The organism is Pseudomonas sp. (assembly GCF_033723075.1).
Classification (GTDB): Bacteria; Pseudomonadota; Gammaproteobacteria; order Pseudomonadales; family Pseudomonadaceae; genus Aquipseudomonas.
The window spans coordinates 55,908-111,524 of record NZ_JAWVXU010000004.1; the positions used below are offsets into that span (position 1 = coordinate 55,908).

The following is a 55,617-nucleotide window of genomic DNA, read 5'->3' on the forward strand; positions in this document are numbered from 1 at the left end:
GGCCGGCTAGTCCCAGGGCCTAGAGCCTGTCTGCGTAACACACCGCCGAGCTGGGTTCGGCTCGGCGGTCCAGCTCCTCTTCGAGAAACTCGGCCAGCACCTGGGCGTTGTTCAACTGCTGCTCGCGCGCGGCGAACAACAGGGTCAGGGTGCCGTTCCCGGCGATCTCCAGCAGCCCTTGCCAATATTCCGGATGGCCGGCCAGTTCGCGCCGGTAGAGTTGGCGAAACTCGGCGAAGCGCTCGGGCGCATGGCCAAACTGGCGGCGCAGCTCGGCGGAGGGCGCCACCTCGCGCAGCCAGGCGTTCAGTTGCAAGGTTGCCTTGCTGCAGCCGCGCGGCCATAGACGGTCGACCAATACCCGCCGGCCATCGGTTGCGGCCACCTCCTCGTATACCCGTTTGCACTGAATCATCGGTCGCCTCCCTTCTGATCGCCCATATGGCTGAGAGCTGGTGAAAAAACTCTCGCCTACTGCGCTCGATTTTTTCACCGGCCCTGCGTACCGTGGCCGCACTTGCCAGGAGAGCCTCGATGCACGCCAGTCGTATTTTATTGTTTGCCCTGTTGCCGCTTTTTGCCAGCTGCCAGGTATTCAGCGAAAAACCCAAGGTCGATTCGGTGAAGCATAGCCGTCTGCAAGGCGAGCTGAGCCTGGACGCCGGACAACTGCTGTTTCGCCCCTGCCAGGAGCAGCGGCGCTTTGTCATTGCCAATGACGGCGCGACCGGCATCACGCGTGATGCTGCCGAACTGCTGGCCGACGGCCCCGGCTCGCTGTTTGCCGATCTGCGCGGCCAGCTGGCGGCCAGCCAGCGCGACGGTGTCGATGGCCAATTGACGCTCAGCCGGGTGTACCGTCTGCAACGCGAAGGCCCGGGCTGCGATGACGCCAACTTCAAGCGCACCATCCTGCATGCCAGCGGCCAGGAGCCCGGCTGGAGCGTGGTGGTCGGCAGCCAGGGATTGGTTCTCAACCGCGCGGGCCAGGAGCCGCTGGCCTTGCCTTATCTGGAAGAACAGCTGCCGGAAGGCCGCCTCAACCTGAGCAGCGAAGCCAACGGCCAGCGCCTGGTGCTGTGGGCTGCGCCGCAACGCTGCGTCGACAGCATGAGCGGTGCGGTACAGCACATGTCTGCCGAACTGCGCCTGAATGGTGAAGTGATGCGCGGCTGCGCCTACTTCGGCGGCGCGCGCGACGATTGAGTCACCTGATGCCGCCTGTGCTGGGCTGACGCCACCAACCTGAGGTGCGAGCGCAGGCCGGGCCGGGCGGCGTTCCGTTTCAGGACGTAGAGTGGGACTCAGCGCAACGCCGCCCGGCCCACCAGCAGAACCGCTGATGGATCCAGACCCGTGCTGCGTGCCCTTCCAGGCCCAATAGCGCCTATAATCGCTCCCTTGCCCAAGCTGCCGGGTTGCCTCCGGCCCTGATCCTGGATTGCCTCATGCTGCGTATCACCGAACTCAAGCTGCCGCTCGATCACCCCGAAGAAGCCCTGCGCCCGGCCATAGTCCAGCGCCTGGGGATCGGCGCTGAGGATTTGCTCGACTTCAGCCTGTTCAAGCGCAGCTACGACGCGCGCAAGAAATCCAGCGAGCTGCAGTTCATCTACACCATCGACTGCAGCGTGCGCGACGAAGCGGCGCTGTTGGCTAAATTCGCCGACGACCACCACGTAACCCCCGCGCCGAACATCACCTACCAGCCGGTCGGCCAGGCGCCTGCAGGTATCGAGGAGCGTCCGTTGGTGGTCGGTTTCGGCCCCTGCGGAATCTTCGCCGCCTTGATCCTCGCGCAAGCCGGGCTCAGGCCGATCGTGCTCGAACGCGGCACCGAAGTGCGCCAGCGCACCAAGGACACCTGGGATCTGTGGCGCAAGAACGTGCTCCACCCGGAATCCAACGTGCAGTTTGGCGAAGGCGGCGCCGGCACCTTCTCCGACGGCAAGCTGTACAGCCAGATCAAGGACCCCAAGCACCTGGGGCGCAAGGTCCTGCAGGAATTCGTCAAGGCCGGCGCGCCCGAGGAAATCCTCTACGTCAGCAAACCGCACATCGGCACCTTCCGCCTGACCGGGGTGGTCGCCACCATGCGCGAGGAAATCAAGGCCCTGGGCGGCGAAGTGCGCTTCCAGCAGCGGGTCAGCGACGTGCTTCTGGAAGATGGTCAACTGCTCGGCGTGGTCCTCGACAGCGGCGAGCAGATCCGCAGCCGCCATGTGCTCCTGGCCCTTGGCCACAGCTCGCGCGACACCTTCCGCATGCTGCATGGCCGTGGCGTGTACATGGAGGCCAAACCGTTTTCGGTGGGGTTCCGCATCGAGCACCCGCAGTCGCTGATCGACCGGGCGCGCCTGGGCAAGTACGCCGGCCACCCCAAACTCGGCGCCGCCGACTACAAGCTGGTGCACCACGCCAGCAACGGCCGCTCGGTCTACAGCTTCTGCATGTGCCCGGGCGGCACCGTGGTCGCCGCCACCTCGGAAACCGGGCGAGTGGTGACCAACGGCATGAGCCAGTACTCGCGCAACGAGCGCAATGCCAACGCCGGCATCGTCGTTGGCATCACCCCGGAGCAGGACTACCCGGGCGGCCCGCTGGCCGGCATCGAGCTGCAGGAACGCCTGGAATCCCAGGCCTATCTGCTCGGCGGCAGCACCTACGAGGCGCCGGGGCAACTGGTCGGCGACTTCATCGCCGGCCGGCCCTCGACCGACCTGGGCAGCGTCGAGCCGTCCTACAAACCGGGGGTCAAACTCGGCGACCTGGCCCTGGCCCTACCGGACTTCGCCATCGCGGCGATCCGCGAAGCGCTGCCGGCCTTCGACAAGCAGATCAAGGGCTTTGCCATGGCTGACGCGGTACTCACCGGCATCGAGACGCGCACCTCCTCGCCGTTGCGCATTACCCGTGGTGCGGATATGCAGAGCCTCAACGTCAAGGGCCTGTACCCGGCCGGCGAAGGCGCAGGCTATGCTGGCGGCATCCTCTCCGCCGGGGTCGACGGCATTCGCGCGGCCGAGGCGCTGGCGCGGGACATGCTGGGACTTGCCGAGGCCTGACCCCGTAGGGTGCGCCCTGCGCACCAGCAAAAAGCCATATGGCAGCGCAATTCTGTCGCTTACGGCTGCACCTGCAAGCGACAGACCGTGGTGCGCCCCGAACCATAGGGGCGCCGCTGCGGGTCGGCGTAGCTCTCGAGCTCGACGAAACCGGCCTTGCGCATCATCCCCGCAGAGGCGGCATTTTCCTCATGACGGTCGATATAGATGTCGTGCACGCCCTGCTCGGCCAGGAGGCTGACCACCTGGCGCAACAAACGCGAGCCCAGCCCCTGCCCGGCCATGTCGCGATGGATCACCGCCTCGCAGATATAGGCATGCTCCTGAGCGCGACGTGGTGCGGGTTGGTAACGCGCGAAGTCACGCGACAGCCGGTAACTGACGAAGCCCAGCAACCTCCCTTGCCGTTCGGCCAGCAACGCCTGCACGGCGCCAGCGGCGATGCCCTGCAGGTGCGCGCGCACTTCGGCCTCGGGCAGGTGGTTCCAGGGATTCGGCCCATGTTCGAAGATCAGCGCGCACAGGCCGTCGATCTCGTGGGCCCGCGCCCGGCGTATCTGCAACTCGCTCATTTATCCTCCCCAGCGGTGGCGGGCTCTACGGTTTTCAGGTGCTTCGTAGGAGCGGGCCATGCCCGCGATGCTTTTTGTCAGCGAGCTCTATCGTGGCCAGGGACTAGGCGCCCCCGCCAACTCCTGCGTCCTGCGAGGCTTGCACATGAACATAGGATCTACAGGCTAGAGGCCTGCCGTTAGCAAATCACCCGGCAAGGGCTCGCCGCGTTCGGCACACGCCGCCACCGCCTCGATCAACGGTGCCAGCTCGAAACCCTGTCTGTGCAGCCAGCTCTGCTCGTAATAGGTGGTGGCATAGCGCTCGCCGCCATCGCAGAGGATCGCCACCAATGAGCCGGACTCGCCGGCCGCGACCATGCGCCGCGCCAGCAGCAGCGCGCCGATCAGGTTGGTGCCGCTGGAGCCGCCGACCCGTCGCCCCAGGCGCTGGGCCAGGTAATGCATGGCCGCCAGGGACAGGGCATCCGGCACCTTGCACATGGCGTCGATCACCGTCGGCAGAAAGGACGCCTCGACCCGCGGCCGACCGATGCCTTCGATGCGCGAGCCGCAGTCCAGGGTCAGGCCGGCATCACCGCTGCGGTAGTAGTCGAAGAACACCGAGCGCTCGGCATCGGCGCACAGCACCCGGGTGGCGTGGCGGCGGTAGCGCACATAACGGCCAAGAGTGGCCAGGGTGCCGCCGGTGCCGGGACTGGAGACCAGCCAGGTCGGCTCGGGATAACGCTCGCTGCGCAGCTGCTGGAAGATCGATTCGGCGATGTTGTTGTTGGCCCGCCAGTCGGTGGCGCGCTCGGCATAGGTGAACTGATCCATGAAGTGGCCGCCGCTCTCGTGCGCCAGCCGCTCCGACTCGGCATAGATCTGCGTCGGGTCGTCGACCAGGTGGCTCTGGCCGCCATAGAAGGCGATCTGGGCGATCTTCTCCTTCGAGGTGGATGCGGGCATCACCGCGATAAACGGCAGGCCCAGCAGGCCGGCGAAATAGGCTTCGGAGATCGCCGTGGAGCCGCTGGAGGCTTCGATCACCGGCGCGCCGGGTTTGAGCCGGCCGTTGCACAGGGCATAGAGAAACAGCGAGCGGGCCAGGCGATGCTTGAGACTGCCCGTCGGGTGGCTGGACTCGTCCTTGAAGTACAGCTCGATGCCCGGCAGGCCGGGCAGCGCCAGGGGGATCAGGTGGGTATCGGCACTGCGCTGGAAATCCGCCTCGATGATGCGGATCGCCTCGCGCGCCCAGGTTCTGCAATCGCTCATCATTGTCTCCTCAATCCAGCACGCCAACCGGTACGGGTGGCGCATTGCGCCATTGACTCAAGGCCACCCCGCCGAACACCAGCGCCGCGGCGAACAGTTGCATGGTATTCAGCCGTTCGCCGAGCAGCAGCATGGCGAACACCAGGGTGAACAGCGGTATCAGGTTGGTAAAGCCCGACGCCTGACTGGCCGGCAACTGGCTGACGCCATAGTTGTACAGGCCATAGGCGCCGACCGTCACCACCACCCCCAGGTAGGCCACGGCCGCCAGCCCCTGCAGCGATATACTGGCGGGCATGGGCGCGCTGAGCAGCGCCAGCGGCAGGAAGAACAGGCTGCCGATAAACGCCTGCATCGCCGTGAGGATAAAGGCCGAATAGCGCGCGGACAGGTGCTTGAGCAGCAGGGTGTAGCCCATGGCGCAGAGCATGGCGAGCAGTTCGTAGAAGTTGCCGAGCAGGGGGTTGGGCGCGTGCTGGTCGGCATGGCCGGCCAGGCTCAGCCAGACCGCCCCCACCAGCGCCAGCAGAAAGCCGGCCAGGGTGGTGCGGCTGATCCGCTCGCGCAGGAAGACGAAGGCACCCATGGCCACCAGCAACGGCAGCAGCGCGGTGATCATTCCGGCCTGCGAAGCGCTGGTGTTCTGCAGCGCCAGGGCCTCGAAGATGAAGTACAGGCAGGGCTCGCAGGCGGCCAGGCCGAGCAGGTACTTCCAGTCGCCGCGGCGGTAGCGAAGGCGCCCGCGCCAGCGCCAGGCGAGCAGGAACACCAGACTGCCCAGGGCCATACGAGCGAAGATCACCCACATCGGCGACAATTCGGCGAAGGCCCATTTCAGGGCGATAAAGGAACTGCCCCACAGCGCCATGGCCACGATCAGGCAGATCATTGCCAGCGCCCTGCCCTGACCGCTCATATGCCGCTCCATGCAAAAGCTGGAGTGTAGTCAGGCCAGTGCAGCGCGGACAGGTACAGTCAGGCACGCGAATTGTGCGGTTGGCAATGCTTGCGTGGGTGACAGGGGCGTAGTTCGCAGGCGGGTTTCGGCGCGGCCGCACTTCCGAGTGGCCCTAGGGGCTAGAGCATCCCGCGATATGTAGGGTGTCACTCGCCGCAGGCAGTGCACCATGGGTTCACTGGCGCGGCACAAGAGCTTGCGGGCTGTCGCTGCGCTCCGAGGCCGCCCTACCCGCAGGCAGTGCCCCATTGATTCGGCGGTGCGGCACAAATCCTGGCGGGCTGTCGCTTCGCTCCGAGGCCGCCCTACCCGCAGGCAGTGCACCATGGGTTCACCGGCGCGGCACAAAGCTGACGGGCGTCGCTGCGCTCCGGATGGAACGCCGCCCCAATCGCCCTACTGTTCCCAGGGCCTGCCGCGGGTCTTGTCGCTCAGGCGCAGTTTCTGCTGCAAGGCGGCCTTGGCCAGCATGTGGGCGCTGACTGGCGCGGTGATGAACAGGAACAGGGTGATCAGCAGCTCGTGCAGGCTGATGCCGTCGCCACGGCTGCCGAAGTAGATCAGCGAGGCTATGACCATGCCGCCCACGCCCAGGGTGGTCGACTTGGTCGGCCCGTGCAGGCGCATGAAGAAGTCCGGCAGACGGTACAGGCCTATGGCGCCGACCAGGGCAAACAGGCTGCCAAGCAGCAGAAACAGGGCGACCAAGGCTTCGATCCAGCTATGCATGACAATTCCTTACTCGATGATGTCGCCGCGCAGCAGGTATTTAGCCACCGCCACCGTGCCGATAAAGCCCATCACGGCGATCAGCAGCGCCGCCTCGAAATACAGATCAGAGCCCAGCCAGATACCGAACAGCACCAGCAAGGCAATGGCGTTGATGTACAGGGTGTCCAAGGCCAGGATCCGGTCCGGCATATCGGGCCCCTTGATCAGGCGCGCCAGGGTCAGCATCAGGGCCAGACCCATGATCACCAGGCATAGCGGAATCACGTAGGCGAGCATGCGAACACCTCCAGCAGTGGTGCTTCGTAACGGGTTTTGATCTGCTCGACCAGGGTGGCCTCGTCGTCCACATCCAGCCCATGCACCAACAGGGTTTTGCGATCGTCGCTCAGGTCGGCGGACACCGTCCCAGGGGTCAGGGAAATGATGCTGGCGAGCATGGTCAGGGCCAGTTCGTCCTCCAGCAGCATGGGAATCTCGACGAAGGCCGGGCGCAATCTGGAACTGGGGCCAAGAATCAGTTTGGCCACCTGCAGGTTGGCGATGACGATATCGCCCAGCACCCGCAGGAAGAACAGGCACAGTTTCAGCGGTTTATGCACGCGTGGCGGGTTAATCCAGAACACCTGGGTCAACAGCGGAATCAGCCAGCCGAGCAGAGCACCAAGCAACCAGTGGCCAACGCTCATGTCGTTCACCAGCAGCAGCCAGACCATCAGCAAGGTCAGGCTCAGCAACGGATGGGGCAGCCAGCGACGGGCCTTCATGATGCACCTCCCGGCAGTACGATCTGGCGATACAGCTGCAGGTCAAGCAACTGGGCAGCCGTAGCCTCGACATAGGCCAACAGCGGCGCGGCCAGGCCGACCAGCAGCGGGCTGAGCAGCAGCAGGCCGATGCAGGCCAGCAAGCGTCCGCGGTCCAGCTCGGCGCTGTCCAGCTGGCTAAGGCCAACCCGCCAGAACAGGGTGCTGCCGGCGCGGCTGAGGGCGATCAAGGTGGCCAGCCCTCCGCCCAGCACCACCGGCCAGAGGAACAATGCCTGCAGGCCCGGTTCGACCGCACGCAACAACAGCAGCTTGCCGATGAAGCCGGATAGCGGCGGCAAGCCAGCCACACTGATCGCCCCGACGAAGAACAGAATCCCCAGCAGATGCGGGTTCTGCAATGCCGGCCCCTGGATCAGCTGGGCGGCCTTCTCCCCGCGCTGGCGCGCAATCAGGTCGGCCAGGAGGAACAGGCCACCGGCGATCCAGGTGCTGTGCAGCAGGTAATACAGGGCAGCAGCCAGGGCCTGCGGCGTGCCCAGGGAAATCCCCGCGAGCAGGGTGCCGACCGAGACCACCACCAGGTAGGCGAGCAAGCCGTGCAGGCTGTTCGCCGCCAGCGCGCCGATGACGCCCAGGCCTATGGTCAGCAGGGCCAGCGGCCAGAGCCATTCCTGAGCCATGTTGGCCAGCATGCCGGCATCATCACCGAAGATCAGCGTATACACGCGCAGGATCGAGTACAGGCCGACCTTGGTCATGATCGCGAACAGCGCCGCCACCGGCGCCGTGGCCGAGGCGTAGGCCCTGGGCAGCCAGAAATACAGCGGCAGGAACGCCGCCTTCAGGCCGAACACCACCAGCAGCAACAGGCCGGCGGCGCCCAGCAGTGGCGCCTGATCGGCAGTGGCCGCCGCGACCCGCACGGCCATGTCGGCCATGTTCAGAGTGCCGGTGATGCCGTAGAGCACGCCGACCGCCAACAGGAACAGGGCCGAACCGACCAGATTGAGGATCACGTAGTGCAAGCCGGCGCGCACCCGCTCCGGGCCGCCGCCATGCAGCAGCAGCGAATAGGAGGCGATCAGCAGGATTTCGAAGAACACGAACAGGTTGAACAGGTCGCCGGTGAGAAAGGCGCCGTTGATGCCCATCAACTGGAACTGGAACAGCGCATGGAAGTTGCGCCCGCGCTCGTCATCGCCGCGCGTCGCATAGAGCAGGGCGAAAAATGCCAGCACTGCGGTGGCCACCAGCAGCAGCGCACTGAGCCGGTCGAGCAGCAGGATAATGCCGAACGGCGGCTGCCAATTGCCCAGGGCATAGACCTGCAGCACCCCCTGGTCGGCCTGCCACATCAGCCACAGGCTCAGCGGCACCAGCACAATGGCGGAGGTCAACGACAGGCTGCGTTTGACCGGCATGCTCAGCCGGGCACCGAACAGCAGCAGGCAGCCGATCAACATCGGCAGCAGTACCGGCAGGATCAAGCCGTGATTCATCGTGTGGACTCCCGGCCATCGACGTGGTCGGTCTTCATTTCGCCGACGCTGCGCAGCGCCAGCACCACCACGAAGGCGGTCATGGCAAAGCCAATCACGATGGCGGTCAGCACCAACGCCTGCGGCAGCGGATCGGCATACTCGACATTGGCGCCGATCACCGTGGTCACCCCGGTCTGCAGACGGCCCATGGCGAACAGGAACAGGTTGACCGCGTAGGAGATCAGCGTCAGGCCCATCACCACCGGAAAGGTGCGCGCCCGCAGCAGCAGGTAGACACCGCTGGCGGTGAGGATGCCGAGGGCTACGGCAAACAAAGCTTCCATCTCAAAGTACCTCTTGTCCGGCCTTTTCCTGGGTCAGTTTGCCCAGGTTGGCGAGAATCAGCAGGGTCGCACCGACTACGGTCAGGTACACCCCCAGGTCAAACAGCATGGCACTGGCCAGCTCGATCTCGCCGACCAGCGGGATCTCGAAATGACCGAATGCCGAGGTCAGGAACGGCCGGTCGAACAGCCAACTGCCGAGCCCGGTAAGGCCGGCGATCAGCACCCCGGAGCCGGCCATGCGGTGATAGTTGAGCGGTAACCGCGACTGGGTCCACTGCACGCCACTGGCAACGTATTGCAGGATCAGCGCCACGGCAGTGACCAGGCCGGCGATGAAGCCGCCGCCCGGCAGGTTGTGGCCGCGCAGAAAGATGAACACCGAAATCAACAGGGCCATGGGCAACAACACCCGCGACAGGGTAACGAGGATCAGCGGATGCCGATCACGTGCCCAACTCCGACCTTGCGCGTCGGCGCGCGGCTGGAACAGGCGCAGGCCATCGAGCATGGCGTAGATGCCGACACCGGCAATCGCCAGCACGCTGATTTCGCCCAGGGTATCGAAGCCGCGGAAGTCCACCAGGATGACGTTGACCACGTTGTGACCACCGCCACCGGACAGGCTGTTCTCCAGGAAGAAACTGGAAATGCTGTCATAGGGTCGGGTCATTACGGCGAATACCAGAATCGCCACCATCACGCCTGTGCCCACCGCCAGAATGAAATCGCGCAGACCACGGATGCTGCTCGACTCGACACGCGTGTGGGCCGGCAGGAAGTACAGCGCCAGCATCAGCAGGACGATGGTCACCACCTCCACCGACAGCTGAGTCAGGGCCAGGTCCGGCGCCGAAAAGCGGGCAAAGGCCAGCGCCACCATCAAGCCGACCACGCTGAGCATCAGCAGCGACACCAGGCGCTGACGATGGAACACCACAGTGGTCAGCGCGGCCAGGGCCAGAATGCCCAGGCCGAGTGCGGTGATGCCGTCGATCGGGGTCAGCGCCAGCGAGCCGGTAACTTGCGGCAAGGGGCTGAGAGCGACAGTCACCACCACCAGCGCGGCGCCCAGCAGCAGCGCCAGATAATGCTGCAACGAACCGTTTTCCAGGCGTTTGGTGATCACCACGCAGACCCGTACCAGCAGCAACATGCCCTGCTCGAACAGCAAGCGGGCATCCATGCTCGGCAGCCCGGCGTACCAGCGGAACAGCGGCTGGCGGAAGAAGTAGACGAGCATCCCGCCGAACAGGGCGATGAAGCTCATCAGCAACGGCAGGTTGAAGCCATGCCAGATCGCCAGACTGTACTCGGGCAGGCTGCCCCCCAGGGTCGAAGTCGCCGCCACGGCAAGCAGCGGCGCCACCGTGTAAGCCGGCACTATGCCGACCAGCAGGCAGAGGAACACCAGGATTTCCACCGGCACCTTCATATAGCGCGGCGGCTCGTGGGGTGGATACTTCGGCAGGTTGATCGGTTCGCCGTTGAAGAACACGTCATGGATAAAGCGCAGTGAATAGGCCACCGAGAACACCCCGGCCAGGGTCGCTGCCGCCGGAATCACCCAGTTGAAGCTGCCGAGCAGGTGCTGGTTGAGCGTTTCGCTGAAGAACATTTCCTTGCTCAGGAAGCCATTAAGCAAGGGCACCCCGGCCATCGCCGAAGCCGCCACCATCGCCAGCATGGCCGTATGCGGCATGTACTTCCACATGCCGTTTATTCGGCGCATATCGCGGCTGCCGGTCTCGTGATCGATGATCCCCGCGGCCATGAACAGCGAAGCCTTGAAGGTCGCATGGTTGATGATATGGAACACCGCCGCCACCGCCGCCAGACGGGTATCCAGGCCGAACAGCAGGGTGATCAGGCCCAGGTGGCTGATGGTCGAGTAGGCCAGCAGGCCCTTGAGGTCGTGCTGGAACAGGGCCATGCCGGCGCCGACCAGCAGGGTGACCAGACCGGTGATGCTGACCAGGTAGAACCACCACTCGGAACCGGCCAGCGCCGGATACAGCCGTGCCAGCAGAAACACCCCGGCCTTGACCATGGTCGCCGAATGCAGATAAGCCGAAACCGGGGTCGGCGCCGCCATCGCATGGGGCAACCAGAAGTGGAAGGGAAACTGCGCCGATTTGGTGAACACCCCGAGCAGCACCAGCACCAGGGCCAGAGGATAGAGCGCATGAGCGCGAATCGCATAACCGGCCGCGAGCACCTGCGACAGCTCGAAGCTGCCGGCGATATGGCCGATCAGCAGGATCCCCGCGAGCAGGGCCAAACCACCGCCGCCGGTGACTGCCAAGGCCATGCGCGCGCCAGTGCGGGCATCCGAGCGACCATTCCAGAAGCCGATCAAGAGGAACGACGAGAGACTGGTCAGCTCCCAGAACATCAGCATCAGCAGCAGGTTTTCCGACAGCACCACGCCGAGCATCGAGCCCATGAACAGCAGCAGGAACGCGAAGAAACGCCCCATCGGCTCCTGTTTCGCCAGGTAGTAACGGGCGTAGAGAATCACCAGCAGACCGATGCCGATAATCAGCAAGGCGAACAAGAAACCCAGGCCATCCAGGCGCAAGCTCAAATTCAGCCCCAGCGACGGCAACCAGCTCAGCTTGACCCTGACCAGCTCACCGGCAAACACCGACGATTGTTGCGACAGCAACAGGATCAAGGCCGCCAACGGCGCCAGCCCCGCCGCCACCGAGCAAGCCGACCGCCCCAGTCGATCTGCCAGCAGCGGCAGGATCATCCCCAAGAATGGCAAGGCGACAATTAGCGCAAGCGCCATACACAAAACCCCTTTTTTGCATGTCCGCCGGCCAGGTCATGGCCGACGGTTAGCGTCCAAACTGCTGCGTCAGCGGCATGGCGGCAATTCACCGTCTAGCCAGGCTAACGCATCCTCTTATAGAGGCAGATCTGCGCCTGCTACATTTTGGCCCGGAAGGCCATTGATCATTACCCGGCAGTCTGCCCGACCAAGCGCTGTCCTCCTGGAAAAGCCCGACAGGCTACCAGACCACGCGTACTGAACGTGCTCTCGGATGACTCAACAGACACTCACCAACTCCGAAAAAAGCCGGCTAAGCCATTGTCGACACAGGATTATTTGCCAATTATCCATTTCTATCGGTGCGGCGTCATGAATAGAAGTATTACTAAAATCGCAACCCGAGCGATTGTCTGACTCCAGCGCTCACCAGGCAACCGGGTAGAACTCTTTGAATGACACACACGAAAAAGCCGGATCAGCTGACGCTGATCCGGCTTCAACACAGGTTACGGGGCGACGCGACTGGTGCCGTTGACAGTCATGACCCGTACACGCTGGCCAACCCGGAAGACCTGATTCTCTTCGACGGCCTGTACATAGGCGCGCATGGTGCCGTCGTCTTCTCGCACGGTGATTTCCACGCCCTGGGTGCGGGTGAAGCCCTCTTCGGTCGCGGCGCCGATCAGGCCACCAGCCACCGCACCAATCACCGCAGCGACAGCACTGCCGCGACCACCACCGACACCACTACCGGCCACTCCACCCACCACAGCACCGGCACCGGCACCGATCGGTGTCTTGGTGCCCTCGATCTTCACCGGTCGCAGCGACTCGATAGTCCCCATGCGCACCGTTTGCACCGCACGGGCTTCATCGCGCGAATAGGTGTCACCCGTCAGACTGGACGCACAACCACCCAGAGTCAGAGCCAATGCCGTAAAAACTGCAATCAACGCGACTGGCTTACGCATGAGAACCGCCTCCGTTTCCAATATTCGGCTCATTAGACCGGCAAAGCGCGCAACTGTCATCCTGCCTATGGAAAAACCCTGCGCGACAACCTATCCACTTCAGTCAGCTTAGGCTATCGGGTAGGCTGCGCCACAGGAGGAAACACCCATGGATTATTTCATCATCGCCAGCCTGACCTGCGCCGGACTCTACTTCCACTGGTGGCTGTTCGTGCGCATCAAGCGCTGGGCCGACCGCGACCTGGCCTTGTCGCTGGCCGGCAAGGACGCCGCAAAGAAGGACTATATGCTCCAGCGCCTGGCCGAAGCCCAGGCCAGCAAGGTCAAGCGCCGCGAACTGCAGGCCTGGCTGGAACGCGCGGCCGCCGATTACCGAGCGCCCTGAAGGCTTGTGAAAATATCGAGCGCCCTCGCAAGGACACCAAACGTCCGCGGCAACGTGCCGCACCTAATTAACCATGGCACACGGCCTGCGGCGAATGACACCCTACAGGTCGCGGGCTGTCCCGGATTGTAGGGCGGCCTCGGCGTAATCAGGGTGCCAGCCGCTCGCGACTCCACACGTCGTCGTGCAGGCGATAGTCGAGGCGGTCATGCAGGCGGCTGGCGCGGCCCTGCCAGAATTCGACTCGCTCGGCCAGCAGGCGATAACCGCCCCAGTGCGGCGGACAGTGTGGCGCCTGGTCAAGAAAGCGCTCCTCGACTTGCGCCAGCAGACCTTCAAGCTCGGCGCGGTCCTTGATCACCTGACTCTGCGGCGAAGCCCAGGCGCCCAGGCGGCTGCCCAGCGGACGCACCTGAAAATAGGCATCGGATTCGGCCGCAGTGACCCGTTCGACCCGACCCTCGATACGCACCTGACGCTCCAGGCTCGGCCAGAAGAAGGTCATGGCCGCATAGGGCCTGGCAGCCAGTTGCTCGCCTTTGGCACTGTCGTAGTTGCTGAAGAAGGTGAAACCGCGCTCGTCCAACCCCTTGAGCAGAAGCACCCGGCAATGCGGACGGCCCTTGGCATCTACGGTGGCCAGGGTCATGGTATTGGGCTCGACAGGGAGTTGCTCGGTTTTCACCGCGTCGGCAAACCATTGCTTGAACAAGCTGAATGGTTCGGCAGGCGCCTGCGCCTCGCTCAAGCCATCACGGATGTAGTCGCGGCGCATATCGGCCAGGGTCTGGGTCATGACAAAGCCCTCGAGAACGGAGGCTGCCTAGCTTACCCGGACACGCCTGACTTGACTTGACCCAGGGCAAGAATCTACTTGCCCGGCACCGAATCGGCACTGTCTTGCGCCTTGCTGCGGACGGCGACCAGCGCCACGGCCGGAGCCGGCTGACTGTACTTGGCGACCAGCGCCCGCATGGTGTCCTTTGAAGTCAGGATGATTTCCACCCGGCGATTGAGCGCGCGACCCTCGACGCTGTCATTGGCGGCACGCGGCATATCCGAGCCCATGCCTTTGACCATCAGGCGATTCTGCTTCAAGCCGCTGAGCCGGAAGATCGCGGTAAAGGCCCGCGCCCGTTCATGGCTGAGCTCGCGATTGGTCTCAGCGGCGCCACTGCTGTCGGCATGACCAATCACCAGCACGGCACCGCCCTGGTCGCTTTCCAGCAATTTGGCAATCCGGCTGATCGGCCCGAGGGTCACCGGCAGCAGCATGGATGGACGATCCGGGTTGAAGGTGCCCTGCACCGGTGCCGTTACCACCAGTACATTCTCACCCCGCTCCATTTCGAAATGGCTGCCCTTGATCGCTTCACGCACGCGCGGTTCGTTATCGTCGAGCCAGGCCTGGATGACTTGCGGGTCCGGCATGGCAACCGCCAGTGGCTGCTTGCTCTTCTCGGAGCCGGCGCAACCGGCGAGGAGCAGACACAGGGCGAAGGCGAGAGTTTTATTGGCGAGCATTGGTTATCCACATACGAAGACAGTCAAAAGAAACCGGCGACGGCCGGTATGAACAATTAAAACAACCCTAATGCGCTGTGAGTTTAGCCGAGCTTCCTACAAACAATCTGCCAAAACACGCGCAAGTTTCTGCGCACGAGGGTCCATCAAGACGAACGGTCCCAGATTGTTGACCACGAAGCCAAACGCCACATCGCGTTCCGGATCGGCAAAGCCACTGGAACCGCCCGCCCCCGGGTGCCCAAAGGCCCGCGGCCCCATGCCATAGGTGGCGTTGGCCACCTCGGGCTGGTCGAGCATGCAGCCCAGGCCGAAGCGCGTGCGGGTCAGCAGGGTCTTGTCGTCACCGACACCGTGCTCACGGGTCAGCTCATCGAGCAGCTCGCTTTCCAGCAAGCGACCATCGAGCAAAGCGCTGTAAAAACCGGCCAGACTGCGCGCATTACCGTGACCGTTGGCCGCCGGTTGTTGCATTCGACGCCACTGCGGCTTGTTAGTGCTGGTCATGATCGACGGCGGGTTGCTGAACGCTCGCGTACTCATGGCTGTCGAGTCGCTCATCATCACCTTGAGCAGGCGCTGGGCGGCGGCATCACCCATGCCGCCCTTACCGCGGGAGATATGCGCCACCCGGTCGAATTCTTCATCGGCCAGACCGACATGAAAGTCCAGGCCCAGGGGTTTGGCAACGCGCGCGGCTATCGACTCCCCCGGACCGCGGCCCTCGATACGCCGCAGCAGCTCGCCGACCAGCCAGCCGTAGGTGATGGGCGCATAACCATGACCCTCGCCGAGTGGCCACCAGGGTTGTTCGGCCGCCAGTGCCGTGGTCATCGCCTGCCAGTCGTACAAGGCTTCGGCCGGCAGCATCTGGTGCAGCGCCGGCAGCCCGGCCTGGTGGCAGAGCAGATGACGCAGGGTGATTTTTTCCTTGCCGGCGGCGGCGAACTCCGGCCAATAGCGGGCCACGGGCGCGTCCAGCTCGAGTTTGCCCTCGCCGACCAGCTGCAAGGCAGTCACGGCAGTAAAGGTCTTGGTACAGGAAAACAGGTTGAGGATGGTGTCGCTGTGCCAGGCCTGCTGACCGTCCTTGTCGGCCACCCCGGCCCAGATGTCCAGCACGGTCTCGCCGGCGATCTGCACGCAGAGCGCGGCACCACGCTCCTGCGGGTCTTCGAACAAGGCGGCGAAGGCGTCCTTGAGCGCCTCGAACTGAAGGTCGAAATAGCCCTGAATCTGCACAGGCGGTTCCTTGGTCTGGGGAATGGATGATCAGCCGCGCATTGTTCCAGCCCGCGCTGCACTTGGAAACCCGCGCAACCGGCTAGCCGATTTCCCGGCGAAAGGGTGGCAGCGCATTGAGGATCGCCTTGCCATAACGCTGGGTCACCACCCGCCGGTCGAGCAAGGTGATGGTGCCGCGGTCTTCTTCGGTGCGCAGCAAACGCCCGCAGGCCTGGACCAGGCGCAGCGAGGCGTCCGGCACGGCGATTTCCATGAAAGGGTTGCCGCCGCGCGCCTCGATCCACTCGGCCAGCGCCGCCTCCACCGGATCATCCGGCACGGCGAAGGGGATCTTGGCGATCACCACATGCTCGCAATAGGCACCGGGCAGGTCGACACCTTCGGCAAAACTGGCCAGGCCGAACAGCACGCTGTCCTCGCCGCTGTCGACCCGCGCCTTGTGCTTGTTGAGGGTTTCCTGCTTGGACAGATTGCCCTGGATAAATACACGCTTGCGCCAATCGCGCTCCAGGCCCTCGAACACGTCCTGCATCTGCTTGCGCGAGGAGAACAACACCAGGGTGCCGCGCGAGCCTGCCACCAGTGCAGGCAGATCGCGGATGATCGCCGCGGTGTGCGCCACCGCATCGCGCGGATCGGCATTCAGGTTCGGCACCCGCAAGACGCCGGCATCGGCATGATGGAAGGGGCTCGGCACCACGGAGGTCACCGCCACCTTGGGCAGGCCGGCACGCATCCGATAGCGGTCGAAGGTGCCCAGCGCGGTCAGGGTTGCCGAGGTCACCAGGGCACCGTAGGCCACATTCCACAGGTTGCGCCGCAGGGTTTCGGCAGCGAGGATCGGGCTGGCGTTGACCTCGATGTCGAACAATGCGCCGCTGTCGGCCAGGGTCAGCCAGCGCGCCATCGGCGGGCTGTCTTCGGGGTCGTCGGCGGTGAATGCCAGCCACAGCTCCCAACTGCCATGGGCACGCGCCAGCAGGCTGCCGAACAGCGGGTACCACTCCTCGGCCTGGTGACTGGCGATACCGATGGTGGCCTCGCCATCCATGGCTTCCTTGAGTTTTTCGGTCACCCCGGTGAACAGGTCGGACAGCTTGGAAAAGCCCTTCTTCAACTCCGTACCCAGCTCACGCAGGTGCTCCGGCACCTGACCGCCGACGAAACGATAGCGCGGTCGTTCGCGGCCCTGCATGTCTTCACCGGGCTTGAACTCGGCCACCTGTTCGCAGGCGCTGAACATGAACTGCTGCTGGGTCTTGATCTCCCGCGCCAGCTCGGGCACCTGCTCGATCAAGCGCCCCAGGTCACCCGGCAACGGGTGCTGGGCCACCAGCTTGCTGAGGTTCTTCGCGGTCTGTTCCAGCCAATCGGCGGTCGAGCGCAAGCGGGTGAAATGGGCGAAGTGGCCGATGGCCTTGTCCGGCAGGTGATGACCTTCGTCGAACACATAGAGGGTTTCCCGCGGGTCGGGCAGCACAGCGCCACCGCCCAGCGCCAGATCGGCTAGCACCATGTCATGATTGGTGACGATCACATCGACCTTGCTCATGCCTTCGCGCGCCTTGTAGAAGGCACACTGCTGGAAGTTCGGGCAATGCCGGCTGGTGCACTGGCTGTGATCGGTGGTCAGCTGCGACCAGCGCGTGTCCTCCAGCTCCTCGGGCCAGCTGTCGCGGTCGCCGTCCCATTTATTGCCGGCGAGCTTTTCCATCATGGCGACGAACAGTTTCTGACTCTGCTCGTCGACGTCGATCCTGAAGCCTTCTTCCTCGAACAACTGAGCCGTGGCGGTTTGCGCATGGCCCTCCTGCAACAGCATGTCGAGTTTGGACAGGCACAGGTAGCGGCCACGGCCCTTGGCCAGGGCGAAGCTGAAACTCAGACCGCTGTTGCGCATCAGGTCGGGCAGATCCTTGTGCACGATCTGCTCCTGCAGGGCCACGGTCGCGGTGGCGATCACCAGACGCTTGCCGGCGGCCTTGGCCACGGGAATCGCCGCCAGGCAGTAGGCTACCGTCTTGCCGGTGCCAGTACCGGCCTCGACCGCCACCACGGCCGGCTCACCGTCACGCCGACCTTCGCCGTCGACCTTGATCGCCCCCAGCACCTTGGCGATGTCGGCGATCATCAGCCGTTGGCCATAGCGCGGCTTCAGCGATTTGGCTTCGAGAAAACGCGTGTAGGCGCCCTGGATCTGGGACTTGAGTTCGGTACTGAGCATGGGGTCTGGACGTGATCTGCGCGCGAAAAGGCTGGATAAATTTTCAGTGTCTGGCAACGGCCGCTATCATAGCGCGCTAATCGATAATGCGCAGAACCCGGACCGGAGTTTTACATGACACCTTACGCTGTGACCTACGCCCTGCATCTGCTCGCCGCACTCGTCTGGGTCGGCGGCATGTTTTTCGCCTGGATGATCCTGCGCCCCGCCGCGGTCAGCGCACTCGAGGCGCCGGCCCGCTTGAAACTGTGGCTCGAGGTATTTCAGCGCTTCTTCTACTGGGTGTGGGCGGCCGTGATCGTGCTGCCGATTACCGGTGTGGGCATGCTCCACTTGCGCTTTTCCGGCTTCGAGACCGCGCCACGCTACGTCCACATCATGATCGGCCTGTATATCGCCATGCTCGCGCTGTTTCTCCGTGTGCAGGCGCTGCAACTGCCTGAACTGCGTCGCGCAGTGGCCGCCGAAGACTGGCCGAGCGGCGGCGCCGTGCTCGGGCGAATTCGCCGCCTGGTGGGTATCAATCTGATTCTGGGCCTGGCCCTGATTAGCATCGCTGCCACCCGCCCAGGCTTCTGAGGATGCGCCAGGAGCGCCTGGCGCTCCTGGCGCTCCTGGCCTTGGCGTCGCAGACTTAGTCGCAGACTTAAAAGCGCACCACATCCAGGGAGCCTGCAGCCCCGGCAGCGCCCGACTGGCCAGTCTGACCGGGGCGCCCATCGCGAGCAGGCTCCGTGCTGTACAGCCAGCAGCCCTTGCTCGCGCCACCGACGCCAGCATTACCGCCATTGCCGGCTGCGCCACCAGCGCCGCCGTCGAGGAGTACCTGCAAGCGCTGCAGGGGAAAGTCCACCGGCACTTCCAGGCGAACCTGGCCACCCCTGGCGCCGGCCTGGCCATCGCCGCCGGTCAACCCGTCATGACCGCGACCGGCCTGACCCCAGGTGCAGCCGCCCGGCTTGCCATCCGCACCATCCAGGCCGGCGTAACCTGGCGCGCCCATCCCGCCACGGGCATCGATCAGTAGCGTCTGCGCCGCCACATCCACCAGGCGAATACTCAGCGTGCGGCCTGGCAATGCAGGTCGCAGGAACGACCCCGGGGCACCTCGCACACTGATCTGCGCACCGGCTGCGATCTCACCATTGACCACGTCCAGGCGAAAGGCCTGCTCGCCGGGGGCAACGGCAATCCGCGCATCACGTCCCAGGCGCAGTTCGGCGACATGCATTTCGGTCAGCCCGGACGGAATCAGCAGGGTGCCATGATCCGCGACGTGCAGGCGCTCGACCCGCAACACGCTGGTTGCCGCCGGCAAGCGCAGCAAGGCATGCGACTGCACGTCGATCAGGCTCTGCGCCAGCGCCAACGGGCTGGACAGTGCGGCCAGCAGCAACAGGCTACGCATGCTCGGCCTCCAGCGACGCAGGTGCTGCGCTCACCGGCTGCACCGACAAAGCCTGCAAGTGAAAAATGCCGAACAGTAGAATCTGCACCCGCTCGAACCCGGGCCGGGTACGCCCGTTCACGCGCTCATTGAACAGCCACAACTCCAGCCCATGGATCAGCACAAGCAAAGCGCCCGCCAGATTCAGCAGCAGGGCGAAAGGTTGCGCGAACGGATCGATCAGATTGGCCAAGACCACGCCCCAAAATAACGCGGTCAGCACTTTCCCCAGCCCCAACAAGAAGTTCATGTCCGCCCCTGGCAGTATTTTTATTCCGCCGCACCTTAACCGCTTTGCGCCAGGCTAGCAAAAACTGCAGAGGCCTCCCGCCCAGCCAGATACCGGGCCGTTCAACGACCGGCCCGAATCAGCTGACCCTAGGGCAGCACTTCAACCGCTGCCTCGACCCTTCGATTGATCGCGCGTCCAGACTCGCTGTCATTATCGGCAACCGGGCGTGTTTCACCGTAACCCACCGCCGACACCCGATTGCTTTCGATGCCATGCTGCTCGACCAGCACCTCGCGCACGGCATTGGCACGCCGTTCGGACAAGCCCTGGTTATAGGCATCGGAGCCAATGGAGTCGGTATGCCCCTCGACAGCTGTGCTGGTCTGCGGATACTGCTTCATGAAGTCGGCGAGACTTTTGATGTCGGCATGACTGCCTGCCTTGACTACCGACTTGTCGAAGTCGAACTTGACGTCCAACTCGACTCGAACCGGCACTGCAGGCTCAGCAGGTTCCATCACCTGCGGCGGGCTCGCATACTCTGGGAAGGGGCAGCCATTGTGGCGCACCGAAGTATTGGGCGGTGTATCCGGACAACGGTCGCGACGATCGAACACGCCGTCGCCGTCTTGGTCACCGTCCTGGGCATAGCAAACAATGCCGCCTATGACCGCTCCGGCCACGGCCCCACCTGCTGCCCAAGCCGAACTTTCGATTGCGCCCAGACCACCACCGGCCAGACCACCAATCGCACTGCACAAGGGCCAGTTCCCCTGGTTGAGCGCCGCGTCTCCCGTACTGGAAGTCGTGACGCAACCCGAAAGAACACTGCTGGCCAGGAGAAGGGGAAAAACAACTCTGAAGAGTCTGGTTCTCATGGCAAAACTCCTGTGTTACTGGCGTGTTGCCAGTAACACAGGAGTTAAGTCGCACCCTCTGGATAGTACAAGTGCGCCCCCGTGGGGGCGCGTGGCGGGAGTTAAGGCCGCGCCTCGACTTCAGCCTCGACTCGACGGTTGATTGCCCGTCCTTCCGAGGTCGCGTTGTCGGCAACCGGGCGGGTTTCGCCATAACCTACGGAGTTGACGCGCTCACCGGCCAGACCGTACTGATTGACCAGCACATCGCGAACGGCGTTGGCACGACGCTCGGACAAGCCCTGGTTGTAAGCATCGGTACCGACGGAGTCGGTATGCCCTTCAACCACGGTGGTGGTTTGCGGGTATTGCGCCATGAAGTCTGCAAGGTTTTTGATGTCGGCAAAACTGCCTTCCTTGACTTGAGCCTTGTCGAAATCAAACTTCACATCCAGCTCGACACGAACAGCTTCTGCGACCGGCTCAGGCATGACGGGCTCCTCGACCATCACCTCCTCGACCATCACCATTTCTTCTTCCGCTCCGGCGCCATGCACCCAGCAATAGGCTGCCGCCATGCCGGCACCGACCAACGCACCACCACCCGCCCAGGTAGAACTCTCGATAGCACCCAGTGCCGCGCCGCCCACACCACCGACTGCCGCACACATCGGCCAATCGGTTTTCTGCAAGCCGGCGCAACCCGTCAGGAAACTGGTCGTCAGAATCAGGGGTACAGCTTTCCTTACAATACTCATATGCATATCTCCAGTGGGAATCGGACCAAAACCGACACTTATGGATTAAAGACCCCTGCTTTAGAAACTGCCAGACATGATTTGCATACTTTCAGATTCATCGGCTCTAGGCCTTCACCCAGCCGCGCGTTAGTCTTTTCGCAACCGATCGAGGATTATCGATGACCGAGAGCATTTCATCCCGCACGCCACAGCAAGCGCTGGCCGCTCTACTGGAGCGCTACACACCCAGCCGCCTGCTGTTGATAGGCGCCAGCGAACTGCCGGCGCTGGCTGCTTTCCGGGCCGCTCATGCCGATTGCCAGGTCGCCCACGCTGCCGCAGGCGCCCTGCCGGCCGAGCTGGCCGCACAACGGTTCGACCTCGCGCTGGTCGTCGACTGCCTCGAACACCTGCCCAAGCGCACAGGACTGGAGCTGCTTGGCGGCATCCGTAATCTGAATGCCAGCCGCCTGGCGGTGCTGGTCGACCTGCAGGCCTGCGCCTGGCAGGACACCGATTTTTTTGCCCTGGCCCTGCAGGCAAGCGAGCGCTTTCAGCGCGGTGAACAGACCCTGAGCCTGTTCACCTACGACCTGCTTGACTACAAACAGGTGCCGGACTGGCTCAACGCCAAGTTCTGGGCCAACCCGGAAAACTTTGGCAAATACTGGTGGTAAGCACAGATGACGACAGTCAGCGCCGAAACCCAACCAGGCTGCCCTTGCGGCAGTGGTGACTCACTGAGCGAGTGCTGTGGCCGTTACCATGCCGGGTTGCCGGCGCCGAGTGCCGAAACGCTGATGCGCTCCCGTTACAGCGCCTATGCACTGGGACTGGTCGATTACCTGCTGGCGACCACCCTGGCGGCACAACGCTCAGGACTGGATCGTGCCGCCATCAGCGCCTGGAGTCTGCACAGCACCTGGCTTGGCCTGGAAGTCGAAAGCAGCGAAGTGCTGGGCGGTCAGCCGGAACATGCGTTCGTGACCTTTACCGCCCGCTGGCACGATGGCAGTGGCGAACATGCCCATCGCGAACGCTCTGCCTTCGTCCAGCACGGGGGGCATTGGTACTTTATAGACCCTACGGTCGCGCTGCAGGTCGGCCGCAATGACCCCTGCCCTTGCGCCAGCGGGCAGAAATTCAAGAAGTGCTGTGCGGGCTTTGTCTGAAACGACAGGCACCAGCTCCTAAAGCGCAGCTCCCTCGCTTGTTCCTCGCAAGGTGCCCAGGGCGCAGCGGGGGAGAAATCCGCCAGAACATCTGTCACCAACAGATTTCCCCGAACCTCATCCAGGCCAAAAAAAACGCTCCCCCGACCCGGGCTGAGGGTCCGCGCGCCTGCCGGGCGCAGTGCTAACGCCAGGCGCAATCCCGGCCTCGACTACTCCTGTAATTTAAGGTGGGAAATATCCGGTGGCGGCGCGGCAGGTGCGGTCTTGATCTCGCCCATGTCGCTGCCGACAGGAGCCAGACTGAATTGCGTCAGATCGAGAGACGGCGCCTGCGCTTCGGGCTTGTCATCCTGCAAGTCTTCACCAAGTGGGGCTATCCCGAAATCCGGCGCATCGACCTCCGCGAACGCTGCCATATATTCATCCCGCGGCAGCACTTTGAGCCGCTGACCGGCAGGTGCTTGAGGGGTGGCGATAGGCAGCGGCTCGGGCGCTTCGCCAGCCGGCGGCGGCGCCAACTCGATCTCCTCCAGCTCCTCGGGCATGCTCTGCACCTCGACCAGAGCGCCGGCGCGCTGCAAGGTGGCGCGGTATTTTTCTGCGCCGGCCGCATCCAGGTTGTTCTTGATCACCATTCGCCGCCCGGAAAACAGCAAAGCAATCCGCTGGGCGTCAGCCTGGAACAACTTGGCCAGATTGGCTTTGACTGCATCCAGCTGCGCCCCTGGCACCAACTGGCCGGCAAAGGCGATCTCGTAACGAGCCATGGTCACACTCCTGTCCTATTAAGCGTTCAGTATGGCGCAGGTTTTTTTACCCCCACAACACGTTGCAGCCAAGCACGTGCTTGTTACACTGGTGCGTCCTTTGGAGTATGAAATGTTTTCCCAGGCGCCAACTATAAGAATTCTCAGCCTATTGATGTTTTTCGGCCTGCTGTGCGGGCTCGGCGGATGTTCCACCTGGACCAGCGGGGGGTTCAAGGATCCGGATGTCCGCCTGATCAAGGTAGAAGTCATCAGGGCCAAGTTATTGGAGCAGCAGTTCGTCCTGCGCTTTCGTATCGACAACCCCAACAGCATGAGCTTGCCGGTGCGCGGCCTGGATTACCGGGTACACCTCAACGAGGTGAAGCTGGCAGAAGGTCAATCCGACACCTGGTTCACGGTTCCGGCCCATGGCCACCATGTATTCGATGTCCCGGTGCGCACCAACCTCTGGCGCCACCTGCGGCAAATCGTCAAATTGCTGGAGCGACCTGAAGAGCCGATTCGCTATCGCCTCGAAGGCCAGGTAAAAACCGGTTTGTTGTTCGGCCGTAGCGTGCACATGTCGCGTAATGGAGAGATAATCCCCGGCGATTTCATTCCCGAGTAAGCGCACATGAACCAACACGCCCACGTACACGGCCCCGACTGCAACCACGCCGAGCATGATCACCAGCATGATCACGACCACGGTCACGTGCATGGCCCGGACTGCAACCACGCTCACCAGGAGCCGGTGCGCAACACCCTGAAGGACGTCGGCCGCAACGACCCCTGCCCATGCGGCAGCCAGAAGAAATTCAAGAAATGCCACGGTGCCTGATGTATCCATGAGCACTTCAACTCTGCTGCTTCTGTTGGCCGGCGCCCTGGTGGTGACGGCCCTTGCCCTGTACGCCTTGCTCCTGTGGCGCCGGGTCTGGGCGCAACGGCGAGATCGGGAACAGGCGGAACACCAGCGACGCGAACGCCTGGCCGGCGATCTGCAGATACTCGCCGGCAGCCTGCTCGATGGCCAGCTGCCGCTGATCGAGGGCGCCATTCGCATCAAGGTACTGCTGGACAACTATGACAGCGCGCTGAGCCGGGACACCCGCTGCCAGGTGTTCCACCTGCTGTTCGAAGCCACCGCCCAGGTGCCGACCCATGCCAACTGGAAGGCACTGGAGCAGACCGAGCGACGCCAGCACGAAAAGCACTTCAACGAACTGGAGCTGCAGCACAAGGCTGCCGCTCGCACAGCCGCACGCTGGCTGCTCGACGAAGGTCTGAAGCAACCCGGCAACTGACCCTGGCGGGTTTCCAGGGTTTTGCGCGGCACGTCCATCCACCGATTTGTTCAGTCCTGCGTTCTGCAAGGAGCTCGCTGCATGCTACCGCGCGCATTCCGCCCCACGGCCCTGCTGGGCCTCGCCGCTACCCTTGCTGCAAGCCTGGCATTGAGTGGCTGCCAATCGTTTCTCGACAGTCGTTACCGCGACAGCCTGCCCTCGGATCAGGGCAGCGTGCGCGTCCAGGGCCTGGCACAAAGCGTTGTGATTCGGCGTAATGCCCTGGGCATGCCGCTGATCGAAACCAATACCTTCCACGACGCACTGTTCGCCCTCGGCTATGTGCATGCCAGCGACCGCCTCAGCCAGATGGTCGGCTTGCGCCTGATGGCCGAAGGCCGATTGGCGGAGATGGCCGGCCCCGGCGTCCTGGAAATCGATCGACTGATGCGCGCGGTCAACCTGAAGAAAAGTGCCGAAGTACTCTATGCCGACGCCTCGCCACGACTGAAGAAGTTTTTCGAGGTGTATGCCCGCGGCGTCAACGCCTACCTGTTCCGCTATCGCGACAAGCTGCCGATGGACCTGGCCCAGTCCGGCTATCGTCCGCCCTACTGGAAAGCCGAAGACTCGGCACTGGTGTTCTGCCTGCTGAACTTTGGTCTGTCGGTCAACCTGCAGGAGGAAATTGCCGCCCTGGTTCTGGCGCAGAAAGTCGGCAGCGAGCAACTCGCCTGGCTGCTGCCCACCTACCCGGACGAACCGCTGCCGTTCGATGAGGCCGCAAAACTCAAGGGCCTGACCCTCGGCGGACAAATTCCTGGCCTGGCCGCCGTCAACAATGCGGCCAGCCAACTCGCCAGCACCCACATGCTTGGCGTCGCCGCATCCAACAACTGGGCCATCGCCCCACAGAACAGCCGCAGCGGCAAGAGCCTGCTGGCCAATGACACCCACCTGCCGCTGTCGATGCCCTCGGCCTGGAGCTTCGTGCAGATCCGTTCGCCGAAATTCCAGGCCGCCGGCGTCTCCATTGCCGGCGTACCCGCCATCGTCGCCGGATTCAACGGCAAGCTCGGCTGGGGCATGACCATGGTCATGGGCGACAACCAGGACCTGTTCCTGGAGAAAATCCGACGTCAAGACAACCGTCTCTATTATCAGGCCGACGGCAAATGGCTGCCCGCCCGCGAGCGCCAGGAAACCTTCTTCATCAAGGGCCAGCGGCCGATCCGCGAAACCATCTTCGAGACCCGCCACGGCCCGCTGCTCAACTCGGTGCTGGGCGAGCGCAAACACCCCCTGCAGCCCCTGCAACTGGCCAGCGGTTACGGCCTGGCCCTGCAAACCACGCAATTCGAGGCGGATCGGTCCCTCGATGCGCTGTTCGACCTGTCCCGCGCCCAGTCGGTGGAGCAAGCCTTCGAGGCCACCCGCGAAGTGCGCGCCATACCCTTGAATATCGTCTTCGCCGACGCCCGGCACATCGGCTGGCAAGTCACCGGGCGCTTTCCCAATCGCCGCGAAGGCCTTGGCCTGATGCCTTCGCCTGGCTGGGACGGCCGCTACGACTGGGATGGCTTCGCCGAGGCGATGCTGCACCCCTATGACCAGGATCCGCAGCAAGGCTGGCTGGGCACCGCCAACCAGCGTACCGTGCCACGCGGCTACGGCATGCAGCTGTCCAACTCCTGGTACTACCCGGAACGCTACGAGCGCCTGGCGCAACTGGCTGGCAGCGGCAAGCACGACACCCGCAGCATGATTGCCATGCAGTACGACCAGACCACGCCCTTCGTCGGCAAACTGCAAGGCATGTTCGAAGCGCCCGGCATGGCCGCCCCCCTGCAAAAAGCCATCGACGCCCTGCCCGCGCAGGAGCGCACCAAAGCGCGCGAAGCCTACCGTCGGCTGATGGCCTTCGACGGCAAGCTCACCGCCACCTCGGGGGATGCCGCACTCTACGGCGCCTTCCTGCATGAAAGCGCGCGGCAGATCTTCCTCGACGAACTGGGCCCCGAAACCAGCCCAGGCTGGCTGGCTCTGGTGGAAACCGCCAACAAATCCTATTCGGCCCAGGCCGACCACCTGCTGGGCCGCGACGACAGTCCATTCTGGAACGATATCGGTAGCGTTCAGCAGGAAGACAAACCGGCCATTCTCGCCCGCAGCCTGGCCGCCGCCGTAACCTTCGCCGAAGCCAGGCTGGGCAGTGAACGCAGCGCCTGGCAGTGGGGCAAGCTGCACAGCTACAACTGGGTCAGCGAAGCCAGCAAACTGGCGCCCTACATGGGCACCCGCCAGCGCGCCGCGATCAACGCACTGAAGGACTATCTCGACCGCGGCCCCTACCCGGCCGGCGGCGATCACAGCACCCTCAATGTATCGGCCTACAACTGGGGGCAGGACTTCGACACCTGGTTGATTCCGGCCATGCGCATCGTCGTCGACTTCGGCCGCGCAGAACCGCTGATCGGCCTGAACAGCTCCGGCCAATCCGGCAACCCGGCGAGCGAGTATTACGCCGACGGTATCGAGGCGTGGCGCAAAGGCCAGTACATGAGCTTTCCGTTTCAGCCACAGAACCTGGACAAGGTCTATGGCACCAAGCGACTGATCCTGACGCCGGGAAAATAATTACCACTGACCGCTGACCACTGGTCGGCGGCGGCTGAACCAATCAGCCGGGCATCAGCTCTGAATTAACGGACTTACTCCATAGATCATCATTTCAGGGCGCCTTTGGGTGCCCTTTTTTTTTGTGCGCGATTGACCCGCGCGACAATCCGCCCCGCGAATGCCGGACGGCGGGCAATGCTCAGTCACGAGTAATCCCGGTGATGGTAATGCCGTAACGCTCAGCCAGACGCACGGCCGGGGTCTGGATTTCATTGGGAAGGTCTGTTGGCTCTTCGCGCTCGTAGACTTTCTCGGCCATTTTGAGCAGCTGCAGTACGGCCTGCTCCATGCTCGGCTTGCTGCTGGACTGAAGCTCGAACACCTCGGTGCGCTCATCTTTGCTGTATGTGATCTTCCACGTTGTCATGACGGATTCCTCCCGCACTAAAATATTCGATCGTCCGCACACTGACGGACACGGTCCTGATTCGACCTACCCTACCAAAGCAATTCGCTCATCGCAGGCCCTACCTCGCCGGACAGCCTTTCCAGATGTTTCAGCGCCATCAAACCGCCAAACTGCAATGCTGTTCAGTTAAGTCAAGTGAGCCGATCTTTTGTAGCCCGGATGAAACCCGGGAAAAATCCGGCACCGACCAACCGCCCCGCAGGTGAAACCACGGGACAACCGCCATCCTTGATGTGCACGGCACTGCACCAGCGCCGTGCGGGACCCATGGCGCCTGTCATTCGCTTGCGTTTCAGCCTCAAGCACGACTTTGCAGATTAACTCGAGGCCATAGTTGGCTTATGATCCTGCAGCGCCTGCGGCAAGCCATCCCGACTGGCGGCCATGCCATAACGAGCAGACCGTCGCTTGCCGACCACCATCATCCGCGTACCGACTTGCCCTAAGGAACTACCATGAGCAGCCGCCAAGCCGAGATCGCCACCGCCCTGAACGTGGTGCCCCCCTTCGCCGACGAAACCGCCCTGCTGGCAGAGATCGAGCGGCGCAAAACCTTTATCAAGGATTGCCTGCGTAACGCAGGCCTGAAAGTACTGGTGCTGGGCATCAGCGGCGGGGTCGACTCGCTGACCGCCGGGCGTCTCGCGCAATTGAGCGTGGAAGAACTGCGCAACGAGACCGATGACACCGCGTATCGCTTCATTGCCGTGCGCCTGCCTCACGGCACCCAGCACGACGAGCACGACGCCCAGGCGTCGCTGCAATTCATCCGCGCGGACGAAGAAGACACGGTCAATATCGCCGACAGCGTGTACGGACTCGGTGAGCAGGTCAGCCACCTGCAGAAGCTCACGGCAGCACGCCGCGACTTCGTCGTCGGCAACATCAAGGCGCGCATGCGCATGGTCGCCCAGTTCGCCATCGCCAACGCCAATAATGGTCTGGTCATCGGCACCGACCATGCCGCCGAGGCGGTCATGGGCTTTTTTACCAAGTTCGGCGACGGCGCTTGCGACCTCGCCCCCCTGAGCGGCCTGGTCAAAGGCCAGGTGCGCGCCATCGCCAAGCAGCTTGGTGCGCCGGAAAATCTGGTATTCAAGGTACCCACCGCCGACCTGGAAGAGCTGCGCCCCGGCAAGCCGGACGAAGAAGCGCATGGCGTCAGTTACGCCGAGATCGACGCCTTCCTGCATGGCCAGCCGGTTCGCGACGAAGCGTATGCCATCATCACCCGCACCTACGACAACAGCCGGCACAAGCGCGAGCTGCCACTGGCGCCCTGATCGCGCAAGCGCAGGCGAGAAAAAGCCGGTTTCCACTCAACGCAGAAACCGGCTTTTTTGATCCGGCAAATCGATCAGGCTTTCGGCAAGGTCACACCCAGCTGCCCCTGGTATTTGCCGCCGCGATCCTTGTAGGACACTTCGCACTCCTCGTCGGACTCGAGAAAGAGCATCTGCGCCACGCCCTCGTTGGCATAGATCTTCGCCGGCAAGGTAGTGGTGTTGGAGAATTCCAGCGTCACGTGGCCTTCCCACTCGGGCTCCAGCGGGGTGACGTTGACGATGATGCCGCAGCGCGCGTAGGTGCTCTTGCCCAGGCAGATGGTCAGCACATTGCGCGGGATACGGAAGTATTCGACGGTGCGGGCCAGGGCGAAGGAGTTCGGCGGAATGATGCAGACATCGCTTTTTACGTCGACGAAGCTCTTTTCATCGAAGTTCTTCGGATCGACGGTGGCCGAATTGATGTTGGTGAACACCTTGAATTCATCGGCGCAGCGCACATCGTAGCCATAGCTGGAAACCCCGTAGGAGATCAGCGGCTGACTGCCTTCTACACGCACCTGACGCTCGACGAAAGGCTCGATCATGCCGTGCTCTTGAGCCATGCGGCGAATCCATTTATCCGATTTGATGCTCATGGCGGGCGTCCTGAATAAGCGGGTGATGAAAAAGTGAGCGCATCTTACCGGGGCCGGCGACAGGGTTCAAAGGCTGTCGACCAACGTCATCGCCCAAGCCTGGCTTTACTGCACCCATAGCCAAATAACAAAAAGACCTACAGAGCGTTCGCGCTTAGCGTTAAAAGCGCGTACAGTAGCGCCACTGTGCTGCATGTGTCACCGCGAATCGCTACTTGATGCCTAGATTTCGATCCAAACATCGTCCGACTCCTAGTACTCGTTGCACTCAGTCCCGGCCTGGGCTTTTCCAGGGCTGTTATTAAAAAATTGTTAGGAGACATAACATGTCGAATCGTCAGAATGGTACCGTCAAGTGGTTTAACGATGAGAAAGGCTACGGCTTTATCACTCCGCAATCCGGTGACGACCTGTTCGTACACTTCAAAGCTATCCAGAGCGATGGCTTCAAGAGCCTGAAAGAAGGCCAAGCAGTGACTTTCGTGGCCACCCGTGGTCAGAAAGGCATGCAAGCCGAGGAAGTTCAGGTTGTATAACCTGATCTAACCCGCTTGCTAAAAAGCCCCGCCTAGTGCGGGGCTTTTTTGTGCTCAACACATCCATGTGTTTCACCCCTTCGGGGCTTGCGCGCAATAATGCTCCCGGCATTATTGTGGGCGCATGTTTTGTGCTTCGGCTGTTACAGCAACGGCGCGCAGAGCCTGCGCGCCCCGGCTGAATCAGTCATCGCTGACCATGATGCTCGGCATCGCCTGTTGCCGCCCACCCTGGGCAATGCGCGCGCCGACGTTACGGGCGATCTCCTGATAGATCATGGCGATCTGGCTTTCCGGGTCGGCGATAGTGGTCGGCTTGCCTCCGTCGGACTGCATGCGAATGGCCATCGACAGGGGCAAGGATGCCAGCAGGTCGACACCGAACTGCGCCGCCAGCTTCTCGCCGCCGCCCTCACCGAACAGGTGCTCGGCATGCCCGCAGTTCGAGCAGATATGCACCGCCATGTTTTCCACCACCCCGAGCACCGGGATATTCACCTTGCGGAACATCTCTACGCCCTTCTTGGCATCCAGCAGCGCCAGATCCTGGGGCGTGGTGACGATCACCGCGCCGGACACCGGCACCTTCTGCGCCAGGGTCAGCTGGATGTCACCGGTGCCCGGGGGCATGTCGACCACCAGATAATCCAGGTCGCCCCAGGCCGTCTGGGTGATCAACTGGATCAGCGCACCGGAGACCATCGGCCCGCGCCAGACCACCGGGGTGTTTTCGTCGGTCAGAAAAGCCATCGACATGACCTCGACGCCATGGGCCTTGAGCGGCACGAACCATTTCTGCTCCCGGATCTCGGGCCGCGTGCCCTCGGCGATCCCGAACATGATGCCCTGACTCGGGCCATAGATATCCGCATCGAGAATGCCGACCTTGGCACCTTCGCGCATCAACGCCAGCGCCAGGTTGGCGGCCGTGGTCGATTTGCCCACCCCGCCCTTGCCCGAGGCCACCGCGATAACGTTCTTGACGTTGGCCAGGGCCGGCACCTGGTCCTGGGCCTTGTGCGCCTCGATCACGCAGTCGACCTGGACCTGCGCGCTGTCGACCCCGTCGAGGTTTTCCAGGGCCATTTGCAGCATCTGCGCCCAGCCGCTCTTGAACAGGCCAGCGGCGTAACCCAGCTGCAGGCGCACGCTGACCTTGCCGCCCTGGATATCCACCTCACGCAGACAGCCGGCGCTGACCGGATCCTGATCGAGGTGGGGATCGGTGTATTGCGACAGTACAGCTTCGATTGCTGCGCGGGTAACGGACATAAAAGACTCCCAGGGAAAGACCGAGCAGAACAGACGGGCATATTACCCCGCAGGCAGCACCGCGCGCATCGCCTCTCTGGCTCATCGACGCCCTGGCGTCGACGCGGCGCAACCTCCCAAACGATCCAGCGGATGAAAAAAATCCGCGCCGCCTATATAGTTGCCGACTTCTTTCGTTATACCAGTGCAGCCGATTCCCATGAGCGAAGCCCGCAAGATTCTCGTCACCAGCGCCCTGCCCTACGCCAACGGTTCGATTCACCTCGGCCATATGCTCGAGTACATCCAGACCGATATGTGGGTGCGCTTCCAGAAGCTGCGCGGCAATCAGGCCATCTACGTTTGCGCCGACGACGCCCATGGCTCGGCGATCATGCTGCGCGCCGAGAAAGAAGGCATCACCCCGGAACAGCTGATCGCCAACGTCAAGACCGAGCACAGCGCCGACTTCGGCGACTTTCTGGTGAACTTCGACAACTACCACTCGACCCACTCCGAGGAGAACCGCGAGCTGTCGGCGGCCATCTACCTGAAACTGCGCGACGCCGGGCATATCGCCACCCGTTCGGTGACCCAGTACTTCGACCCGGAAAAGGGCATGTTCCTTGCCGACCGTTTCATCAAGGGCAGCTGCCCGAAGTGCGGCGCCGAGGACCAGTACGGCGACAACTGCGAGAAGTGCGGCGCCACCTACGAGCCCACCGAACTGAAGAACCCGCGCTCGGCGATTTCCGGCGCCGTGCCCGAACTGCGCGACTCCAAGCACTTCTTCTTCAAGCTGCCGGACTTCGACGCCATGCTGAAAAGCTGGACCCGCGGCGGCGCCCTGCAAGATGCGGTGGCCAACAAGATCGCCGAATGGCTGGATTCCGGCCTGCAGGAATGGGACATCAGCCGCGATGCGCCCTACTTCGGCTTCGAGATCCCCGACGAGCCCGGCAAGTACTTCTACGTCTGGCTGGACGCACCGGTTGGCTACATGGCCAGCTTCAAGAACCTCTGCGCGCGCAATCCCGAGCTGGACTTCGATGCCTTCTGGGGCAAGGACTCGACGGCCGAGCTGTACCACTTCATCGGCAAGGACATCGTCAACTTCCACGCCCTGTTCTGGCCGGCGATGCTCGAAGGCGCCGGTTTCCGTAAGCCGACCGCAGTCGCCGTGCATGGCTACCTGACCGTCAACGGCCAGAAGATGTCCAAGTCGCGTGGCACCTTCATCAAGGCGCGCACCTACCTGGATCATTTGAACCCGGAATACCTGCGTTACTACTACGCGGCCAAGCTGGGCCGCGGCATTGAAGACCTCGACCTCAACCTCGAAGACTTCGTGCAGAAGGTCAACTCGGATCTGGTCGGCAAGGTGGTGAATATCGCCAGCCGCTGCGCCGGCTTTATCCACAAGGGCAATGCCGGTGTGCTGGTCGCCGGCAACGCCGCGCCCGAACTGACCGAGGCCTTCCAGGCCGCCGCGCCGAGCATCGCCGAGGCCTACGAGGCACGCGACTTTGCCCGCGCCATGCGCGAGATCATGGGCCTGGCCGACCGTGCCAACGCCTGGATCGCCGACAAGGCACCCTGGGCACTGGCCAAACAGGACGGCAAGCAGGACGAAGTGCAGGCCATCTGCGCCCTGGGCATCAACCTGTTTCGCCAGCTGCTGATCTTCCTCAAACCGGTGCTGCCGAAACTGGCCGCCGATGCCGAGGCCTTCCTCAATGTCGCGCCGCTGACCTGGGACGACCACCAGAGCCTGCTGGCCAACCACCAACTGAACCCGTTCAGCGCCCTGCTGACCCGGATCGAGCCTGCGAAAATCGACGCCATGATCGAAGCCTCCAAAGAAGACCTCGCCGCCAGCGAAACCGGCCACGCGCCCCAGGAGAGCGCTCCCCAAGGCAACGGTGAACTGGCAAAAGACCCGCTGGCGGCCGAGATCGCCTTCGACACCTTTGCCGCGGTCGACCTGCGCATCGCCCTGATCGAGAAATGCGAGTTCGTCGAGGGTGCCGACAAGCTGCTGCGCCTGACCCTGGATATCGGCGGCGCCAAGCGCAACGTGTTCTCCGGGATCAAGAGCGCCTACCCCGACCCGAGCCAGCTGGAAGGCCGCCTGACCCTGTACGTCGCCAACCTGGCCGCACGCAAGATGAAATTCGGCATCAGCGAGGGCATGGTCCTGGCCGCTGGTCCTGGCGGTGAGGAAATCTACCTGCTCAGTCCGGACAGCGGCGCCAAACCAGGCCAGCGGGTCAAGTAAGCAACTGCGGCGGATTGGCGCAGCGTACCCCAATACGCTGCGCCAGCCTTATGCCAGCCACTCAGGCACAGTGATCCGGCTTGTGTGGCCGGACCGGCTTCCCGATAATAGACAACCCTTTGCCCACGGCCTTGCCTGTCCACCAACGGAACCCGCAATGACCGAACTCGCCTTGATCATGGTCAGCGCCATCCTGGTCAATAACTTCGTGCTGGTGCAGTTTCTCGGCCTGTGCCCGTTCATGGGCGTGTCGAAGAAGATCGAGACGGCCATTGGCCTGTCCCTGGCCACCACCTTCGTCCTGACCCTGGCGGCCATGTGCAGCTACCTGGTCCAGCAGTACGTGCTCAAGCCGCTGGACCTGGAGTTTCTGCGCACCATCAGCTTTATCCTGGTGATCGCGGTGACCGTGCAGTTCACCGAAATGGTGGTGAACAAGACCAGCCCGCTGCTGTACCGCGTGCTCGGTATATTCCTGCCGCTGATCACCACCAACTGCATCGTCCTCGGCGTGGCCCTGCTCAATGCCAACAAGGCCGAGTTCACCTTTATCAGCGCCACCGCCAACGGCTTTGCCGCCGGTCTGGGCTTCTCCCTGGTGCTGGTGCTGTTCGCCGCCATGCGCGAGCGCATCGCCATAGCCGATGTGCCGAAGACCTTCCAGGGTGCCGCCATCGGCATGATCACCGCCGGCCTGATGTCGCTGGCCTTCATGGGCTTTACCGGGCTGATCAAGCTATGAGTCTGTTGCTCAGCGCGATTCTCGCCCTGCTGGCGCTGTGCCTGGTGGCCGGTGCCATCCTCGGTTTCGCCGCGGTGCGCTTCAAGGTCGAAGGCAACCCGATCGCCGAGCAGATCAACGCCCTGTTGCCGCAGACCCAGTGCGGCCAGTGCGGCTACCCCGGCTGCAAGCCCTACGCCGAGGCGATTGCCGGCGGCGACAAGATCAATAAATGCCCACCGGGCGGCGAAGCTACCATCCAGGCGTTGGCCGACCTGCTGGATGTCGAGGCCGAACCGCTGGATGCGGTGGAAGGCGAGAAACCGCAGATGGTTGCCTACATCCGCGAGGCCGAATGCATCGGCTGCACCAAATGCATTCAGGCCTGCCCGGTGGACGCCATTGTCGGCGCGGCCAAGCAGATGCACACGGTGATCGTCTCCGAATGCACCGGCTGCGACCTCTGCGTCGAACCCTGCCCGGTGGACTGCATCGACATGATCCCGCTGGGTAGCAGCGTGCAAAGCTGGAAGTGGAGCAAGCCCCTGCCGCCCGGCCAGTTGATCGCCAGTGATCGGGAGCAGGCAGCATGACGGCGATGCAACCCCTGGTTTGGGATATCCCCGGCGGCATTCATCCGCCGGAGCGCAAACACCTCTCCAACCGTACGTCGATCCAGCCCGCGCCGCTGCCCAAGCGCCTGGTGTTGCCGCTCAACCAGCACATAGGCACAGCGGCCGAGCCGGTGGTCGAGCTGGGCCAGCGGGTACTCAAGGGTCAGCTGATCGCCGCCGCCAATGGCTTCGTCAGCGTGCCGCTGCATGCGCCGACCTCCGGCACCGTCAGCTTCATCGGGCCGCAGCCTTACCCGCATGTCTCCGGCATGCTCGCCCCGGCCATCGTCATCGACAGCGACGGCCTGGATCAGTGGTGCGAACTGACGCCCTGTCCTGACTACCGCCATCTGGAAAACAGCAGCCTGCTGGAGATGATCCGCCAGGCCGGGATCAGCGGCCTGGGCGGCGCCGGCTTCCCCACGGCGGTCAAGCTCAACGCCCGGCCAACCCAGAAGATCCATACCCTGGTGATCAACGGCACCGAGTGCGAGCCCTACATCACCGCGGACGATCTGTTGATGCGTGAGCGCACCGAACAGCTGATCTCCGGCATCGACATCCTCGCCCAACTGATCCAGCCCGATCAGGTGCTGATCGGCATCGAGGACAACAAGCCTGAAGCGATAGCCGCACTGCGCGCAGCCTTGAGCGAGCGCAGTTATCAACTGCGGGTCTTCCCAACCAAATACCCCTCCGGCGGCGAGAAGCAGCTGATCCAGATCCTCACCGGCGTCGAAGTACCCAGCGGCGGCCTGCCGGCGGATATCGGCATCCTCTGCCAGAACGTCGGCACCTGCAAAGCCATCCACGATGCGGTGGTTCTCGGCAAACCGCTGATCTCGCGCATCACCACCCTCACCGGCGAAGCCCTGACCCGGCCGATGAACGTCGAGGTGCTGCTCGGCACCCCGGTGGGCGAACTGCTGGAGTTTGCCGGCCTCGACCGCGGCAGGCTCGACCGCCTGATCATGGGCGGACCGATGATGGGCTTTACCCTGCCCGACTTCGACGTACCGCTGATCAAGACCACCAATTGCCTGCTCGCCGCGAGCCGCGCCGAATTGCCGCCACCGCCGCCGGCCATGCCCTGCATTCGCTGCGGCGAATGCGCCGAGGTCTGCCCGGCCAGCCTGCTGCCGCAGCAGCTGCACTTCTTCGCCATCGGCCAGGAGCACGAGCAGCTCAAGGCGCACAATCTGTTCGACTGCATCGAATGCGGCGCCTGCGCCTATGTCTGCCCGTCGAGCATCCCCCTGGTGCAGTACTACCGTGCGGCCAAGGGCGAAATTCGCGACCTGGAACAGAAGCAGCTCAAGGCCGAACAGTCCAAGCAGCGCTTCGAGCTGCGTCAGGAGCGCCTGCGCCGCGCCGAAGAGCAGAAAGAAGCCGAGCGCAAGGCTCGCGCCGAGAAAGCCGCCCGCGCCAAGGCTGCCCAGGCCGAAGCGCCAGCGGGCACTGATGACGGCGCGCCAGCAGCCAAACCGGCCGGCCTCAGTGATGAACTGAAGAAATTCAAGATCGAAGCCAGCATGGCCCAGGTCGCGCTGAAGAAGGCCGAAAAACAACTGGCGGCCCACGCCACGCCAGAGATGCAGGCCCAGGTCGACCAGCTGCGCAATGCCGCAACAGCCGCACAACAGGCCCTGGATACCGCCATGGCGGCCAGCCCGCCAGCAGCAACGCCTGCGGCGGATGACGGCGCCCTGAAGAAGGCCAAGATCGACGCCGCCATGCTTCGCGCCCAGTTGCGCAAGCTGGAGAAACTCGAGGCCCCGGACGACGACCAGCAGGCCGAACTGGCCCGCTTGCGCCAGCAGCTCGAACGAGCCGAGAAGGCTTTGGCCGACCTGCATAACCAGGCCGCGCCGCCGGCAACGCCGGTCGACGACGGCGCCTTGAAGAAAGCCAAGATCGACGCCGCCATGCTCCGCGCCCAGCTGCGCAAGCTGGAAAAAGTCGAAACGCCAAGCCCTGAACAGCAAAGCGAACTGCAACAACTGCGCGAGCAGCTGCAGGCGGCAGAACAACTTCTGAATGAACTGGACGTCCAGGCTCCTGCCGCGCCAGCCAAACCCGGCGACGACGGCGCCCTGAAGAAAGCCAAGATCGAATTGGCAATGAAACGCGCCGAGTTGAGGAAAGCCGAGAAAGCCGGCAGCGATGACGCCGAGCTGGGCAGTCTGCGCGATGCCCTGGCCCAGGCCGAACAGATTCTGCACGCCGCCGAAGCGGCGTCTGGCAAGCCCGCGCCGACACTGCTGCGCACGGACAAACAACCGATCGACGACGCCACCCGCAGCCTGAAAACCGAAGTGGCCTTCGCCCGCGCCGACCTGCGCAAGCTTGAACGCGACGAGAGCAGTGCCACCGATGCCCTGGCTGCCGCCCGTCAACGCCTGGCGCAAGCCGAACAGAAATTGCAGGAACACGCAGACTGACCGACACCCTGGATCCCGGCTGCAATCCGGGCGGCTGCGCGAGCATGCGCGCAGGAAATTCCCCGGCGTGCAGCCGGGCCACGATTCTGAACAGCTGTTACGGCCGCGACCGCGCAGCCGACGCAAGACACCAACCGGAGAGCCAATGGCCCTGCCCCGTATCACATCGCCCCACGCCAAGGGCAGCAATCGCACCCAGCAGGTGATGCTGCAGGTACTGCTAGCCACCGTGCCGGGGATCCTGGCGCTGACCTGGCTGTTCGGCTTCGGCACCCTGATCAACCTGCTCTGGGCCAGCGCCTGCGCCCTGGGCTTCGAGGCGGCGATCCTGGCCCTGCGTCAGCGCCCCCTGGGTTTCTTCCTCAAGGACTGCAGCGCCCTGGTCACCGCGGTGCTGCTGGCCCTGGCCCTGCCTCCCTATTCGCCCTGGTGGCTGACCCTGATCGCCACCGGCTTCGCCATCGTCTTCGGCAAGCAACTGTACGGCGGCCTCGGACAGAACCCATTCAACCCGGCGATGCTCGGTTATGTGGTGGTGCTGATCTCCTTCCCGGTGGAAATGACCAGTTGGCCGGCGCCACACACGGTCGGCCTGCTCGATGGCCTGCAGCACATTTTCGGTCTGGCCGCCCTGCCCGATGGCTGGACCCAGGCCACCGCGCTGGACGCCATCAAGATCAACAACAGCCTGACCATGGCCGAACTCTGGGCACAAAGTCCGGCGTTTGGCCGCTTCGGCGGCAACGCGGTCGAGGCGGTCAATCTGGCCTTTCTCGCCGGCGGCCTCTACCTGCTCTACAAGCGCCTGTTCACCTGGCATGCGCCCGTGGGCATGCTCGCCGCCCTGGCGCTGATGAGCCTGCTGTTCTGGAATGGCTCGGGTTCGGATTCCAACGGCTCGCCGCTGTTTCACCTGCTCACCGGCGCGACCATGCTCGGCGCCTTCTTCATCGTCACCGACCCGGTATCCGGCGCAACCAGCAATCGCGGCCGGCTGATTTTCGGTGCCGGCGTCGGCGTGCTGGTTTATGTGATCCGCGCCTGGGGCGGCTACCCGGATGCCGTGGCCTTCGCCGTGCTGCTGATGAACCTGACCGCGCCGACCATCGATTACTACACGAGGCCGCGCACCTACGGTCATCGCAAGCCGACTCGCGGCTTCAAGTTGGGAGAATAGAGAATGCTCCCGGAAATCAGCCGTTCGATGCTGAAAAACAGCCTGGTGCTCGGCCTCTTTGCCATTGTCACGGTGGGCCTGGTAACACTGATCCAGCAAGCCACCGCCACGCGGATCGAGGCCGCTGCCCGCGACGCTCAAGTCCGCGCGCTGGGTGAGATCCTGCCGCCCGGCAGCTATGACAACCACCTGCTGGACAACAGCATCCGCCTGCATGACCCCCTGCTTGGCAGCCGCAACCCGCAACCCGCTTACATCGCGATGAAGGATGGTCAGGCCAACGCGGTAATCCTCCAGGCCACCGCACCGGACGGGTACAGCGGCGCGATCCGCTTGCTGGTCGGCATTAGAGCCGATGGCCGCCTGGCCGGCGTGCGCGTGCTCAACCACCGCGAAACGCCCGGCCTGGGTGACAAGGTCGAACTGAGCAAAAGCAGCTGGATTCTGGGTTTCATCGGCAAATCGCTCAGCGATCCGAGTGAAACCGGTTGGGCGGTGAAGAAGGATCGCGGCGAGTTCGATCAGTTCGCCGGTGCCACCATCACGCCACGCGCAGTGGTCAAAGCGGTGCATAACGCGCTGTTGTATTTCGATCAGCATCGCACCGAACTGCTGGTCGCCGGCACTACTGGCGCTGCCGCTACCAGCGGCAGCACCTTGCACGAGGCCGCCAGCAGCACCGCTAGCCTGCCAGGCAGCGTGGACAACACCAGCGCCCCTGACGATCAAGGAACCGCGCCATGAGCAGCCCCAGCTATCGTGATATCACCCTTAACGGTCTGTGGAAGAACAATCCGGCGCTGGTCCAGCTACTCGGCCTTTGCCCGCTACTCGGAGTGAGCAACTCAACGGTCAACGCCCTGGGCCTGGCGCTGGCCAGTGCAGTGGTGCTGATCTGTTCCAACACCGCCGTGTCGCTGGTGCGCGGGGTGGTCAATACCGCCGTACGCCTGCCGGCCTTCGTGATGATCATCGCAGCACTGACCACCTGCATCGAGCTGCTGATGCAGGCCTTCACCTACGAGCTGTACCAGATCCTCGGTATATTCATCCCGTTGATCACCACCAACTGCGTAATCCTCGGTCGCGCCGACGGCTTTGCCGCAAAGAACGATCCAGGCCGTGCAGCCTATGACGGCCTGGTGATGGGCATTGGTTTCGGCGTGGTTCTGGTCATGATTGGCGCTCTGCGTGAGTTGTTCGGCACCGGTGCACTATTTGCCAACATGCATCTGCTGTTTGGCCCGGTCGCAGCCGATTGGCAGCTGACCCTTTTTGCCGACTACAAAGGCTTTCTCCTGGCCATTCTGCCGCCGGGAGCCTTCATCATGCTCGGCCTACTGATTGCCGGAAAGAATCGCATCGACCAAATCCTGATCGAACGTGCCAAGGCCCGTCAGGCAGATATCCCGGTACAAAGCCGCCGTGTCAGGGTCACCGGAGTGATCGAGTGAACGCGGCAAAACGTCACGAAATATTTCGCCGCTTGCACGAAGACAACCCAGAGCCGAAAACCGAACTGGCCTATAACTCGCCCTTCGAGTTACTGATCGCGGTCATCCTCTCGGCCCAGGCCACCGACGTTAGCGTCAACAAGGCCACCGCCAGGCTTTACCCGGTGGCCAATACTCCGCAAGCGATCTATGCCTTGGGCGTAGAGGGATTATCCGAGTACATCAAGACCATCGGCCTGTACAACGCCAAGGCGAAGAATGTCATCGAGACCTGCCGCATCTTGGTGGAGCGGCACGACAGCCAGGTGCCGCAGACCCGCGAAGAGCTCGAAGCCCTGCCAGGGGTTGGCCGCAAGACTGCCAACGTGGTGCTCAATACGGCCTTTCGTCAGCTGACCATGGCGGTGGACACGCATATTTTCCGGGTTAGCAACCGCACCGGCATTGCTCCTGGGAAGACGGTGCTCGAGGTGGAAAAGAAGCTGATGAAGTTCGTACCCAAGGAATTTCTCCTCGACTCACACCACTGGCTGATACTGCATGGCCGTTACGTTTGCCAGGCGCGCAAGCCGCGCTGCGGCAGTTGCCGCATCGAAGACCTGTGTGAATACAAGGACAAAACTTCGGACGATTGAGCTTTCAATAATTCGACGCCTGATCGATTGAAAAAATCTTTTTTACCCGCCCCGGTTTTGCCGCTATAAGGTGCGCAAATGGCCCTTGCAGCCGGGAGTGGAAAACATGAGCACTGGTAAAGAAGACCTCGAGCTCGACGAAGACTTTGTCGCAGAAGATGCGGAGGATGGCGAAGCCCCTGTAGAGGTTGCCAAAACCAACCTGACCAAGCGGCGCATCATCGACAACTTCCTCGAAGAGCGGCGCTTGCACAAACAATTGGCCGAATATGACTTCGACCTGTAAGCCCGAACCGATACGAAAAGCCCCGCAGATCCGCGGGGCTTTTCGTTTGCAGGAGTTCTCTCGCCGTCTTCGACGCCGCGCTGTCGCGCAGCGAACTGGAGGCAATCACGCCTGTCGGCTTCTTATGGGCACCTGTAGGAGCAGCGGGGGCGCCTAGCCCATGCCCTCGATGCTTTTTTGCAGGCATACCCCTCTATCGCGGAGATGGGTCTGGGCGCCCCCACCGCCCCTACAAGAAGGAAACCGTACCCTCAGTCCTTGCGCGATGGCGACAACAGCTCGATCTTGTAGCCGTCCGGGTCTTCGACGAAGGCCAGGATGCTGCTGCCGTGCTTCATCGGCCCCGGCTCACGGGTGATCTTGCCACCCAGGGCACGTATGTCGTCACAGGCCTTGTAGACATCCGCCACTTCCAGGGCGATGTGGCCGTAGCCGGTGCCCAGCTCGTAGCTGTCGACGCCCCAGTTATAGGTCAACTCGATCACGCTGTTGTGCGCCTCGTCACCGTAGCCGACGAAGGCCAGGGTGAACTGGCCATCCGGATAATCCTTGCGCCGCAACAGGGTCATGCCCAGCACGTCGGTGTAGAAGGCGATGGATTTATCCAGATCGCCGACTCGCAGCATGGTGTGCAACAGTCTCATCAGCTTTCTCCTGGTCGATAGGCCGAGCTTGGCGGCCTGGAAAAACAAACCCCGGCTGATGGCCGGGGTTGGCGAGCTCTTTGTAAGAGCGAGGGGGACGCCGAGTCCTTGCTCGCGATCTCTCACGAGCAAATACACCGCTCACACGATCAGAGCAGCTTGCGGCCCTTGCCCGCCGCGATGCGCATGCGCAGCGCGTTGAGCTTGATAAAGCCCGCGGCATCCTGCTGGTCGTAGGCGCCGGCATCGTCCTCGAAGGTGGCAATATTGGCATCGAACAGCGAATCGTCGGACTTGCGCCCGGTGATGATCACGTTACCCTTGTACAGCTTCATGCGCACCACGCCGTTCACACTGGCCTGGGAAGCGTCGATCATCTGTTGCAGCATCAGACGCTCGGGGCTCCACCAGAAACCGTTGTAGATCAGGCTGGCGTACTTGGGCATCAGCTCGTCTTTCAGGTGAGCGACTTCGCGGTCCAGGGTGATCGACTCGATGGCGCGGTGGCCCTTGAGCATGATGGTGCCGCCGGGGGTCTCGTAGCAGCCTCGCGACTTCATGCCGACGAAGCGGTTTTCGACGATATCCAGACGACCGATGCCATTCTCGCCGCCGATGCGGTTCAGCTCGGCCAGCACAGTGGCCGGACTCATGTCCTTGCCGTCGATGGCGACGATGTCGCCGGCACGGTAGGTCAGCTCGATATAAGTTGCAGTATCCGGCGCCGCCTCGGGGGAAACGGTCCACTTCCACATGTCTTCTTCGTGCTCGGTCCAGGTGTCTTCCAGCACGCCACCCTCATAGGAGATGTGCAGCAGGTTGGCATCCATGGAGTACGGCGATTTCTTCTTGCCGTGACGCTCGATCGGGATTTCATGCTTGGCGGCATAGTCCATCAGCTTCTCGCGCGACAGCAAATCCCACTCGCGCCACGGGGCGATGACTTTCACACCCGGCTTGAGTGCATAGGCACCCAGTTCGAATCGGACCTGGTCGTTGCCCTTGCCGGTAGCACCATGGGAGATGGCGTCGGCACCGGTCTCGTTGGCGATTTCGATCAGGCGCTTGGCGATCAGCGGACGGGCGATCGAGGTACCGAGCAGGTACTCGCCTTCGTAGACGGTGTTGGCACGGAACATCGGATAGACGAAGTCGCGGACGAATTCTTCGCGCAGGTCATCGATGTAGATTTCCTTGACGCCCATGGCCTTGGCCTTGGCGCGGGCCGGCTCGACTTCTTCGCCCTGACCGAGGTCGGCGGTGAAGGTCACCACTTCGCAGTTATAGGTGTCTTGCAGCCACTTGAGGATCACGGAGGTGTCCAGGCCACCGGAATATGCCAGGACTACCTTGTTTACGTCGGCCATGCCAATCAACTCCACGGGGTTGTTCGGGAAAACCCGTGATTCTACTGGTCGCGCAGGATGATTTACAGCGCTGCGACAGCCTGTGACGACGAAGCGGCAACGCCTGACAGCGGCCCACCCTGCCCGCCTCGCTTCGGGACGCCGCTGCAGGCAGCGCTACAGCGGGGTTTCAGGCGTTTCGGCAGCCTCGGCGACACGCGCCAAAGCCACGGTTACCCGGCGATTCTTGGCGCGATTGGCTTCACTGTTATTCGGCGCCAGCGGGTAACGCTCGCCATGAAAGCGCAGGGTGATCTGCTCGACCGGCACGCCATTGGCTTTCAGATACTCCATCACCGCCAGAGCACGGCGCCGCGACAGGTCGCGATTGGTCAGGCGATTGCCGCTGTTGTCGGCATGACCGTCGAGCTCGATGCGATTGACGCTGGGATCGGCCTTGAGATAGCTGAGGATGATGTCCAGCTTGGCCTGGGCCAGCGGCGCCAGATCCACGCCACCGCCCGGAAAGCCGACATGGGACTGACGGATCTGCTCGAAATTGACCGGCAACAGCTTGGCGGTACAGGCCAGATAATCGTTATAGGCCTTACGAAACCTGACCGGCAGCAAGCGCACTTCGAGGCTGTCGCCTGCATGCCTGGAGCGATGGCGAATCAGCGGGCTACGTCCCTCGAGCAAACCGGTGAGCAGACGACCGGCCTGCTCCTGAGTGCTGCTGAATGGCATCTCACCGTCGCCGACCCTGACCGACCCCAGGTTGATATCGCCGCGCCCCGGTTGCCAGGGCGCAGCCGCCGCCAGCAACGTTGCCGAACCGGCGCCCAGCCAACGCTCGGGCACCTGCAGATTGAAGGTCGCCTGCTCTCCTGCCCGGCGCACGAAGATGCCCGCGCCGAAGTCGGTGATCGGCTGGCTCAGGCGGCACTCGAACTGGTCACCGGCGACCGCCCACTCGACCTTCTCCAGACGGGTCTGAAAGGTGATGGCTAGCGCTGACTGACTGGCCAACAGGCACAAGAGGACGAGTGAGGGCAGACGCACGGAAGACTCCAGAAAATACCACGTACCCTCTGACTATCGGTGCCGCCGGGCAAAACTTGAGCTGCCGATTGAGCCGGCGGGCTCTCGGCGCAACCGACCCGCACGCCTGGATTTCCGTTTGAACGCTGCTCGGCCTGGCTTTTACCGCGACAGCTCATCGCCCACGAACCGCTTTCGGCGTGCCCTGGCAGGGCTTTTCCGGTAGCATTCCCGGCACGTAATGCCCGCCTGGAAACCTCCATGACCGACCGCCTCACTTTGCTGCGTCCCGACGACTGGCATATTCACCTGCGCGATGGCGCCGTGCTGCCGCACACAGTCGCCGACGCCGCCCGGACCTTCGCCCGCGCCATCATCATGCCCAATCTGGTGCCGCCGGTACGCAATACCAGCGAGGCCGATGCCTACCGCCAGCGGATTCTCGCCGCACGCCCAGCTGGCAGTCGTTTCGAACCCCTGATGGTGCTTTATCTCACCGACCTGAGCAGCCCGGCCGATGTGCGCGCTGCCAAGGCCTCGGGCTTTGTGCATGCCGCCAAACTCTACCCGGCCGGCGCCACCACCAATTCCGATTCCGGCGTGACCAGCATCGACAAGATCTTCCCGACCCTCGAGGCCATGGCCGAAGTCGGCTTGCCGCTGCTGGTCCACGGTGAAGTAACGCGCAGCGAGATCGATGTCTTCGACCGTGAAAAGTACTTTATCGACGAGCAACTGAGCCGGGTGGTCGAGCGCTTCCCGACCCTCAAGGTGGTGTTCGAGCACATCACCACCCGTGACGCGGTCGAATTCGTCAATGCCGCACCGGCCAACGTCGGCGCGACCATCACCGCCCACCACCTGCTGTACAACCGCAACCACATGCTGGTCGGCGGCATCCGCCCGCACTTCTACTGCCTGCCGATCCTCAAGCGCAACCTGCACCAGGAAGCCCTGCTCGACGCCGCCACCAGCGGCAGCGCCAAGTTCTTCCTCGGTACCGACTCGGCGCCGCATGCCAGACACGCCAAGGAAGCGGCCTGCGGCTGTGCCGGTTGCTACAGCGCCTATGCCGCCCTCGAGCTGTATGCTGAGGCGTTCGAGCAGCGCAATGCGCTGGACAAGCTCGAAGCCTTCGCCAGCCAGTTTGGCCCCGACTTCTACGGCCTGCCGCGCAACAGCGAGACCATCACCCTGGTTCGTCAAGACTGGGTCGTGCCTGGCGAGTTACCGCTGGGCGATCAAACCGTAATCCCGCTGCGCGCCGGTGAAAAACTGCGCTGGCGCCTGCTGGAGAACAACGCGTGAGCGGCGAACATTTCGACACCGAGCTGGATCACCCGAACACCGGCAGCGGCTCGCGCCATCCGATGGCGGAACGCTTTCGCGGCTACCTGCCGGTCGTGGTGGACGTGGAAACCGGTGGTTTCAACTGCGCCACCGATGCCCTGCTGGAAATCGCCGCCACCACCATCGGCATGGATGAAGGCGGCTTCCTCTACCCCGAGCACACCCTGTTCTTCCGCGTCGAGCCCTTCGCCGGCGCCAATATCGAACAGGCGGCCCTGGACTTCACCGGGATCAAGCTCGATCACCCGCTGCGCATGGCGGTCAGCGAAGAGCACGCGCTGACCGAGATCTTCCGCAGCCTGCGCAAGTCGCTGAAAGCCAACGGCTGCAAGCGGGCGATCCTGGTGGGGCACAACAGCAGCTTCGACCTTGGTTTCCTCAATGCCGCCGTGATGCGCTGCGACCTCAAGCGCAACCCCTTCCACCCCTTCTCCAGCTTCGACACCGCTACCCTCGCCGGCCTCGCCTACGGTCAGACCGTGCTGGCCAAAGCCTGCCAGGCTGCCGGCATCGAGTTCGATGGCCGCGAAGCCCACTCGGCACGCTACGACACCGAAAAAACCGCCGAACTGTTTTGCGGCATCGTCAACCGCTGGAAGGAAATGGGCGGCTGGCACGACTTCGACGACTGAAGCCTGCATTCATTCGCAGGAGTGGCGGGGCCTCCTGGGCCATGCCCGCGAACGGCTGTACCAGACACTGAGCCTCGCGGCTATGGTCCGTTCCTACATTGATGAGACTCAGGCACAAAAAAACCGGCAGATAGCCGGTTTTTTTGAACGTCGCGTAAGCCTTGCAGGCTGGCGGCGTACTCGGTCAGGTACTTGGCCCACCCCGCCTCGACCGTTCATCCGTTGCACTCGATTTCGGTCGCCAGCGCGGAATAGAGTTTTGACAAGCATTCTCATTAGCATTAGCATCGAACGCAACCAACCACTGCCCTGCGACGAGTCTTATTCTATGTACGTCTGCCTCTGCGAAGGTGTCACCGACGGCCAGATCCGTGATGCAATCTTTGAAGGTTGCTGCAGCTACCGTGATGTCCGCACGACCCTCGGCGTCGCCAGCCAATGCGGCAAATGTGCCTGCCTGGCCAAACAAGTGGTACGCGAAACCCTGAGCGAAGTGCAAAGCAGCCAGACGGGCTTGGCCTACCCCGCCAGCTTTGTTACCGCCTGAGTTTCAGCGCAGTACACAGCCGGGCTCTGAGCCCGGTTTTTTATGCCTGTAATTCAAGTAATTAGGCGCAAGCTGCGGAACTCAAGCATTCTCATTCGCACTTATTTTTACTTGACTTTCAATTACTTAGGTTTGACAGACAGGCTTCATGGGCCCAGAATTTTACGTCACCTATCCCAGCAAGGCAGCCCGGACATGAAAGGCGATAAGAAAGTCATCCAGCATCTGAACAAGGTTCTCGGTAACGAGCTGGTCGCAATCAACCAGTACTTCCTGCATGCACGGATGTACGATGACTGGGGCCTGAAAAAACTCGGCGAGCACGAATACCACGAATCCATCGACGAGATGAAGCATGCGGACAAGCTGATCAAGCGCATCCTGTTTCTCGAAGGCCTGCCGAACGTGCAGGACCTCGGCAAGATCCTGATCGGTGAAAGCACCAAGGAAATGCTCGAGTGCGACCTGAAAATCGAGCACAAGGCGCATATCGACCTGAAGGCAGCGATTGCCTACTGCGAAAGCGTTGGCGACTACGCCAGCCGCGAACTGCTGGAAGAAATCCTCTGTTCGGAAGAGGACCATATCGACTGGCTGGAAACCCAACTCAGCCTGCTCGAGAAAGTCGGCCTGCAAAACTACCTGCAGTCGCAGATGGACGATTAGGGTTTTAGTCAGCATCAAAACGGGAGCCCAGCGGCTCCCGTTTTTATTTGACCGGCAACGCCCCCGGGCGTTGCTATGCCGCTATTTGGCACACGTACAAAAAACCCCGCCGCGGCGGGGTTTTCGTTGGCGGCTGCCGACTCAGGCGTCAGCTTTCTGCGCGGCACTCTTGATCAGGGTCTGCAACTCGCCCTTCTCGAACATCTCGGCGACGATGTCGCTGCCGCCGACCAGTTCGCCGCCAACCCAGAGCTGCGGGAAGGTCGGCCAGTTGCCGTACTTCGGCAGATTGGCGCGGATTTCCGGGTTCTGCAGGATGTCGACATAGGCGAATTTCTCGCCACAAGCCATTACCGCCTGCGCAGCTTTGGAGGAAAAACCGCACTGCGGCGCGTTCGGCGAGCCTTTCATGTACAGCAGAACGGTGTTGTTGGCGATCTGCTCTTTGATGGTTTCGATGATATCCATGGGGCACCTCAGGTCTAAACTTCCCGACTCACGGGTCGGCACGGTGGCGGCATTGTAGCGAAAAGCCGAGCGCAATGCTCGGCCTTGGCTCAACCGACTCCGCCGAGTGGCTACGGCGTCAGGCGGCACAGACCTCGACCGGCACGCCATTGAGCGCGGCATTGCCGGACAAGGCATCGAGCTGGCGCTCATCGGTCAGGTCGTTGGCGCTGGCACCGGGTTGCGCGCTGGCTATGGCCAATTGTACGCCGGGACGTGCATGACCCCAACCGTGGGGCAGACTGACCACACCGGGCATCATCTCGTCGCTGGCGGCGACCTCCACGTCGATGGCGCCGACCCGCGAACGCACGCTGACCAACTGGCCGTCGGCCAAGCCGCGCTGGTGCAGATCCGCCGGATTCATCAACAGTTGATGGCGCGGCTTGCCTTTCACCAGGCGGTGGTAATTGTGCATCCAGGAGTTGTTGCTGCGCACATGGCGACGACCGATCAGCAGCAGCTGGTCGGCCTCGGGCAGCGGCTGCGCAGCGAAGCGCGGCAGATCGCTCAAGAGCAAGGCCGGTGCGGCCTGGACTTGCTGGTCCGGGGTGCGCAAGCGTGCCGCCAGGCTGGGTTTGAGCGCCCCCAGATCGATACCGTGGGGATAGTCCAGCAGCGTGGCCAGGGACAGCTGATGCTCGGACTTATCGCCATAGCGGCCCGCACGCAGCCCCATGTCGATAATTTTCGCCGGTTCCATGGTCGGCTTCAGCTCGACGCCGAGCTTGCCGGCGAAGGCCCTGGCCAGGCCGACGAAGATTTCCCAGTCGTGCAGGGTACCGGCCGGCTTTTCCAGCACCGGCAGGTTGAAGCGGGCGACGTTGCGCACGGCGAAGCTGTTGAAGGTCATGTCGTAGTGATCATGCTCCAGCGGCCCGGTGGGCGGCAGGATCAGGTCGGCGTAACGGGTGGTCTCGTTAATATAGGTGTCGATGCTGAGCATGAACTCCAGGCCGTCCAGCGCCTGTTCCAGCTGGCGGCCGTTGGGGGTCGAGAGCACCGGGTTACCGGCGACCGTGACCAGGGCGCGGATCTGCCCCTCGCCTGGGGTCAGCATTTCTTCGGCCAGGGCCGCCACCGGCAGTTCGCCGCTATATTCCGGCAGTCCGGAAACGCGACTGCGCCAGCGGTCGAAGTGGGTGCCGGAACTGCCGGTGGTCAGGTCGATGGCGGCCTCGGTGCACAGCGCCCCGCCTTCGCGGTCGAGGTTGCCGGTGACCAGATTAATCAACTGGATCAGCCAATGGCACAGCGTGCCGAAGGCCTGGGTGGACACCCCCATGCGGCCGTAGCACACCGCCTTGTCCGCCGCGGCGAAGTCGCGGGCCAACTGGCGAATGATATCGGCCGGCACACCGCAACGCGCGCTCATGGCTTCGGCGGTAAAGCCGGCGATGGCTGCACGGGCCTCGTCCAGCCCGGTGACCGGCAGATGGCTGGTACGCGTCAGGCCTTCCTCGAACAGGGTATTGAGCAGGCCGAACAGCAGCGCGGCATCCTCGCCCGGACGCACGAACACATGCTGATCGGCAATCGCTGCGGTTTCACTGCGGCGCGGGTCGACCACCACGACTTTGCCGCCGCGCGCCTTGATCGCCTTCAGACGTTTCTCAACATCTGGCACGGTCATGATGCTGCCGTTGGAGGCCAAAGGATTGCCGCCGAGGATCAGCATGAAGTCGGTGTGGTCGATATCGCAGATCGGCAGCAGGAAACCGTGGCCGTACATCTGCAAACTGACCAGGTGATGGGGCAGTTGATCCACCGAGGTGGCGGAGAAGCGACTGCGGGTTTTCAGCAGACCAAGGAAATAGTTGCTGTGGGTCAGCAGCCCATAGTTATGCACGCTGGGATTGCCTTGGTAGCTGGCCACGGCATTGGCGCCATGCCGCGCCTGGATATCGCCGAGACGCTCGGCAACCAGGGCAAAGGCTTCATCCCACGCGATCGCCTGCCACTCGCTGCCAACCCGGCGCATGGGCTGACGCAAACGGTCAGGGTCGTTCTGAATATCCTGCAGGGCCACCGCCTTGGGGCAGATATGGCCGCGGCTGAAGCTGTCCTGGGCATCGCCCTTGATCGAGCGGATCTGGGTCGAGCCGTCTTTCTGGGTTTCTGTTTCGATGGTCAGGCCGCAGATGGCCTCGCACAGATGGCACGCACGGTGATGGAGGGTCTTGGTCATGGCCTGGCCTCATATTCTTGTTCGAACGACCGCAATGGTCGGTACGAACATGACTATGGAGACTGGCGAGGGGCTGTGCCAGTAGCGTTCGTCTTATGAATCGGCCGGCATCATGCCGGCCGATTCAGGCGGAGAGCCTGAAGGCTCTCAGTAGCGGCAATTCTTAGCGAATTGCAGTCACGGTGCCTTTGTTGCCGGTTACTTTGACGTGCACGGTCTTGTATACGAAGTAATCTTGAACGTTCACTTCATAACGCGGGGCGACGATCACGTCGGCACCCGAGGCCGTAACTGCCTTGTAAGCAGCGGCGGATTTGGCGGATGCCACTGGGTCGATACCCAGCGCAAAACCACCTTCGCTACCACCGTAGGTAACGCCATCGGCGAACTGGGTATCGCCACCCAGCTTGAACACGTTGAACAGGATGTTCACCGAAGACTCACCGGAGATGGTTTCGCCCACTTTCACGTCGGCCTTGAGGTTAGTCTGAACGGTACCGTTCAACGGCACAGCTGGCTGACTAACGTTCTGGCTGGCACAGCCAGTCAACAGGGCGAACGCGGAGATAGTGGCGATAGTTGCGATGCGTTTCATGCAAAACTCCTTTGCATAACATTCCATGGATACCCCATTGCGGGGGCAATGCATTGCCCGAAAAGGCGCGGGCATCCTAGAAGCCCGGTCTGGAGTGAGCAAGCGCAGATGACGGTTTTATGACATCTCGCACACGGATATAGGCAATGGCTTACACGACCCCCCTCAAACTGTGAACGACTGGACAGTTTGCGCCTGCTCGGCATTTCCTTATAAGATCGCGCCTTCCCCGTTTCGTCGCACTGTGCGGCTCCCAGCCGCAGGTTCTGCCATTTTCTCTGTATATCCGGCTATTGAACCTGCGCCCTGTTGTCAAAAGGTAGTTAACCATGAGCGCAAGACACTTTCTCTCGCTGAAGGACTGCACACCGCAAGAACTGGTGAGCCTGATCCGCCGCGGCATCGAGCTGAAGGACTTGCGCAACCGTGGCGTACTGTTCGAGCCGCTGAAGAACCGCGTGCTGGGAATGATCTTCGAGAAGGCTTCGACCCGTACCCGCCTGTCGTTCGAGGCGGGCATGATCCAACTGGGCGGCCAGGCGATATTCCTCTCGCCACGCGACACTCAGCTCGGCCGCGGCGAACCGATCGGCGATGCCGCCATCGTCATGTCGCGCATGCTCGATGCGGTGATGATCCGCACCTTCGCCCACAGTACCCTGACCGAGTTCGCCGCGAGCTCGCGAGTGCCGGTGATCAACGGCCTGTCCGACGACCTGCACCCCTGCCAGCTGCTGGCCGACATGCAGACCTTCCACGAGCAGCGCGGCAGCATCAAGGGCAAGACCGTGGCCTGGATCGGCGATGGCAACAACATGTGCAACTCCTATATAGAAGCCGCGCAACAATTCGACTTCCAGCTGCGCGTGGCCTGCCCCGAGGGCTACGAGCCGAACCCCGATTTCCTGGCTGAGGCCGGGGATCGCGTAGCGATCTTCCGCGACCCGCGCGAAGCCGTAGCAGGTGCACACCTGGTGAGTACCGATGTCTGGGCCTCGATGGGCCAGGAAGAGGAAATCGCCGAACGCTTGAAGTTGTTCACCCCCTATCAGGTCAACCGTGCCCTGCTCGATGCCGCCGCCGAGAACGTGCTGTTCCTGCACTGCCTGCCGGCGCATCGCGGTGAGGAGATCAGCGAGGATCTGCTCGACGACCCGCGCTCGGCGGCCTGGGACCAGGCGGAAAACCGCCTGCATGTGCAGAAGGCCCTGCTCGAGTTCCTGGTCGAGCCGGCGTACCACCACGCATGAGCCAACCCCTGCTACTGAACCTGCATGGCCTGAGCTGCGGCTACCCCGAACACAAGGTGGTGCAGAACCTCCACCTGCACCTCAACGCTGGGGACATTGGCTGCCTGCTCGGCCCCTCAGGCTGTGGCAAGACCACTACCCTGCGCGCCATCGCCGGTTTCGAGCCGGTGCTCGAAGGCGAGATCCAGCTGGCCGATGAGGTAATCTCCCGCGCCGGTTTCACCCTGGCGCCGGAAAAGCGCCGGATCGGCATGGTGTTCCAGGACTATGCGCTGTTCCCGCACCTGAGCGTGGCGGAAAACGTCGCCTTCGGCATTCGCCAGCAGGCCAACTGCGAACACATCACCGGCGAGTTGCTGGAGCTGGTCAAACTCAGTCATCTGAGCAAGCGCTACCCGCATGAACTGTCCGGTGGCCAGCAACAGCGTGTGGCCCTGGCCCGCGCACTGGCCCCGGAACCGCGCCTGCTGCTGCTCGACGAACCCTTTTCCAACCTCGATGGCGAGTTGCGCAGGCGCCTGAGCCACGAGGTCCGCGACATCCTCAAGACCCGCGGCACCAGCGCCATCCTGGTCACCCATGATCAGGAGGAAGCCTTCGCCGTCAGCGATCATGTCGGGGTGTTCAAAGACGGCAAGCTGGAGCAGTGGGACACGCCCTTCAACCTCTACCACGAGCCGCTGACCCCCTTCGTCGCCAGCTTTATCGGCCAGGGCTACTTCATCCGCGGCCAGCTGCTCAGCCCCGACACGGTGCAGACCGAGCTGGGCCTGATTCGCGGCAACCGCGCCTATACCTGGGCGAGCGGTAGCGCGGTGGATGTACTGCTGCGCCCGGACGACATCGTCTACGACCCCGACAGCGAGCTGAAAGCACTGATCGTCGGCAAGACCTTCCTTGGCGCAGCCACCCTGTATCGCCTGCAACTGGCCACCGGCAGCCTGCTGGAGTCGCTGTTCCCCAGCCATGCCGACCACCGCCCAGGCGAACACGTTGGCATCCGCGTGGCGGCCGATCACCTAGTGGTGTTCCCCGCCCCCGGCAGCATCGCCGCCCAGGTCAACCTCGGTGATTCCGGCGTGCGCCGCTACAGCAGCGCCAGCTGACTGTTCAACCTCACGCATTGCGTGCAGCACCCAGGCTGAACACCGTGCGCGCCAATGCCGCTGGCTCCGGTATTTAGCCCTGCCCGACATCCTCGCTCAGACACAACCGGCCGCTGGCCACCAATACCGCCTGACCGGCGATCTTGACTCGCCCCCCCTCAAGCCGGCAGTGCAACTCTCCGCCACGGGCCGAGCACTGGTAGGCGCTCAACTCGGTCTTGCCCAAACGCTCGGCCCAATAGGGCGTGAGCATACAGTGGGTCGAGCCGGTGACCGGGTCTTCATCGATGCCGATTGCCGGGGCGAAGTAGCGCGAGACGAAATCATGCCGCTCGCCTGGCGCCGTGATCAGCACACCCAGGCCAGGTAACTCGGCCAGGGCCGGCAGATTCGGCTGGAACGCGCGCACGGCGGCTTCGCTCGGCAATACCGCCAACAGCTCCTGAATTCCCTCCCGACCATATAGCGCCCATACCTCCTGGGGTTGCATGCCAAAAGCACGCGCGACCGCACCCTGCGAGTCCCAGCGCTCGACCGCACGTACGGGAAAATCCAATACCAGCCGTGCGCCTTCACGGGTCACCCGCAGCGCGCCCGACTGGCAGGTGAAATCGAGCGCCTCGCCGGGCTCGCCGTATTGCTCGAACAGCACATGGGCACTGGCCAGGGTGGCATGTCCGCACAAGGGCACCTCGGCGCGCGGAGTGAACCAGCGGATATGCCAGACCGCGCCCTCTTTCACCAGGAAAGCCGTTTCCGCCAGATTGTGTTCGGCGGCGATCTGCTGCATCAGCGTGTCGCTGAGCCAGCTGTCCAGGCGATAGACCATGGCCGGGTTGCCGGCAAAAGGGCGACTGGTGAAGGCGTCGATCTGGTGAAAGTCGAGTTGCATGGCGGCCAATCCTCTGAGTAATAAGTCCCAGCTTGCCGCGTCCACCCGCCTTGCACCCGCTACAGTCGCCCGCAATAAAGGCATTACAGCTGCACTGTCTCAAGGCGCCGCGAGCGAGCACGGTGCACGGATCAATCGCAAAATGTTCTAAAAAAAACCATTAAAACTCTATAAATCAGATACTTGCAGATTCTGGCACGCCACCTGCTATGACCAGCCCCGGTCAGCACAACGGCGTGTCTGCCACACATCCGACAACGACGTCACGGTACCCCGCTCATCTTCGAGCTGCGGGCACTGTGACGTTTTTTTTTGCGATTTTGGCCCATATAGGAAGCATGCCATGCGCCCGATAACCCTCTCCCTCTTGTCCCTGGCCATCGCCAGCAGCACCTTCAGTCACGCCGCTTTCGCCAGCCAACCGCTGAGCACGCTGATCACCGAAGGCAAGCCGATCCTCGACCTGCGCTACCGCTACGAACACGTCGACCAGGACAACGCGCTGAACAACGCCAACGCCCAGACCCTGCGCACCCGCGTCGGCTTCCAGAGCGGCAAGTGGTACGGCCTCTCCGCCCTGATCGAGGCGGACAACGTCAGCCGCATCGGCGACGCCAGCTACAACAGCCTGCGCAACGGCCAGAGCGACTTTTCCGTAGTCGCCGACCCGGACGGCAGCGAAATCAACCAGGCCCTGCTGCGCTATGACCACAGCCTGGGCAACGCGGTCGTCGGTCGCCAGCGCATCAACCTGGACAATCAGCGCTTCGTCGGCGGCGTGGCCTGGCGGCAGAACGAGCAGACCTATGACGGCGTGCTCGGCCAGCTCAAGCCGCTGGATGGCCTGACCCTGACCTACGCCTACATCGACAACATCAACAGCATCTTCGGCCCCGGCAACGGCCGCTTCGACGCCGCGGGCAACCAGGCCAATATCGAAGGCCACAGCCACCTGCTGAATGCCCAGTACGTGGTCATGCCCGAGCTGACTGCCACCGCCTACCAGTACCGCCTCGGCCTGGACAACCTGGCCGGCGGCGGCCAGTCGAGCAAGACCAGCGGCGTGCGCCTCAATGGCGCCATCTCGGGCGTCAGCTACGCCCTGGAATATGCCAAGCAGAGCGACTACGCCGACAACCCACAGGATCTGGACAGCGACTATTACCTGGCCGAGTTGGGTTACACGCTCAAGGGTGTGGCACTGAAAGGCGGCTACGAAGTCCTCGGCGGCGACTCGGGGCCGGGCAACCGCGCCTTCCAGACGCCGCTGGCGACCAAGCACGCCTTCCAGGGTTGGGCCGACATCTTCCTGCTGACCCCGGCCGACGGCGTCGAAGACATCTACATCGGCGCCAGCACGGCGCTGTTCGGCGGCAACCTGGCAGCCTGGTACCACGACTTCCGCGCCGAGCGGGGCAGCAGCCACTACGGTTCGGAGATCGATGTCTCCTACGCCCATGCGATTCCAGGCGTGAAGGGCCTGGTCGGCCTGGTCAAGTACGCCGGCTACGATGCCGACGACTTCGCCGTGGATACCGACAAGCTCTGGGTGCAACTGCAATACAGCTACTGACGGCCTGCCGTCGCACAGCGGGGCCAGCCCCCGCTGTGCGACGGCTTTTCCGTTGTGCCCGCGGCGGCTGCCGCCGCGG

Annotated in this window: 57 protein-coding genes and 2 pseudogenes (1 of these 59 cut by a window edge); 29 read left to right on the forward strand and 30 right to left on the reverse strand. The window is 62.9% G+C overall.

All coding sequences use genetic code 11. From position 1 onward, the window contains the following. On the forward strand, positions 1 to 10 hold the final stretch of the coding sequence (locus R3355_RS06205; RefSeq protein WP_318949693.1) for a YebC/PmpR family DNA-binding transcriptional regulator. Its footprint begins 692 nt before the window's first position; only the last 10 of its 702 coding nucleotides appear in the window; the start codon falls outside the window, past its left edge; it ends in the stop codon at positions 8 to 10. Between the two features lie 9 nt (positions 11 to 19). Here the strand turns inward: R3355_RS06205 and R3355_RS06210 are convergent, their stop codons facing one another. Then, positions 20 to 415: a DUF488 domain-containing protein gene (locus R3355_RS06210; protein ID WP_318960508.1), complete on the reverse strand. Its 396-nt coding sequence runs from the start codon at positions 413 to 415 to the stop codon at positions 20 to 22. A 119-nt stretch (positions 416 to 534) separates the two neighbouring features. On the opposite strand from R3355_RS06210, the gene R3355_RS06215 reads away from it, so the two are divergent. Together R3355_RS06215 and R3355_RS06220 are read left to right on the forward strand one after the other, a co-directional pair. Continuing rightward, positions 535 to 1,206 carry a hypothetical protein gene (locus R3355_RS06215; RefSeq protein WP_318960509.1) on the forward strand — a complete coding sequence of 224 codons (672 nt, stop codon included), beginning with the start codon at positions 535 to 537 and terminating at the stop codon, positions 1,204 to 1,206. A gap of 242 nt (positions 1,207 to 1,448) precedes the next feature. Further along, positions 1,449 to 3,065, forward strand: coding sequence for an NAD(P)/FAD-dependent oxidoreductase (locus R3355_RS06220; protein WP_318960510.1), 1,617 nt, complete (start codon positions 1,449 to 1,451; stop codon positions 3,063 to 3,065). A gap of 59 nt (positions 3,066 to 3,124) precedes the next feature. On the opposite strand, the gene R3355_RS06225 is transcribed toward R3355_RS06220, so the two are convergent. From R3355_RS06225 to R3355_RS06270, 10 genes are all read right to left on the reverse strand, one after another. Next, positions 3,125 to 3,637, reverse strand: coding sequence for a GNAT family N-acetyltransferase (locus tag R3355_RS06225; protein WP_318960511.1), 513 nt, complete (start codon positions 3,635 to 3,637; stop codon positions 3,125 to 3,127). 165 nt (positions 3,638 to 3,802) lie between these two features. Further along, positions 3,803 to 4,900, reverse strand: coding sequence for a PLP-dependent cysteine synthase family protein (locus tag R3355_RS06230; protein ID WP_413243485.1), 1,098 nt, complete (start codon positions 4,898 to 4,900; stop codon positions 3,803 to 3,805). Between the two features lie 7 nt (positions 4,901 to 4,907). Next, positions 4,908 to 5,813: a DMT family transporter gene (locus R3355_RS06235; RefSeq protein ID WP_318960513.1), complete on the reverse strand. Its 906-nt coding sequence runs from the start codon at positions 5,811 to 5,813 to the stop codon at positions 4,908 to 4,910. Positions 5,814 to 6,251: 438 nt separating this feature from the next. Continuing rightward, positions 6,252 to 6,584, reverse strand: a complete 333-nt coding sequence (locus tag R3355_RS06240; RefSeq protein ID WP_172145280.1) for a Na+/H+ antiporter subunit G — start codon at positions 6,582 to 6,584, stop codon at positions 6,252 to 6,254. Between the two features lie 9 nt (positions 6,585 to 6,593). Beyond that, positions 6,594 to 6,863, reverse strand: coding sequence for a K+/H+ antiporter subunit F (locus tag R3355_RS06245; protein WP_318960514.1), 270 nt, complete (start codon positions 6,861 to 6,863; stop codon positions 6,594 to 6,596). Beyond that, on the reverse strand, positions 6,848 to 7,351 hold the full coding sequence (locus tag R3355_RS06250) for a Na+/H+ antiporter subunit E (RefSeq protein WP_318960515.1): 504 nt from the start codon (positions 7,349 to 7,351) through the stop codon (positions 6,848 to 6,850). The genes R3355_RS06245 and R3355_RS06250 overlap by 16 nt, the downstream gene beginning before the upstream one ends. Next, positions 7,348 to 8,853, reverse strand: a complete 1,506-nt coding sequence (locus tag R3355_RS06255) for a monovalent cation/H+ antiporter subunit D (protein WP_318947821.1) — start codon at positions 8,851 to 8,853, stop codon at positions 7,348 to 7,350. Before R3355_RS06255 ends, R3355_RS06250 begins: the two co-directional genes overlap by 4 nt. Next, positions 8,850 to 9,179 carry a Na+/H+ antiporter subunit C gene (locus R3355_RS06260; protein ID WP_318960516.1) on the reverse strand — a complete coding sequence of 110 codons (330 nt, stop codon included), beginning with the start codon at positions 9,177 to 9,179 and terminating at the stop codon, positions 8,850 to 8,852. Before R3355_RS06260 ends, R3355_RS06255 begins: the two co-directional genes overlap by 4 nt. A gap of 1 nt (position 9,180) precedes the next feature. After that, on the reverse strand, positions 9,181 to 11,973 hold the full coding sequence (locus R3355_RS06265) for a monovalent cation/H+ antiporter subunit A (RefSeq protein ID WP_318960517.1): 2,793 nt from the start codon (positions 11,971 to 11,973) through the stop codon (positions 9,181 to 9,183). Between the two features lie 491 nt (positions 11,974 to 12,464). Beyond that, complete coding sequence (locus R3355_RS06270) at positions 12,465 to 12,929, reverse strand: glycine zipper domain-containing protein (protein ID WP_318947824.1); 465 nt, start codon at positions 12,927 to 12,929, stop codon at positions 12,465 to 12,467. Between the two features lie 148 nt (positions 12,930 to 13,077). Between R3355_RS06270 and R3355_RS06275 the strand changes: the two genes are divergently transcribed. Then, positions 13,078 to 13,314 carry a hypothetical protein gene (locus R3355_RS06275; RefSeq protein ID WP_318947826.1) on the forward strand — a complete coding sequence of 79 codons (237 nt, stop codon included), beginning with the start codon at positions 13,078 to 13,080 and terminating at the stop codon, positions 13,312 to 13,314. Positions 13,315 to 13,462: 148 nt separating this feature from the next. On the opposite strand, the gene pdxH is transcribed toward R3355_RS06275, so the two are convergent. The 4 genes and pseudogenes from pdxH to dinG all read right to left on the reverse strand — a co-directional run bounded on the left by pdxH (position 13,463) and on the right by dinG (position 18,307). Further along, a complete protein-coding gene (gene pdxH / locus R3355_RS06280) occupies positions 13,463 to 14,110 on the reverse strand; it encodes a pyridoxamine 5'-phosphate oxidase (protein ID WP_318947828.1) in 648 nt (215 codons plus the stop codon). 116 nt (positions 14,111 to 14,226) lie between these two features. After that, a pseudogene (locus R3355_RS06285) lies at positions 14,227 to 14,838 on the reverse strand (OmpA family protein); the annotation flags it as partial. A gap of 96 nt (positions 14,839 to 14,934) precedes the next feature. Then, complete coding sequence (locus R3355_RS06290) at positions 14,935 to 16,080, reverse strand: serine hydrolase domain-containing protein (RefSeq protein ID WP_318947830.1); 1,146 nt, start codon at positions 16,078 to 16,080, stop codon at positions 14,935 to 14,937. 82 nt (positions 16,081 to 16,162) lie between these two features. Next, entirely contained in the window at positions 16,163 to 18,307 is a 2,145-nt protein-coding gene (gene dinG / locus R3355_RS06295; protein WP_318960519.1) for an ATP-dependent DNA helicase DinG, read from the reverse strand. 114 nt (positions 18,308 to 18,421) lie between these two features. Here dinG and R3355_RS06300 point away from each other — a divergent pair, with 114 nt between their 5' ends. Then, entirely contained in the window at positions 18,422 to 18,886 is a 465-nt protein-coding gene (locus R3355_RS06300) for a CopD family protein (protein WP_318960520.1), read from the forward strand. Positions 18,887 to 18,953: 67 nt separating this feature from the next. Here the strand turns inward: R3355_RS06300 and R3355_RS06305 are convergent, their stop codons facing one another. The 4 genes and pseudogenes from R3355_RS06305 to R3355_RS06320 form a co-directional block, all read right to left on the reverse strand. After that, positions 18,954 to 19,715, reverse strand: a complete 762-nt coding sequence (locus tag R3355_RS06305; RefSeq protein ID WP_318960521.1) for a collagen-like protein — start codon at positions 19,713 to 19,715, stop codon at positions 18,954 to 18,956. After that, positions 19,708 to 20,004 (reverse strand): DUF1145 domain-containing protein, encoded by a 297-nt coding sequence (locus R3355_RS06310; RefSeq protein WP_318947837.1) that lies wholly within the window; start codon positions 20,002 to 20,004, stop codon positions 19,708 to 19,710. The genes R3355_RS06305 and R3355_RS06310 overlap by 8 nt, the downstream gene beginning before the upstream one ends. Before the next feature lie 128 nt (positions 20,005 to 20,132). Then, positions 20,133 to 20,864, reverse strand: a complete 732-nt coding sequence (locus tag R3355_RS06315; protein WP_318960522.1) for an OmpA family protein — start codon at positions 20,862 to 20,864, stop codon at positions 20,133 to 20,135. Between the two features lie 101 nt (positions 20,865 to 20,965). Further along, positions 20,966 to 21,322, reverse strand: a pseudogene (locus R3355_RS06320) (OmpA family protein); the annotation flags it as partial. Positions 21,323 to 21,762: 440 nt separating this feature from the next. On the opposite strand from R3355_RS06320, the gene R3355_RS06325 reads away from it, so the two are divergent. Both R3355_RS06325 and R3355_RS06330 read left to right on the forward strand, forming a co-directional pair. Next, positions 21,763 to 22,260, forward strand: a complete 498-nt coding sequence (locus R3355_RS06325; RefSeq protein ID WP_318960523.1) for a DUF6231 family protein — start codon at positions 21,763 to 21,765, stop codon at positions 22,258 to 22,260. 6 nt (positions 22,261 to 22,266) lie between these two features. After that, the gene (locus tag R3355_RS06330) at positions 22,267 to 22,755 is read left to right on the forward strand and encodes a YchJ family protein (protein WP_318960524.1); all 489 of its coding nucleotides are present in this window, start codon (positions 22,267 to 22,269) and stop codon (positions 22,753 to 22,755) included. A gap of 212 nt (positions 22,756 to 22,967) precedes the next feature. On the opposite strand, the gene R3355_RS06335 is transcribed toward R3355_RS06330, so the two are convergent. Further along, positions 22,968 to 23,525 (reverse strand): hypothetical protein, encoded by a 558-nt coding sequence (locus R3355_RS06335; RefSeq protein ID WP_318960525.1) that lies wholly within the window; start codon positions 23,523 to 23,525, stop codon positions 22,968 to 22,970. Positions 23,526 to 23,637: 112 nt separating this feature from the next. On the opposite strand from R3355_RS06335, the gene R3355_RS06340 reads away from it, so the two are divergent. The 4 genes from R3355_RS06340 (at position 23,638) to R3355_RS06355 (ending at position 27,433) form a co-directional block, all read left to right on the forward strand. Further along, complete coding sequence (locus tag R3355_RS06340; protein WP_318960526.1) at positions 23,638 to 24,135, forward strand: LEA type 2 family protein; 498 nt, start codon at positions 23,638 to 23,640, stop codon at positions 24,133 to 24,135. 6 nt (positions 24,136 to 24,141) lie between these two features. Beyond that, positions 24,142 to 24,348 (forward strand): SEC-C metal-binding domain-containing protein, encoded by a 207-nt coding sequence (locus R3355_RS06345; RefSeq protein WP_318960527.1) that lies wholly within the window; start codon positions 24,142 to 24,144, stop codon positions 24,346 to 24,348. Between the two features lie 7 nt (positions 24,349 to 24,355). Further along, positions 24,356 to 24,814 (forward strand): DUF2489 domain-containing protein, encoded by a 459-nt coding sequence (locus R3355_RS06350; RefSeq protein ID WP_318947849.1) that lies wholly within the window; start codon positions 24,356 to 24,358, stop codon positions 24,812 to 24,814. Positions 24,815 to 24,895: 81 nt separating this feature from the next. Beyond that, positions 24,896 to 27,433, forward strand: a complete 2,538-nt coding sequence (locus R3355_RS06355; RefSeq protein ID WP_318960528.1) for a penicillin acylase family protein — start codon at positions 24,896 to 24,898, stop codon at positions 27,431 to 27,433. A gap of 181 nt (positions 27,434 to 27,614) precedes the next feature. Here the strand turns inward: R3355_RS06355 and R3355_RS06360 are convergent, their stop codons facing one another. Then, the gene (locus R3355_RS06360; RefSeq protein ID WP_318947851.1) at positions 27,615 to 27,842 is read right to left on the reverse strand and encodes a hypothetical protein; all 228 of its coding nucleotides are present in this window, start codon (positions 27,840 to 27,842) and stop codon (positions 27,615 to 27,617) included. Between the two features lie 497 nt (positions 27,843 to 28,339). Between R3355_RS06360 and nadE the strand changes: the two genes are divergently transcribed. Then, positions 28,340 to 29,167, forward strand: a complete 828-nt coding sequence (gene nadE / locus R3355_RS06365) for an ammonia-dependent NAD(+) synthetase (protein WP_318947853.1) — start codon at positions 28,340 to 28,342, stop codon at positions 29,165 to 29,167. Between the two features lie 74 nt (positions 29,168 to 29,241). Here nadE and dcd read toward each other — a convergent pair whose 3' ends face one another. Continuing rightward, on the reverse strand, positions 29,242 to 29,808 hold the full coding sequence (gene dcd / locus R3355_RS06370) for a dCTP deaminase (RefSeq protein WP_318947855.1): 567 nt from the start codon (positions 29,806 to 29,808) through the stop codon (positions 29,242 to 29,244). Positions 29,809 to 30,134: 326 nt separating this feature from the next. On the opposite strand from dcd, the gene R3355_RS06375 reads away from it, so the two are divergent. Next, entirely contained in the window at positions 30,135 to 30,344 is a 210-nt protein-coding gene (locus R3355_RS06375; RefSeq protein WP_090242762.1) for a cold-shock protein, read from the forward strand. A 183-nt stretch (positions 30,345 to 30,527) separates the two neighbouring features. Here the strand turns inward: R3355_RS06375 and apbC are convergent, their stop codons facing one another. Beyond that, positions 30,528 to 31,616, reverse strand: coding sequence for an iron-sulfur cluster carrier protein ApbC (gene apbC / locus R3355_RS06380; RefSeq protein ID WP_318960529.1), 1,089 nt, complete (start codon positions 31,614 to 31,616; stop codon positions 30,528 to 30,530). Positions 31,617 to 31,815: 199 nt separating this feature from the next. On the opposite strand from apbC, the gene metG reads away from it, so the two are divergent. From metG to R3355_RS06425, 9 genes are all read left to right on the forward strand, one after another. Further along, entirely contained in the window at positions 31,816 to 33,873 is a 2,058-nt protein-coding gene (metG, locus tag R3355_RS06385) for a methionine--tRNA ligase (protein ID WP_318960530.1), read from the forward strand. 157 nt (positions 33,874 to 34,030) lie between these two features. Beyond that, entirely contained in the window at positions 34,031 to 34,615 is a 585-nt protein-coding gene (gene rsxA, locus R3355_RS06390; protein ID WP_318947864.1) for an electron transport complex subunit RsxA, read from the forward strand. Further along, positions 34,612 to 35,187, forward strand: coding sequence for an electron transport complex subunit RsxB (gene rsxB / locus R3355_RS06395; protein ID WP_318960531.1), 576 nt, complete (start codon positions 34,612 to 34,614; stop codon positions 35,185 to 35,187). The genes rsxA and rsxB overlap by 4 nt, the downstream gene beginning before the upstream one ends. Next, a complete protein-coding gene (gene rsxC, locus R3355_RS06400) occupies positions 35,184 to 37,649 on the forward strand; it encodes an electron transport complex subunit RsxC (RefSeq protein ID WP_318960532.1) in 2,466 nt (821 codons plus the stop codon). The genes rsxB and rsxC overlap by 4 nt, the downstream gene beginning before the upstream one ends. Before the next feature lie 145 nt (positions 37,650 to 37,794). After that, positions 37,795 to 38,826 (forward strand): electron transport complex subunit RsxD, encoded by a 1,032-nt coding sequence (rsxD, locus tag R3355_RS06405; protein ID WP_318950149.1) that lies wholly within the window; start codon positions 37,795 to 37,797, stop codon positions 38,824 to 38,826. Between the two features lie 3 nt (positions 38,827 to 38,829). Then, a complete protein-coding gene (gene rsxG / locus R3355_RS06410) occupies positions 38,830 to 39,570 on the forward strand; it encodes an electron transport complex subunit RsxG (RefSeq protein ID WP_318960533.1) in 741 nt (246 codons plus the stop codon). Beyond that, the gene (locus tag R3355_RS06415) at positions 39,567 to 40,280 is read left to right on the forward strand and encodes an electron transport complex subunit E (RefSeq protein ID WP_318950146.1); all 714 of its coding nucleotides are present in this window, start codon (positions 39,567 to 39,569) and stop codon (positions 40,278 to 40,280) included. The genes rsxG and R3355_RS06415 overlap by 4 nt, the downstream gene beginning before the upstream one ends. Further along, on the forward strand, positions 40,277 to 40,915 hold the full coding sequence (nth, locus tag R3355_RS06420; RefSeq protein WP_318950144.1) for an endonuclease III: 639 nt from the start codon (positions 40,277 to 40,279) through the stop codon (positions 40,913 to 40,915). Before R3355_RS06415 ends, nth begins: the two co-directional genes overlap by 4 nt. A gap of 106 nt (positions 40,916 to 41,021) precedes the next feature. Continuing rightward, positions 41,022 to 41,201, forward strand: coding sequence for a PA3496 family putative envelope integrity protein (locus R3355_RS06425; RefSeq protein ID WP_318950142.1), 180 nt, complete (start codon positions 41,022 to 41,024; stop codon positions 41,199 to 41,201). 251 nt (positions 41,202 to 41,452) lie between these two features. Here the strand turns inward: R3355_RS06425 and gloA are convergent, their stop codons facing one another. From gloA to R3355_RS06440, 3 genes are all read right to left on the reverse strand, one after another. Then, positions 41,453 to 41,845, reverse strand: a complete 393-nt coding sequence (gene gloA / locus R3355_RS06430) for a lactoylglutathione lyase (protein WP_318960534.1) — start codon at positions 41,843 to 41,845, stop codon at positions 41,453 to 41,455. A gap of 149 nt (positions 41,846 to 41,994) precedes the next feature. Further along, positions 41,995 to 43,212, reverse strand: a complete 1,218-nt coding sequence (locus R3355_RS06435) for an argininosuccinate synthase (protein ID WP_318960535.1) — start codon at positions 43,210 to 43,212, stop codon at positions 41,995 to 41,997. A gap of 156 nt (positions 43,213 to 43,368) precedes the next feature. Next, complete coding sequence (locus R3355_RS06440) at positions 43,369 to 44,253, reverse strand: flagellar protein MotY (RefSeq protein ID WP_318960536.1); 885 nt, start codon at positions 44,251 to 44,253, stop codon at positions 43,369 to 43,371. A gap of 240 nt (positions 44,254 to 44,493) precedes the next feature. Between R3355_RS06440 and pyrC the strand changes: the two genes are divergently transcribed. From pyrC to bfr, 4 genes are all read left to right on the forward strand, one after another. Then, entirely contained in the window at positions 44,494 to 45,540 is a 1,047-nt protein-coding gene (gene pyrC, locus R3355_RS06445; RefSeq protein ID WP_318960537.1) for a dihydroorotase, read from the forward strand. Beyond that, on the forward strand, positions 45,537 to 46,214 hold the full coding sequence (gene rnt / locus R3355_RS06450; protein WP_318948858.1) for a ribonuclease T: 678 nt from the start codon (positions 45,537 to 45,539) through the stop codon (positions 46,212 to 46,214). Before pyrC ends, rnt begins: the two co-directional genes overlap by 4 nt. Positions 46,215 to 46,542: 328 nt before the next feature. Further along, a complete protein-coding gene (locus tag R3355_RS06455; protein ID WP_318948857.1) occupies positions 46,543 to 46,761 on the forward strand; it encodes a bacterioferritin-associated ferredoxin in 219 nt (72 codons plus the stop codon). Between the two features lie 195 nt (positions 46,762 to 46,956). Then, entirely contained in the window at positions 46,957 to 47,427 is a 471-nt protein-coding gene (gene bfr, locus R3355_RS06460) for a bacterioferritin (RefSeq protein ID WP_318948856.1), read from the forward strand. Between the two features lie 141 nt (positions 47,428 to 47,568). On the opposite strand, the gene grxD is transcribed toward bfr, so the two are convergent. The 3 genes from grxD to R3355_RS06475 all read right to left on the reverse strand — a co-directional run bounded on the left by grxD (position 47,569) and on the right by R3355_RS06475 (position 50,717). After that, on the reverse strand, positions 47,569 to 47,895 hold the full coding sequence (grxD, locus tag R3355_RS06465; protein ID WP_318948855.1) for a Grx4 family monothiol glutaredoxin: 327 nt from the start codon (positions 47,893 to 47,895) through the stop codon (positions 47,569 to 47,571). A 118-nt stretch (positions 47,896 to 48,013) separates the two neighbouring features. Further along, the gene (locus R3355_RS06470) at positions 48,014 to 50,122 is read right to left on the reverse strand and encodes a molybdopterin oxidoreductase family protein (protein WP_318960538.1); all 2,109 of its coding nucleotides are present in this window, start codon (positions 50,120 to 50,122) and stop codon (positions 48,014 to 48,016) included. Positions 50,123 to 50,285: 163 nt separating this feature from the next. Continuing rightward, positions 50,286 to 50,717, reverse strand: coding sequence for a hypothetical protein (locus R3355_RS06475; protein WP_318960539.1), 432 nt, complete (start codon positions 50,715 to 50,717; stop codon positions 50,286 to 50,288). Between the two features lie 329 nt (positions 50,718 to 51,046). Here R3355_RS06475 and argF point away from each other — a divergent pair, with 329 nt between their 5' ends. Then, a complete protein-coding gene (gene argF, locus R3355_RS06480; RefSeq protein ID WP_318960540.1) occupies positions 51,047 to 51,967 on the forward strand; it encodes an ornithine carbamoyltransferase in 921 nt (306 codons plus the stop codon). Beyond that, positions 51,964 to 53,073, forward strand: coding sequence for an ABC transporter ATP-binding protein (locus R3355_RS06485; RefSeq protein ID WP_318960541.1), 1,110 nt, complete (start codon positions 51,964 to 51,966; stop codon positions 53,071 to 53,073). The genes argF and R3355_RS06485 overlap by 4 nt, the downstream gene beginning before the upstream one ends. Before the next feature lie 73 nt (positions 53,074 to 53,146). On the opposite strand, the gene R3355_RS06490 is transcribed toward R3355_RS06485, so the two are convergent. Continuing rightward, on the reverse strand, positions 53,147 to 53,965 hold the full coding sequence (locus R3355_RS06490; protein WP_318960542.1) for a PhzF family phenazine biosynthesis protein: 819 nt from the start codon (positions 53,963 to 53,965) through the stop codon (positions 53,147 to 53,149). A gap of 343 nt (positions 53,966 to 54,308) precedes the next feature. On the opposite strand from R3355_RS06490, the gene R3355_RS06495 reads away from it, so the two are divergent. Continuing rightward, positions 54,309 to 55,538, forward strand: a complete 1,230-nt coding sequence (locus R3355_RS06495) for an alginate export family protein (protein ID WP_318960543.1) — start codon at positions 54,309 to 54,311, stop codon at positions 55,536 to 55,538. The last annotated feature ends 79 nt before the right edge of the window (positions 55,539 to 55,617 follow it).

Coding starts and splice junctions, on each gene's coding strand:
- R3355_RS06345 (WP_318960527.1), top strand. CDS start 24,142: ATGAACCAACACGCCCACGTACACGGCCCCGACTGCAACCACGCCGAG.
- nadE (WP_318947853.1), top strand. CDS start 28,340: ATGAGCAGCCGCCAAGCCGAGATCGCCACCGCCCTGAACGTGGTGCCC.
- R3355_RS06260 (WP_318960516.1), bottom strand. CDS start 9,179: ATGGAAGCTTTGTTTGCCGTAGCCCTCGGCATCCTCACCGCCAGCGGT.
- R3355_RS06375 (WP_090242762.1), top strand. CDS start 30,135: ATGTCGAATCGTCAGAATGGTACCGTCAAGTGGTTTAACGATGAGAAA.
- rsxG (WP_318960533.1), top strand. CDS start 38,830: ATGCTCCCGGAAATCAGCCGTTCGATGCTGAAAAACAGCCTGGTGCTC.
- rsxA (WP_318947864.1), top strand. CDS start 34,031: ATGACCGAACTCGCCTTGATCATGGTCAGCGCCATCCTGGTCAATAAC.
- apbC (WP_318960529.1), bottom strand. CDS start 31,616: ATGTCCGTTACCCGCGCAGCAATCGAAGCTGTACTGTCGCAATACACC.
- R3355_RS06495 (WP_318960543.1), top strand. CDS start 54,309: ATGCGCCCGATAACCCTCTCCCTCTTGTCCCTGGCCATCGCCAGCAGC.
- R3355_RS06240 (WP_172145280.1), bottom strand. CDS start 6,584: ATGCATAGCTGGATCGAAGCCTTGGTCGCCCTGTTTCTGCTGCTTGGC.
- R3355_RS06350 (WP_318947849.1), top strand. CDS start 24,356: ATGAGCACTTCAACTCTGCTGCTTCTGTTGGCCGGCGCCCTGGTGGTG.
- R3355_RS06490 (WP_318960542.1), bottom strand. CDS start 53,965: ATGCAACTCGACTTTCACCAGATCGACGCCTTCACCAGTCGCCCTTTT.
- dcd (WP_318947855.1), bottom strand. CDS start 29,808: ATGAGCATCAAATCGGATAAATGGATTCGCCGCATGGCTCAAGAGCAC.
- R3355_RS06255 (WP_318947821.1), bottom strand. CDS start 8,853: ATGAATCACGGCTTGATCCTGCCGGTACTGCTGCCGATGTTGATCGGC.
- R3355_RS06275 (WP_318947826.1), top strand. CDS start 13,078: ATGGATTATTTCATCATCGCCAGCCTGACCTGCGCCGGACTCTACTTC.
- R3355_RS06455 (WP_318948857.1), top strand. CDS start 46,543: ATGTACGTCTGCCTCTGCGAAGGTGTCACCGACGGCCAGATCCGTGAT.
- R3355_RS06470 (WP_318960538.1), bottom strand. CDS start 50,122: ATGACCAAGACCCTCCATCACCGTGCGTGCCATCTGTGCGAGGCCATC.
- R3355_RS06265 (WP_318960517.1), bottom strand. CDS start 11,973: ATGGCGCTTGCGCTAATTGTCGCCTTGCCATTCTTGGGGATGATCCTG.
- R3355_RS06210 (WP_318960508.1), bottom strand. CDS start 415: ATGATTCAGTGCAAACGGGTATACGAGGAGGTGGCCGCAACCGATGGC.
- R3355_RS06415 (WP_318950146.1), top strand. CDS start 39,567: ATGAGCAGCCCCAGCTATCGTGATATCACCCTTAACGGTCTGTGGAAG.
- R3355_RS06300 (WP_318960520.1), top strand. CDS start 18,422: ATGACACCTTACGCTGTGACCTACGCCCTGCATCTGCTCGCCGCACTC.
- R3355_RS06330 (WP_318960524.1), top strand. CDS start 22,267: ATGACGACAGTCAGCGCCGAAACCCAACCAGGCTGCCCTTGCGGCAGT.
- R3355_RS06305 (WP_318960521.1), bottom strand. CDS start 19,715: ATGCGTAGCCTGTTGCTGCTGGCCGCACTGTCCAGCCCGTTGGCGCTG.
- R3355_RS06475 (WP_318960539.1), bottom strand. CDS start 50,717: ATGAAACGCATCGCAACTATCGCCACTATCTCCGCGTTCGCCCTGTTG.
- R3355_RS06270 (WP_318947824.1), bottom strand. CDS start 12,929: ATGCGTAAGCCAGTCGCGTTGATTGCAGTTTTTACGGCATTGGCTCTG.
- R3355_RS06225 (WP_318960511.1), bottom strand. CDS start 3,637: ATGAGCGAGTTGCAGATACGCCGGGCGCGGGCCCACGAGATCGACGGC.
- pyrC (WP_318960537.1), top strand. CDS start 44,494: ATGACCGACCGCCTCACTTTGCTGCGTCCCGACGACTGGCATATTCAC.
- R3355_RS06435 (WP_318960535.1), bottom strand. CDS start 43,212: ATGGCCGACGTAAACAAGGTAGTCCTGGCATATTCCGGTGGCCTGGAC.
- gloA (WP_318960534.1), bottom strand. CDS start 41,845: ATGAGACTGTTGCACACCATGCTGCGAGTCGGCGATCTGGATAAATCC.
- R3355_RS06360 (WP_318947851.1), bottom strand. CDS start 27,842: ATGACAACGTGGAAGATCACATACAGCAAAGATGAGCGCACCGAGGTG.
- R3355_RS06315 (WP_318960522.1), bottom strand. CDS start 20,864: ATGAGAACCAGACTCTTCAGAGTTGTTTTTCCCCTTCTCCTGGCCAGC.
- R3355_RS06485 (WP_318960541.1), top strand. CDS start 51,964: ATGAGCCAACCCCTGCTACTGAACCTGCATGGCCTGAGCTGCGGCTAC.
- R3355_RS06335 (WP_318960525.1), bottom strand. CDS start 23,525: ATGGCTCGTTACGAGATCGCCTTTGCCGGCCAGTTGGTGCCAGGGGCG.
- argF (WP_318960540.1), top strand. CDS start 51,047: ATGAGCGCAAGACACTTTCTCTCGCTGAAGGACTGCACACCGCAAGAA.
- R3355_RS06340 (WP_318960526.1), top strand. CDS start 23,638: ATGTTTTCCCAGGCGCCAACTATAAGAATTCTCAGCCTATTGATGTTT.
- R3355_RS06215 (WP_318960509.1), top strand. CDS start 535: ATGCACGCCAGTCGTATTTTATTGTTTGCCCTGTTGCCGCTTTTTGCC.
- R3355_RS06245 (WP_318960514.1), bottom strand. CDS start 6,863: ATGCTCGCCTACGTGATTCCGCTATGCCTGGTGATCATGGGTCTGGCC.
- R3355_RS06230 (WP_413243485.1), bottom strand. CDS start 4,900: ATGATGAGCGATTGCAGAACCTGGGCGCGCGAGGCGATCCGCATCATC.
- R3355_RS06310 (WP_318947837.1), bottom strand. CDS start 20,004: ATGAACTTCTTGTTGGGGCTGGGGAAAGTGCTGACCGCGTTATTTTGG.
- dinG (WP_318960519.1), bottom strand. CDS start 18,307: ATGCTCAGTACCGAACTCAAGTCCCAGATCCAGGGCGCCTACACGCGT.
- grxD (WP_318948855.1), bottom strand. CDS start 47,895: ATGGATATCATCGAAACCATCAAAGAGCAGATCGCCAACAACACCGTT.
- R3355_RS06425 (WP_318950142.1), top strand. CDS start 41,022: ATGAGCACTGGTAAAGAAGACCTCGAGCTCGACGAAGACTTTGTCGCA.
- R3355_RS06235 (WP_318960513.1), bottom strand. CDS start 5,813: ATGAGCGGTCAGGGCAGGGCGCTGGCAATGATCTGCCTGATCGTGGCC.
- pdxH (WP_318947828.1), bottom strand. CDS start 14,110: ATGACCCAGACCCTGGCCGATATGCGCCGCGACTACATCCGTGATGGC.
- R3355_RS06250 (WP_318960515.1), bottom strand. CDS start 7,351: ATGAAGGCCCGTCGCTGGCTGCCCCATCCGTTGCTGAGCCTGACCTTG.
- metG (WP_318960530.1), top strand. CDS start 31,816: ATGAGCGAAGCCCGCAAGATTCTCGTCACCAGCGCCCTGCCCTACGCC.
- rsxB (WP_318960531.1), top strand. CDS start 34,612: ATGAGTCTGTTGCTCAGCGCGATTCTCGCCCTGCTGGCGCTGTGCCTG.
- R3355_RS06220 (WP_318960510.1), top strand. CDS start 1,449: ATGCTGCGTATCACCGAACTCAAGCTGCCGCTCGATCACCCCGAAGAA.
- R3355_RS06325 (WP_318960523.1), top strand. CDS start 21,763: ATGACCGAGAGCATTTCATCCCGCACGCCACAGCAAGCGCTGGCCGCT.
- bfr (WP_318948856.1), top strand. CDS start 46,957: ATGAAAGGCGATAAGAAAGTCATCCAGCATCTGAACAAGGTTCTCGGT.
- rsxC (WP_318960532.1), top strand. CDS start 35,184: ATGACGGCGATGCAACCCCTGGTTTGGGATATCCCCGGCGGCATTCAT.
- R3355_RS06355 (WP_318960528.1), top strand. CDS start 24,896: ATGCTACCGCGCGCATTCCGCCCCACGGCCCTGCTGGGCCTCGCCGCT.
- rsxD (WP_318950149.1), top strand. CDS start 37,795: ATGGCCCTGCCCCGTATCACATCGCCCCACGCCAAGGGCAGCAATCGC.